The following is a 57671-nucleotide window of genomic DNA, read 5'->3' on the forward strand; positions in this document are numbered from 1 at the left end:
ATGTATGTTTGCATACGGGTTGGCACTTTGCGACTGAATCAGAAAAATGTTCGGCCGTGCTAATTCCGTAAGCTACAGCAATTGGGCAAGCTGCTAAGATGATACAGGACCTTCTTTCGGGATACGCAGCCACTGCAACAGGCTTATTAGCGAATTCAGGGTATGTTGTTTTTTCAACACTGGCGTAGTAGCATTGCAATCAATGAGCATGATTGATTTTTCTTGGATTGCATATCGCTTAACTGGTTTATACACTTAGTTTAGAGTTTCATCGATGCAGAACGTGTATTCCTGTGTTGTATTGCAAAATATTATCATTTATCCAATATTGATTCTTAAGCATTCAGCTAACCATACGACAGCTAGGCTAATTGATTGAATTTGTTATGCCACAATGGAGAGGTAAGTATCACCTAATGACTGGAGCGTTAGTGGTTTATATTATCTAAGGAGGGAATCGTGAGAGTATGGTCCGAAAGCAAATTGTTAAAAACGCTATTCAATGTAAGCACTGCCTCGAAATAATTGAATCTGTTAGTTTGTATGATACAAAGAACTGCGCTTGTGGAATAGTAGGAATAGATGGTGGGAAGGATTATTTACAAAGACACGGTTCTCTTAATGATTATGTAGAGTTATCGGAATTGAGTGGTTAATGTCGTGTGAGTGCAAAACATGTTGAGAATCGCTTTATTGAGAATATATGTTCGTGTATAATATGGTTGAGTTAGGAAAGATGATAAAGTTTGCTGTTAGCAAGTCGCGGAATGGTAAATTTGACCTAATTCGACAACATTCGACATGTCTATTTTGGTATAATTTCACTACCAATTAATAGACATGGAGGTAATTTTTATGAATGCAAAAATAGAAACAAGAAAGTTTAAACAGATTCAATTAGGAGATTCTTTTTTTGATACACTTAAGGAGGATTATCCTGGATTCGAACAATGGTTTTTTAAAAAAATGGATGAGTATGCGGAGGTTATGTACGATGACACCGGCCAACTCGAGGCTTTCCTCTATATGAAAGTGGAAACGGGAGCGGTCATTGATGTTGAACCGGCACTCAAAGAGGGGAAATGGCTGAAGGTAGGCACGATGAAAGTTAATCCGCATGGGACTCGTCTAGGAGAGCGCTTTATCAAAAAGATTTTAGATTGTGCAATTGTGCAGGGTATCACCAATATTTATGTAACTGTTTTCGCTAAGCATACGAAACTGGTAGATATGTTTATGAAGTATGGGTTTGAAGAAAGTGCAGTCAAAAATTCCGGAGCTGGTCAAGAATTAGTGCTTACAAAAGCATTGGATAAAGTAAAAGGGGATATTTTAATGGATTACCCACTCGTCCAAACGCGTGGGAAAAATAAGCATCTCTTGGCTATAAGACCTGAATACCATACCAAATTATTCCCTGATTCGATTCTCAACAACGAAAGTATTGATATTATTAAAGATGTTTCACACACAAACAGCATTCATAAGATTTATATTTCAGCGATGAAAGGCTTAGGGGCTGTAAAGCCTGGTGACTTGATGGTAATTTATCGCACGAAAACATCTAATATGAAGGCTTGGTATACATCTGTTGCCACCTCAATTTGTGTTGTAGAAGAAGTGAAAAATCGAAACGAATTCACCAATTTTCAGGAGTTCGTTAAATACTGCAGAGCCTACTCTATATTTTCTGATGATGAGCTAGGATCCTACTGGAATGCAAAAGGACAAGTTTATGTATTTAAGATGACCTATAATATAGCTCTAAGAAGAAGGCTGAATCAACAGCGGTTGGTCGAGGAAGTTGGTTTGGATAAAGACACCTACTGGGGGTATTTCCCTTTGAGTGAGCAAGAGTTTGAAAAAATCATTATTAAAGGTGATGTTTATGAGAGTCTTATTATCGATTAAACCAGAGTTTGTCGAAAAAATATTCTCTGGTGAAAAGCAGTATGAATATCGTAAGTCTATTTTTAAAAAGAAGATTGATACAGTAGTTGTTTATTCTACAATGCCAGAGGGGAAGATTGTAGGTGAGTTCGAAATAGAAACCATAATCGTAGATCATCCTAAAGCAATTTGGAAGGCAACTGCTAGTGAGTCTGGGATTAGTGATGAGTTTTTTAATCAATACTTTGAGGATAGACTTGAGGGTTACGCGATAAAGATCTCCAATCCACAATTGTATGATAAACCGATAGATCCAAAGGAGAAGTATGAATCTTTTCATGCTCCCCAATCATTCTGTTATATTGCGTAACGGTGAGGTGAAGGCTTAATGGAGAAGGTGCTTTTTGTAAGTGGTGGCCATGGTGTAGGAAAGACATATTTTTGCAAGTACTTAATCGATCGCTATCATTTTATACATCATGCTGCAAGTAAACTGATTTCACGGAGTAAGGAAATAAATTTTTCGAATAATAAGCGAATTGAGGGCATTCCGGAGAACCAGGATGTCTTGATTGAGGCAATAGAAAAGTTGAATCTCAATGGTGAAGTGCTGTTACTGGATGGACATTTTTGCTTAATAAATTTAGATAGTAAAGTTGTGAGAGTGCCTGCTCATACATTCAAGAATCTCTCTCCTAAAGGAATTATTCTATTAATAGATACTGTTGATAATATACATTCCCGGTTGAATGAGAGAGACGGAAGCGCAGCTCTTGAAAAAGATTTAATAGAAGCACTCCAGTCAGAAGAAATTAATTACGGAACAGAAATTGCAAAATCTCTAGGAATTCCATTACTGTTATATCCTGTTGAAGAATCATTCGTGAAGGTTGATGAATTTATTCAAAAGCTTAATATATAACAAATAGTAAATAGCAAAGGATACTGAGTTCAAACATCACAAAGTGAGAGTTGGCTGACGGGTATTAGATTTAACTGGAGGTTTTATATTGCCGGCAAGGGAGAATCCATGCCATAAGTTTGAGTATTTCCTCATTTGTATTGATAAGTCGCTCTTGGGCGGCTTTTTTTATCACGCTTTAAAGAGTTAAGAATCTCTTCCGCATGCAGCTGAAGAGTGCATTATAGAAAATAGGGAGAATTCATATTTGAATGTTTTTTATATCCATATAGTAATAGTGAAATTGATTAATATATCCAAAAACGTACAATGTACCCCTAAAGTATATATTATTTGACGAATAATGGGGCTTTTGGCAGGTACACATGTATCATTGTCGAAATAGTATATTGTTGGTTGACACCACAAAAGTGAAGTGTACTAATGAATATGATAATGACATTTGGTAAATATAAAGGTAAGCCTATTGAATAAGTATATCGAACGAATCCAAGTTACTTTTCATAGATGAGAGAGAACGGCATGCTAAATAAGCCTGAGTATCAGGAGTTTGTGGAAACAATTCCTTATGAATATCCTGAAGAATTCGAATGGGAGGTTGATATTCGAAGTGGGTATAAGTGTTGGATATGCAAGAATACATTAAATATATTTTTGATGTTTAATCCTGAGATTGAGAATGGGTTAAGAAATTGATATCCAATAAATAGTGATCTCCCTATTATAATGCCTAAATCGTTAATCCCATTTGCAAAAGAATACGGAGTACAACTTGAGGAGTGTTATAGCAAGGTAATAGAATCGAAGTATGTTATGCATATCTGTACTCATTGTAAAATGCATCAAGGGGATTATTATGTTGTAGAAGGTAATGGACAACAAACGGATCTTATAAGAAGGATGCAGATTGTTTTGGAGCATGGTGTTTGGAAAGAAAAAGGTCTATAGGGTTGCCCTCTAGGAATCATTTATGTTTCTTTGGAAGTGAAATAAGAGTCTATTAAATAAGTTAAGGGTGAGTCGAATATATACTTCGAGAATTGAAATGTTTCCGGCTAAAAATGGTGATACATTTCTGGTTAGTTGCTTTGGGGAGTCAAATGTAAACATTCTTATAGATTTGGCTTACCTCCATACGTATAAGAATTATGTAAAACCAGTTCTTTTAAATAAGAATACAATGAGTGAATCCCTAGATTTAATGGTTGTTACACATATCGATCAGGATCATATTGCCGGTGCAATTTCCTTTTTAGAAGATAATGGGACTTGTGAAGCCCCTAATATAATTGAAGTGAAGGAAATTTGGCACAATAGTTATCGACACTTATCTATTAGTCAACATGAAGATCCATTGAATAAGACGGAGAAAGAAATGATTGAGAGAAAAGTTGTTTACGTTGAAAGAGACTTTAATAGTAGAACTCCGATAAGTGGAAAACAAGGTTCTAGGCTTGCAGGTTATCTATATTTGGATGGGTATAACTGGAATGAATCTTATAGTGGTAATGCCGTTTCATACAATGAAATTCCGGTATTTCTCGGTAACGGATCTGTTAAACTCACCGTACTTTCCCCTACTGATATTGAACTTAGTGACTTGGAAAGAGTGTGGAGAAAAGAACTGCGTCGAACTTTTCCCAAGATGCCATTGACATCAGATCCATGTTTTGATGATGCTGTAGAATATGTTTCTGAATATCTGGAACCCAAAGGGGGCGGTGTAGGTAGAACGAATGTATCCACGACAGGTTCTATAAAGAAATTGTCAATGTCTCCCTTTTTTGAAGATGGTGATGAGATTAATGCTAGTTCCATTACTTTTATTTTAGAACATAAAGATAAAAAAATGCTTTTTTTAGGAGATTGTCCACCCTCAATAACAATTCGACAACTTAAAGCTCTTTTCTCTACTACAGAGGTACCGCCTTACTTTGATTTAATTAAAGTTTCTCATCATGGAAGTCAATTTAATACGAATATGGATCTCCTTAATATGATCGATTCAAAGAATTACTTAATATCTACTAATGGTTCAGGTCACGGGCATCCTGACATGGAGACCTTATCCAGAATAGTTGCTAGAAAATCTACTTTCACAAGAAATTTATTTTTCTCGTATCCAACTCCTTCGGCAATCTCAATGAATAAGGGAGAATTGAAGAAGGAGTTTAACTATGAAGTATTTTACCCAAGTACTGAAGAGAGTGTAATAGTACACCTATAACTAGGGGGAGCATCAGTGAATCAAAATGACTTTAAATCTATTGCTAAAGTACGTTGTGGGAGTGAGAATGGAACGGGCTTTTTAATAAATGAAACTACGTTGATTACAGCCAGACATGTTATTGACGATAACTTAGATCCGAACGAGTTAAAACCTGTGTTTATTATGTTTGAAAATAATATTGAAATACAGGCAACGGTTATTTTTCCAAACGATCCTTATGTTGGGTTGGATTTTTCAATTTTGTCGTTGCCTGTAGGGGGGGGATATTCTCCTACACTACCACTAAGTATACAAGGCCTTGAGTTAAATGAGAAATGGCAAGCCTTTGGATTTCCGGATACTCAGAAAGACTGGGGGCAACCATTTCGAGGAACCATATCACAAGTGTTTGATGAGAGAGAGGAATGTGACTCTGATTTAGATTTAGCTTGTGAATTTCCTATAATAACGGATCCTAGATTTATAACTCATGGAGCATCCGGATCACCTATAGTAGTTAACCGTGCGATAGTCGGTATTATGAAAGATAAACCGCCTGGTGGAGGAATTATCGGCGCTACTTCGATTAAACGTTGCCTGCCGATACTAAGGTCAATGAATATATCCTTTTCTATTCGAGATATAAATTACAGCGAAATAGAAAGTTCAAGTGCCCTTAGTGTAGATGGGATGACCATCTTTGAGAGGCAATATGATTCCGAAAAAGAAATCGTTATGGGATTAATCGAGAACTTTCCACCAGAAACACATCCTATTTTAATGGAGAGTTTAGTTCAATCTATAGAAAGTATTATGAAAACAGATGCAGAGAAACTTCGGACATTCTGTCAACGCTATAGACATCCCTTTAATGGATTGAGTACTGTTTCAGGCATAGAGCAATTACTGGAGTTAATAACCATCCTGAGATGTGGATATAAGGAGTTAAGTTTTATTCATAATGATATAAATGCAAATTTGAGTCTAGACGAAAATGAAGAGCTATTTGCATATCTTATCTTCTCAACAAAAAGGCATGCGAGAATGCCTGAACTTGTTTTAGACCTTTTTCGAGAAAAGGCAGCAACAGCAACAGGAAAAAAAGAACTTCGTCGTGGCGAAGCACTATTCCCGTTCCCTTTAATATTGGACAATTGTAGTAAAAACAAGAAAACTAATCTATGCAGAAGATGCCAAAATAAGTTTTCCTTTGAGGATATTTTGATTGATTTTACTAAGGTTAACGAACAAGGATATTTTCAGGGGCTAGAAGAGAACAATTATAAAAGTTTAAACGGAACAAAGGTGCTGTGCGGTGAGTGTATTAGAACTTTGCACAATCACGTAACTAACGTAGAAGAATTAGAGTTTCATGTTAGGGAGATGAACTATCTTGATTGAAGAACTTATTGAATTCTTTGAGAAAAATGAATTTATAAAACTAAATCAGCTTAAGTTCAATTATCTTAATGCAGTGTGTGTTTCGCCTGAGCGGATTTACGGCTTTGTTCAGTTTGAAACCGAAGCTGAGTTGAGAGAAAACTGGGAAAAAGCTGCTGATGAATTAGCTGTTAAATTGCAGAGTCGTTTGATTAAAGAGCTCCATATGCTTAAATGGGATGTTTATCTTATAGTTATCATCACACAAAATCAAATTGACACGTCATATCGAAAATTGATTGAGAATGACCGACACTATTTCAGGAAAATTGTTATTACAAAAAATGATGCTCCCTACATAAACAGAATTCCCTTTGTCCTTGATTTAACCAGTAATAAGGAACTACTTATTTTTAATGATAACGAGTTTCTTGAAGAATTCCGAGAGTGTCTGCAAAAATCAACATTAAGTAAGTTGCCTCTGGACTTCTTTAACCCTAAGTTAACAGCTGATCAATTGATTGATTTTTTTAGTTCAATTAAAAAGGATGATTTAAATTGAAGATAAGATCATTGAAAATATGTGGGTTTCGAGGATTTTCTGATGAAACTATTTTCCGTTTTAATGATGCGAAGGTAATATTACTGTATGGACCAAATGGACATGGAAAAACATCAGTGTTTGATGCTATTGAATGGGTGCTTTCAGGAGAAATTCACAGATTTAATCAAGCCACTGACGAAAGAAACAGAACACGATTCATTAGGAATATGCATACGAGTCCGTTAAAAGAGACGTATGTAGAATTAGATCTTATTGCCCCTAATGGGGAGATATTCAAAGTAAAGAGAACATGTACTGCCAGACCTCAGGATACGACGGATTATGGAAAACATGAACTGGAACTTCATTGGTCAAAGCCTATTGATGGAAGAACCAAGTTGATGGATGCGCAAGCGGAGTATCTGTTAAAAAGACTATTAGTAAAAACAGCTTGGATTGAAAAAGTTGAAGTTTCCCGTGGACTACACCTCACTCATATTTTGGGGCAAGAGAAATTAAATGAATTTCTTCGAGGAATGAAAGACGGTGATAGATACGATTCTCTTTCGTTGCTGTTTGGAACCGAGCATTTCTTGAAATATAAAGATTTATATAATGAACTGATCAAAAAAATAAACGATCGAGTTCATCAAATAGAAGGTCAAATTACTGAGGGTACTCGAAAGAAGACAGAATTAAAAGCGTCCATTGATGAACTGAGCAAAAAAGTTTCTGATCAAAATCAGAAAATTTTGAGCATTTACCTTAGCGAATATAAGGACAATTTCTCAGCTCCTGAAAACCTATTTGAAAAAGAGGACTGGAACGCTTTAATACCATTAATTGAGAAAGAAACCGAGACGCTAAAACAGAGAAGATATGATTTAGAAAATAGGGAACGGCGTATTAAGGATCTAGAAGATATTAGATCAAAGTGGCTAACCGATTTGGAGAAATTAAACATAGAAGTAGGCAGATTGGATAAATTAAAAAATCACCGTAATGATTACAATATGCTTAATTTGGTTTCTAGCCTGACCAATCGCAACAACCAATATGAGGAGTCTCTTATTTTCATTAAAGATAAGAACATAGAAATTGACAGTACTAAACAGGCAATCGAGACAATTAAAGCTTCGGTGCACATATCTGACAACTTCAATAAAGTAGTTACAGAGAGCATAGAAAATTTAAGGAACAATAAATATGACTTAATCAAGGATGTCCAAATTGCACATGAGAATTTTATATGGAAATCTAAAACATCGGAGCTCTTGAAAATTATTAGTGTAACTCAATCTTCTATTGTAGATGTATCGAGTATCCATGCTAGTACGAGTAGCTCGCTGAAACTTTTAGAAGAATCCGTTTTAGCGTTACATGGTATAGATCAGAAATATAAAAATTTTCTTAGTAGCTTATCTGATTATCTATCCGTAGAAGAGGAGATAAATAGTTGCCCTGCTTGTGGAACAGAAGGGATTAACAAGCCACAATTACAACTACGAATTCAATTGGAACAAGCCCAAATTCATAATGAATTACCATTACTGGAACAAAAAATTAAAGAGATGAAAGATAAATTTGAAAAAGAGAAAATTAAATTAAATGAATTGAATTTGCATATCGAAAAATCCTATTTAGAGATCAAAACAATTCTAAAAAGCGCTGAAGAAGAATGTCAGAATAAGAAAGACCATATGTTAAAAATGGAAAAAGAAATACAGAATTTGAGTGCTCAAATAGAATTGAGGAATAAATTCATTCAAGAATACAATGAGGATTTACTGAGAATTGGTTTAAATGAAACTGTAGAAAATAAAATGGGCAAATTACTACAGTTAGAGCAGCAATTCGCAGAAAATTTATTGGTACTAACAGCAGAGGAAAAAGCTGATTTACCCCAAGAAATTAAAAAAACTGAAGAAACTATTGCTGAAAATCGAGCCTTTGTTGAATCCTTTATATGTAAGCTATTGCTTGCGGGTGCGCCTTCGCAGGCTAAACAGTGGAGCGTTGAGGAAATAGAGGGTTTTATTCAAGATGCCTTAAAAAATTTACAGAGTGATAAAGAGAAGCTGATTCATCTAGAATCAGTAATTATTATGTCGATAACTGCAATAGAAAATGCTAAAGAAGAATTGTTATTAAAGACACGTCAAGAAGAAATGCGTGTGCAACAGAATCACTTAGAGCATTTAGACCAACTTAAAAAAACAGCCCATGAAGATCAAGATACTATCAAAGATCTAATTAACAATGTTAAACCAGCTGTTGACCAATTGAATGAAAAAATGATTTCTGAATTATTCGATACGATTCAGAAAATCTTCTCCAGGATTAATTCGCATCCTGTTTATAACCATATTAATTTTAATAAAGAATTCAGGCATAGATCTTACAGATTACTGATTTATGTATTAACTGGATATGATGAGAAACAAACGCAGGCAAATGCAACATACATTTTCAGTTCAGCACAAATTAACTCGATAGCACTATCTTTTTTTATGGCTATGGGCGTACACCAACAGTGGTCTAGTCTACAACTTATGGGTATGGATGATCCAATCCAAAGTATGGATGAGATTAATGTTTTATCACTAATTGATTTAATTCGTTTATTTATAGAAAAGTATGATAAGCAGTTTATTATCTCAACCCATGATTATAGGTTTTACCAAATGATGTTGAAAAAATTTAGAAATCAAGATATTGCGGTAATTGAGTATGAAGGATATAGCGAAAAAGGTCCGCTTATAAAGCAACAGGTTAGTGAAAACGCAGAAATAGAGAATGTATTGATTATACCTGCTGAAGACCCAATTTCGATATCCAAGTTATTAGGACTTAATGATGCATCATTATAAGAAGTTTTCATTTTAAGAGGAGGTACTAATGGCGGTAAGTTTAGTATCTAATGATTTATTAGATCGTTTTAAAGGATTATTAGATGAAACTGAGAATGAATTAAATATTATTCCCCATTCGTTGGAACGCAAACTGCTACTCTATTGGCAGACTGGCTAAAATTGAATCCAACCATTAGTTGCAACATTATTACCAGATTTTATAGGGAGGATTTTGTAGAGCGAGTTAGCAGCATTTACGGATTAGAACGCTTGCTCCATGCAAAGGCTAAGATTTATGCTTTAATCGATTTACATTCCAAGCTTTACTCGTTTGATGCCCACTCCGTTATCATAGGTTCAGCCAACTTTACACAAGGTGGCTTTTTATCTAACCACGAGGTCTGTGTCATAATGGATGATGAGCCAGAAATAACTGAAAAGGCAAATGAATACTTCTACGATTTGCTAGATCAGATTCAATTGGATGGTAATGGGGTTGTTACCCAAGAATGGATTGATGAAGAAAAAAATCATGTTTCTCAGTTAGCTGCCAATCGGCGGAATAGAAAGGTCACCTACTCTAACACTTTAAAAAGGGTGCCGTTTTAAAGAAAATGGTACATCCTGACTTGTTTGAATCGATCTTTGAGAAGTCAAATGATTTTGATGAGATGACTGGTTATTGGTTAAAGTTTGAAGGTACTGGTGAAGATCGTATTCCTAATGATTGTAATTATAAGCTAATGAAAGATGAACGAAGATGTACTCTAGATGTCACTTATTTTCCCCGAAAACCAGGCAGCATTCAAAGTGAGGATACACTATTCTTAATTATTGTGAGTTATGATGAACAGAATAGGCCGACCCCTATGATTGTTGGGTATGCCAAGACAAATGGATTTAAGAAGGGCAACGTAGTAAACGAAAGTGATCCCAATGGTTCTCCTTGGACGCATCGTTTTCCGTACTATGTAGAATTTACAAGTAGCAAGGTAATTAATGCTCCAATCAAGTACGGTGTTCGTTTAGTAGATCTATACAATAATTTGGGCAAGACAACATTTCCGTCTTTGAGAAAACGGAGAAATGTCAGTCAGCGAACTTTACAAAGTATGCATTTTAGGCGCTCACATATTAGGATTACTCAAGAGGCATATGACTACTTAATGAACGAATTAAATGAGCGATTCCGTACTTATGGGGAATTCATTTTGTAATTCTTTTCGTAGCGTAAATAAATAGGCCTGGTAAGATGCAAATAAGGTTTAGAAACCAGCTTTAATGTAAATATCAGACACAAACTTTAATGTCACCATGTATTTAATGTCCTTTTTCTAGACACCAACTATATTGTAAATTAAAATAAGGGTTAAAAACATGGAATCCTTTGATTTTGCTGTTTTTTTCAGACACCAACTATAATGTCACTGAACATGTTGCGCAAGGCAAATAAAGTCGTTACCAGCAATTTAAACTCGTGTTGAGCAATTAAAAGTCGTATCAGAGTCGAGCAGATCCAGGATTATTTCCTGACATTTGCTCGGCTTTTTTTATTGGGGCGGGGATAGGGATTAAGGGGAAGGTAGGAGAATGCAGGATTCTTCTCGAATCATATCTCACTTGCTTTTCTCAGGCATTCACATTCGTTCTCTCAGGCGATTCCTGTACCTTTATTCAGCTATGTTACCCGTCCTTTTAAATTGCATTTCCCAAGCCCTCCTAATCCCCAATCTCTGTCTTATCTCCTACTGTAATTAGAAAATAAAGTATTTTCTTAGTGCTTAGGTTAAGATAAATCCCCTGTGTAAGCACTACATGCTACCCGCGTACGTTCTCTAATAGGTGATTGGAAATGAAAAATAATGAGGAGGACGTAGCCCAAGCGAAGGCGCGGGAGGGTTCTTTTTATTGAACTAACGAGAAGTTTAGCTCAATATACTGACAAGTGAAAGAATGAGGAAATCCATGATATTTAGAGATATACAGAGTTATTGTTTTCTGAAAAGCCCAAATTAAAGCATTGTAATGCGGGAGTGTAATGAAGGGAAAAAAGAGAACGTACGTTTTTGTAGTTTGTAAAAATTGGTTTCTCCTTTTATGATTGTAACAAATGAATCTATTAATAGAGGAGATGTCTATATGAGCAATATTCTATTAAACTCAAGAAATAACACTCTTGATACTAAAGGGGTTTTAGAACAAAATAAAATGTTTTGGGATAAAACTGCTGATAAATGGTTTGGTGTAACTGCACTCCCAGAACTCGGTTGTTTGATTCCAACAGAAGAAGATTTACATTTGTTTGGTGATGTGTCTGGTAAAAAAGTTCTTGAAATTGGTTGTGGAAGTGGGCACTCACTTAAATACAATGGTGACCATGGTGCTTCAGAACTTTGGGGACTCGATATGTCAACACAGCAAATTGAAAATGCAAACCAATATTTGAAAGAATGCGGATATGAAGCACATTTATTTAATAGCCCTATGGAAGTGAATCCTGGCTTACCAATCGATTATTTCGATATTGTTTATTCAATATATGCGATCGGCTGGGCTACAGATTTACAAAAAACATTTAATTTAATTGCTTCCTATTTAAAAAATGATGGTACTTTTATTTTTAGCTGGGATCATCCTGTTACGAGATGTATGGAAGTTGAAGATAATAATCTTGTAGTTAAAAGCTCATATTACGATGAGAACCTTGTAACTTATGAAAAATATGGCTTCGATGTTTCACTCAGCAAAAGGAAAATTTCAACGTATATTAACGCTTTATCGAAAGCAGGATTTTTTATTGAGGAAATGATTGAAGAAACTGATAAACAAACCTTTGAAAGTGAGAGTGGAGTTAAACAGGAGTATCATTCTGCTTTTACTGCGAAACAGTTTCCCTTGTCCTTCGTTATTAAAGCAAGGAAACTATAATCGGAGATTTAATCTGTAAAAAATTAAACTTACGGGAAACGGTAGTTTTATAAATTGGCTTTTACCACTTTTGAGCAACATGCTAAAATACATTAGTAGTACCAGTTAACCTCTGAGCCTAATGTGGAGCTTAGAAAGACTTCTATAAAGTATTTGTGGTAACTGGTACGATATTTAGAAGGAATTAGCCCCTAATAGGCGTATATATAATTGTGCAGTGACCTCTCAGGGAACAACCGCCCAGAATAGGTTTGGAGCCAGCAGGACATCCTCCTGGACTTCTTTAACAGAAATGAGGCGCTCCATGTTTTTGGCGCTGCACATTTGATGATTATTCAACCTGTCGAAATGACAGGTTTTTTGCATAGAAAAACAAAGAACTTAACAGAGAAAGCAGGAAATTGTTTCCTTATGTCGAAAGAACTTAACAGAAGCCCTTTAAAGTTATTGAGGCGGATTCTCGACCTCTCAGTTTATTATGGGTTATGCACCGAATCTAAAACCTGACATGCTACATTGGGCCCATTGCGGAGCTCTTAAGAAAACTTGGTTAATCTGGTGCAAATGATTCGAATAGGTGATCATAAGTTGAATAATTTTATGCTTACGGATATGAGCATTATTGAAGGCCAAGACAACTCCAGAGCTTTTTATTCCTTCTATGTTGGAATAGATATCGGTTCGGATTTCCATGTTGCTGCTTGCATTCCTTTTGAAAAATTCCGCAGTGAGAAGGAATGGAAACGCAGTAAAACAATGAAGTTTAACTCGGATAGCCAAGGAATTACAAAGTTTATCCATGCTTAGAAGATATTCAGGCACAATTCGGGTATAAACCCCAGGATTTCTTTATATTACTGGAGCCAACCGGTGGACATTATTCATATCTAGTAGTTCGAGTTTTTTTAGATCGCGGCTATTCTATATATCAGGTTGAAAATATAGCTGTAAAAGATTTTCGTGAACGCCAGCTAGGACTTAATGAAAAATCCGATGAAATTGATGCTAGGATTATGGCCTATATGGGATGGCACAAAACCCTTCATCCTGATATGCGCTCGGTTCGAATAGTTCGTCCTGCAAGTGCAGAGCAGGTTTTATACCGCACATTAACTAGGGATCGCTGGTTACTTACTACTCAATTAACGAGACGTAAGAATCAAGTCCAGCAATTATTCTCTGTAACCAATCCTGAACTTAAACGAGCTTTTAAAAAAACAGGTGCGTTAAGTGTCCTCAAATTAGCTCTGAAGTATCCTACAGCTCAAGAAATGGCCAAGGTAACTCAGAATGAACTTAGGCAAACTCTAATAACAATTGGTGCAAAAACTACTGCTACAAAAGCCTCAATAACCTTGGCAGAACTGTTACCCAACACATTAGCCTTGAACATTCCACACCTAGCTGAACGCCAAACTTGGCTTATTGAAGAAGCCTTGCGCATAGATGAAGCGATAAAAAGCATGGATAATCAGATAGCTTCCCTGCTTTATGGTGATAAAGAAAAAGGGTATAAACCTCATCCTTATACAAATATACTTATGTCCTTCCCTATCATGAGTGAATCTATGGCCTGTACATTTATCGGCGCTATTGGTGATATTGAACGTTTCTCAACATATTTAGAGCTTAAAAAGTACCTTGGTGTAGCCGCTGAGAATAAAATCTCGGGCACATCTGTTTTTAAGAGTAGGCAGACATACGAGGGTGTTAGAGATACTCGCAGAGTTCTATTCTTAATGACTTTGCTGTTAATATCCCCAAAAATAAGTGAAAATAGTTTTCGTGTTTACTATAAACGGTTAGTTGATCGAGGAATGGCGAAGAGAAAAGCAATAGGTCATGTATGCGGTAAGATAGCCCAAGTTTTATACTCATGCCTTAAAAACAACGAACCGTATGATCCGTTCAAACACGCGAGCAAAATGGGAGTAATCCTTGATGGCGATAAAGTGAAATTAAAGATCCCATCTAATTTAGAAGTTTACGAACGTCAGGCAGATGAGTTAGCTGACGATGATGTCTTATAAACGACAGTATCTTACACTGCCTTAAATAAAACATAAATAGCCCATTGCCCTGCAAATTGGAAATTAAGGAGCTTCCAAATAACGGTGATGGGCTATTTGAATTTTTATAAGCACTACACTACATTAGACTGGAAATTATCAAGACCTTGATTGAGAAAAATTTATTAAAACAAAGGGATTTACATATTACGCATAACTAATATGTAGATCCTTTAATTTTTCGGACTGAGGAAAAAAGCATTAATCGAGGATCTATCGTTACTCTAACGGGCGGATTTCTTTAGTTACAACATTGACGTTCGGGAAAATACAAGCTCTACTGCGATGCCCAGCCGATACTATCTTATCTAATCAAACCTTCCCTATTCCTTTGGCAAGGCAGCATGTTATCATATTACTGTTGTCCGAAAATTTACCAGTACCGAGGGGGAACTTAATATATGAGCATCAACTTACAAGATTGGATTCAGGAAGCCGATTTGGCGAGCATGCAAAAGGCAATGTCTTCGGGTGAATGTACATCCGAAGCCCTCGTACTTGCATATATCGAACGCATTCATAGGTATAATCCTCTGATCAATGCAGTATTAGAGATCAATCCAGATGCACTTGAAATAGCAAGGAATCTTGACCTTGAGCGAAATACAACAGGTAGTAGAGGGCCGTTGCACGGAATTCCAATCCTGCTCAAGGATAACATCGATACGCACGACCGAATGCATACGAGCGCTGGTTCAATCGCATTGGCTGAGTTGTTTGCTCCTGAAGATTCGTTCATAGCCGCAAAGCTTCGCGCTGCCGGCGCAGTTCTTCTAGGTAAGGCAAATATGACCGAGTGGTCGAATTTTATGTCCAACCGTATGCCGGCTGGATACAGTTCCAGAGGCGGATATGTATTGAATCCATATGGACCTGGTAAGCACTTCGTCAGCGGGTCAAGTTCAGGTTCGGCTGCAGCCGTAACGGCAAACCTGGCAGCAGCAGCGATCGGAACAGAAACCGCGGGTTCGATTATTGGGCCGGCCAGCCAACATTTTCTCGTCGGTATAAAGCCTACTGTAGGGCTTGCGAGCCGCAGCGGTATTATCCCGATCTCCATAAGTCAGGATACACCAGGACCAATTTGCAGGACAGTCACTGATGCAGCGTCTCTACTCGGGGCAATCGTCGGGATTGACGAAAACGATAAGGCAACATGGACTAGCCCGCATCGTACTTTTCATGATTACACAACTTATCTCGACCGAGACTTTCTGCGTAAAGCTCGTGTTGGGATTCCCAGACATTACTATCGGTCGTTGGATGAAGAAAGACTTTCCATCATGGAATCTGCCATCGAAGTACTGCGTGAGCAAGGTGCTACAGTTATCGATCCTGTGGACCTCCATTTGGAGCAGCATCCATGGAACAATGATGTTATCTGCTACGAATTCAAAACAGGCCTGAATCGCTATTTATCGAATTTGAACTCAGATATGCCCGTGCATTCTCTTCAAGAACTGATTGATTATAATCAGAAACACGCTGCATCCGCATTGAAGTTTGGCCAAGACAATCTGATTCGCTCGGAACAAAATGCGTTAAACGAGATAACCTATCAACTTAAACGTCAAGAATATAACCACCCGGCTGTAACGCAAGGGATTGACTATGCACTCGATCAACATGGCTTAGATGCATTAATGTTACCCGGTGACATTGATGGCATGTATATTGCTGCCCGGTTAGGGTACCCCCTTATTACGGTGCCCGCCGGTTATTCAGCAAAAGGAACAATTGATGCGGATGGCGATTCGACGCAGGGTCCATTTGGTGTTGTCTTTTCCGGGAGGGCTTTCAGTGAGCCCACGCTAATCAGCATTGCCTATAGTTTTGAGCAGGCAACACTTTTCCGTCGTCCGCCAAAGTACTAGACTCACGGACGCCATTAAGCTAACCGGCAGTAATATTTAGGAACAACCTTATCTGAGCTTACAAAGTAGAGGTATATTTTACTCTAGCGGATAATCATAGCGAATGAACCCCTTGTGATTGGCGACCTTGTCATAGAGCAAACGAGCTGTGGTATTGTCTTGACGAGTTTGCCAGTAGAATCGAGAAGCGTTATGTTCACGCGCCGATTTCGCGACCCGCTCTATGAGCGCGCGAGCTACCCCATGCCCCCGGGCAGCTTCGTCGACGAATAGATCTTGCAGGTAGCAGACATCTTCCATCCAGATAGCGCGATGGAATAGGTAGTGAGCTATACCGACCAAATTTCCTTGTAGGTGCGCGCCAAAACCATATATGCCATCGGCGTTCAGCAATCGGTGCCACACCTCATCATATGTTGAGTCGGGGAGCTCAGTCTCGTAAAAGGTTTTATAACCTCGAGCCAAGATGTTCCAGCGGTTACGGTCTTCTACTCTCAGTGGCACAATGTCAATCGAGATTTGTTTATTCGATCTTCCTACCATTTTGGATCATCCTTTCAATTATAATAAGAGTAACAAAGGTTAGTATAAATAAATTATATTGGCTTATTGGTATATGATATAGAACCAATACAAAAATCTTTCATTAGACCAATTTGTAATGAGAAACGTAACACAAAGATCATAGACCATTACGTTAACGGATTACGATAGTTGAATGTTAACCACAACAGCGGCCAGTCTAGGCCTTTATTTTCATCGTCTATACATTCATAGACAAAAAAAGCCCAGGCATCGTACGCGTGAGCTTTGATCTACAGGATGTCGCCGGATTACGCTACAATTATGTGCAAAATTTGGCTCCCGATCAGTCCCGGCCCGCCTCGTAAAGCTTCTGCGCCACCATGGCCGGCCTTGTGCGCGTATCCGTAAAGTGATCCCCGTCGCCGACGGTCAGGCGGAATAGACCGAGCCGTGAGGACATATGCGGATTCCAGCCGAAGCCCTCTCCTTGTGGCAATACGTTGTCTTGGTAGAAATAGACATAACTTTTGGGCGTAGGCAGTGTATAGAACGCTTTAAGATCCAGTTTCTCGAAAAGTGGTTTCGCCGGTTCCGGACTGACACTTGTATAAAACCGTTTGGCTTCCTCCAAGGTTGCCGTATTGACGAACAAATCCCGAAACAGCGGAAACGGAAGCATGATTGTATCGTCCTTCGATACGGCTCTTAGCTGCTCGAAGCCCTGCCTCGTTTGAGGCGGTAACTCGTCGGCAACCGACTCACCGTCTTTCAGTACGAACGCGTCCCAGAATACGAGGCGCTTGATGCGGTCCGGTACCTGTTCGACAACCTTCTGGATGACGGATCCACCGAAGCTGTGCCCAACGAGAACGATGTCGCGTAGGTTCTGCTTCGTTATAAAGTCGACGACGGACCTTGTGATCATCGCATGTGTGACATTTTTATTCGGATCTGTGCCGTGACCTGCGTATTCCGGCGCATAGACGGCATGCCCTTGACTGCGCAGCACCGCAGCTATGCCGTCCCAAAAGTGGGCGTCGGCCCAAGAGCCATGCACAAGCACGAATGTAAGCCGCTGCTGCTCAGGCAGACAATAGCTTTCGTCCGATTCAATGGCGCTACGCCACCAGAGCCATCCGCCTTCGGTATATGGGGAATAATACCCGCGGGGAGCAAACCTGTAATCGGAATATGGGAATTGATGAATTTCAGGACGATAAGGAAACATGTTAAAGCACCTCTCAAAATGACATATATCAGCTTATGCCCAATGCGTTTGAGAAGTACCTGTATGCAACAATGATAAGGAGAGTATCATGTACACAATTGGACAAGTCGCTAAATTCTTAGGTGTATCTAGAGATACCTTGAAATTTTATGAAGAAAAGGAATTAGTTAAGCCTCAGCAAAATACGGAGAATGGATATCGAGAATATAACCATTTTGATATCTATGATATAACAACAGTAAATTTCTATAGAGAAATGGATATTGAAATTAAAAAAATCCAGGAACTAAGAAAAGGTAAGAGTATAGAAGAAATACAATCATTATTAGAAGAGAAAGAACAAGCAGTGTTAGAGGAAATTGAATATAAAAAACAACTTTTAAAAAAACTACAGATCGTCAAAGAAGATTGCGAAAAAATAAAACTATTCTTAGGAAAATACATAGTAAAAGAAATGAAGCCGTTAGAAATAAAAGGAGAAATCGATCATTTCACTGCGTATGATGAATATGAAACTCTACAAGAGAACACAGACAGCTTAAAAAAAGCAGTAACTCTAACATCTTTAACAAGAGTCATAAGTTTTAATGAAGAAGGTATGATAGGAAATAAGTTTATCATTGCAAAAAAATTGGAAGACTTCGATGGAGAAATAGAAGGTGAAATTTTATCTCATCCAAAATGTATGTATACCGTTATTGAAGATGGAAGATGGTCAACAGGTGGAAAAAATATTGATCGTAACGTGGAAGCTAGTTTAAGGAAAGTAGCAATAGACGAAGGGTATGAACTTTTAGGGCTAGTTTATATCAATCTATTACTTACCACTTATGAAGATGATCTCGAACGTGTGTTTTTCGAAATGTATGCACCTATAAAATAATGCAGACCTGTATTGACCTGTGAGTAACCCCTAGGTTTAAGCTAAAGTTATTCGTAAATATGATCGTATTTACGAAATACTTAGTTGAAGCGGGGATTATGCATGAATAAAGAAAAGAAACTAAAAAAACCAGTAGCAAGTTTTATTGTCCTAACCAATATCATTTTTTGGCCACTTTTTTGTCTTGTAGGAGCCATAAAGATGTTAGGATTGCCTGCATGGCTCTTTGATGTCATGTTTATTATATCGGCTTGGTCCTCAACCTTTGCTTTTGCAATACTATTTAAAAGGATCTATCCGGGGCAGAGTTTTATACAATTTGTAAAAGATAAATTCAAGAATAAACTTAAATTTTCTGTCATGCTTACTGTGAGTATGATTCAAACTTTCCTATTTTTGATGATTTTGTTTCTCGCAACTAAAAATAGTGAAGTAGACTCTATTTTTACTGTTTCTTCATGGGGAATGCTGATCTATTTCTTTTTTAAAAACTTTCTTGCAGGGCCACTAGGAGAAGAAATAGGGTGGAGAGGCTTCGCTCAAATTGAGCTCCAAAAGAAGCATTCGCCATTAAAAGCTTCGATCATCATAGGATTTTGGTGGGGGATGTGGCATCTACCCATATGGTTTACTACAGGGCTTGTGGGCATTGATCTAATCAAATATATTCTATTCTTTATGATTTCAATCCTATCCATTAAGATCGTCATGACAGCATTTTATAACTTAAATCAGAATTTAATCATCCCAATCATCATCCACCAATTCTTTAATTTTTTTATTGGCATAATAAACGGAAACTTAATCGATTTAATCATGTATAGCGCAATTTTGTATTCTGTGGCAGCCGTTTTACTTATCGTTTTAAATCCAAAGAAAGTATTGTATGGAAAGGAAGATACAAACATTGTGAGGAGTGGGATCTGATGCAATCAAGTAGTTTGAAACTAGAAGCATATATTAACAAATATCTGGAATTGTGGGACTTTTACGGTGTTATTCAAGTCACCTGCAAAGGTGAAGTTCTTTTTGAAAACGCATACGGCTATGCAAGTATTGAATTTGGAATTAAAAATGAAATAAATTCATGCTTCTCAATCGCTTCCATATCAAAACAGTTTACTGCCTTTGCGATTATGCTCCTATATGACAAGAAAATGCTGGACATAGATAAATGTGCACAATTTTACCTCCCTGCGGATATGAAGATTGACGAGTCGATTACTGTCCATCATTTACTATCGCATACTTCTGGATTATATAATTTTTATAATTTTGAGAATGATTTTTTTGCTGGTTACAACAGAATGGATTATTCGCGAAGCGATTTCTTCCGGCAGTGTATCAATAAAAAGCCTATAAATCCACCGGGCACGGCATATGATTACAATAACTCAAACTATAATTTGCTAGCATGGATTATAGAAAATGTTTCAGGAGAGAAGTATGAAGATTATATTCGAAACAACATCTTTCTGCCCTTGAATATGATGAACAGCGATGTTGATGACGGCTGTAAACCTATTAAAAAAAGATCATGTAATTATACAAAAGATTTTGATACAACCATCAAAAGTCCGTATTATAACGAGAAATTTAGCATCGGTGCAGGTGCCATCATTTCAAACTGCGATGATTTGTTCAAATGGTACACCTGTTTGCGGGATCGCAAAATCCTATCTCAAGAAACGTACATTAGATTTTTCAAAGTGAACAAAAACAATTACTGCTATGGACTGGAGCATCATCATATTTACGGCACAGATAGATATTCCCACGGGGGAGATCATCTTGGGGTAAGCACCTATATGCAGGATTATTTTGATGAAGATATATGTGTCATCATTCTTTCAAATAACGAGGCTATCAATCAGTATAGACTGGGCAATGCAATTTCAGATATTTTGCATCAAGTTGATGTAGATGTTCCGACAAAACGTGAAGAGTTTCCCATCAACGAAAACAAGCTTAAAGAGTATTGCGGAACCTACTTGAAAGATAAGATACATGTAGAACTTATTAATGGAAAATTATATTTTACGAGATTTATAGGAAATCTTCATATTGAGATCTACCCGGTAGGTGAAGGGAGATTTGCTCGCAGACATTCTGACCAGATCCATCCGTACAGCATTGCTGAGAACGAACACGGCAAGATGACATTTTTCGGATATATCAAGGATGACCCCGCAATCAAGTAGTTTGGGCGCTACGAATCAGTGAAAATACAATAGATATAAATGAAATAAGCACACGGAGCTTCGTGTGTTTTTTTGTTATGAAGAGGGAGAGAGTGTTCCTCGAGCATCGGAGAAGATTTGTTATAATCGTCTTTTGACCAGTTATCGTGCGAAAACGACCGATTATCGAAAATCCATTTACAGCAGGTTGGATCCTTTTTATATTTAGATCGAGTGAAAGGGTTGTGATGATGTGAAATTTGAAGTGTCGATTGATCCAGCTTATAAAGAGCCGAAGGTTATCATTCTAACGGATAAAATGACAGATGAGATCTCTGATCTGATGAGGCGACTTTCGGAAACCTATACGGATGCATTAGCTGTATTTTCAGATCGAGGTGTTGAAATTGTCGAATGTAAAAATATCATTAGAATCTATGCGGAGAAACAGAAGGTATTTCTCCAAACGGCTAGCGGTATCTACACCGTTCGTTCAAGGTTATATGAATTGGAAGAGAAACTAAACAATCAATTTTTCGTTCGTATTTCAAACTCCGAGATCGTTAACATGAAGATGATTACGAATATGGATATTAGTATGACAGGAACAATTGGCGTGCTCTTAAGAGGGAATATCAGAACGTATGCTTCCAGGCGCTACGTGTCAAAAATTAAGAAACTATTCGTAATATGAGGTGAAAACATCGTGAAAAATGTAATGAGTCGGGTTGTTGGTGGTTTTGTCATCGGCGTGATTATCGGACAAATCGTACAGATCCTTATTTCGCTCCGATTCGGACAAGGTAACTATATGCCAGTTATCGATCATTTTCGCTCTTTCTTTGTGAGTGAGATGACCGCTGTTATCGTGCAAATCCTGTTAACAGGGATTATAGGTATCACATTCGCTACAAGTTCACTTATTTTTGACATTGTGAAGTGGAGCCTACTGAAACAGTATCTCGTTCACTTTTGCATAACAGCACTTATATGGGTACCGATTGTGATGCTGCTTTGGATGCCAAAAACGTCTATCAGTACACTGATTTTTTTCATTAATTTCTTAGGTACGTATGTGATCACGTGGGTGATTCAATACATGATTTCCAAAAATGATATTAAACAAATTAATGCTGCGATTAAGTCCAAGCAATTAGAAGGGAGAAGTGATGATTAAATGGCCATTGCGATTAATAATCTAACGAAAAAATTTAAAGAGCGTACAGCTGTCAATAATCTTTCACTGACCATTGGGAAGGGAGAATTTTTTGCACTTTTAGGGCAAAACGCGGCTGGGAAAACAACAACCATTAAAATGCTTAGCTGTTTGCTTACTCCTACAAGTGGCGATGCACAAATGTTAGGCGATAGTATTGTCCAGAACCCTACGGCAGTCAAACAAAAAATAAACATTTCACCCCAAGAAACGGCGGTAGCTCCGAATCTTTCTGTAAAGGAAAATTTAGAATTTATTGCGAGTATCTATGGAAGCAATAAGCGAGAGGCTAAGCAAAAAGCAGTGGAAATGATGACAAAGTTCGGACTTTCGGAGCGTGCCAAAAATAAGGCAAAAACATTATCAGGTGGGATGCAGCGCCGACTAAGTATTGCGATGGCTCTCATTTCAAATCCTCAAATCATCTTTTTAGATGAGCCTACACTCGGACTTGATATTCGCGCGAGACGTGATCTATGGGAGGTTTTGCTAGAGCTGAAGGGTAAAATCACGATTATTCTAACGACACATTATTTAGAAGAAGTAGAAGCACTTGCTGATCGCGTCGGTATAATGCATGGTGGTCAATTACATGCACTTGGAACGATTGATGAGTTAAAAGCAAATACGGGAAAATCTTCTTTAGAAGATATCTTCCTTACACTAACGGAATAGGAGGTCTGATTATGAGATATCTAGCATTTGCTTCGCGCAATCGGAAGGAGATTTTACGAGACCCCTTAACACTTCTTTTTGGGATGGGGCTTCCGATTATTATCATGTACCTTTTTTCAAGCATGCAAAAGAATATGCCTTTTGATCTTTATAGCATCGAAAACTTAACGCCAGGCGTGATCGTTTTTAGTTTTTCTTTCATTACATTATTTTCAGGAATGCTGATTGGTAAAGATAAGAGCAGTTCATTTTTAATGCGGATTTTTGCTTCACCGATGTCTGCGTCTGATTATATGATGGGGTATGCATTACCTCTATTACCGATTGCCTCGCTTCAAATTATTATTTGCTTTATTTCAGCGTTATTTTTAGGATTATCTTTTCATGTGAATATAGTAGGTGCCGTTATTGTACTTATTTTGATTGCCATGCTTTATATTGGATTTGGTTTACTACTTGGTACATACTTTACTGACAAGCAAGTGGGTGGGATTTTTGCGATCTTTGTCAATCTGACAGCATGGTTAAGTGGTACTTGGTTTAAGCTGGATATGGTTGGTGGTACGTTTAAAATATTCGCTTCAGCATTGCCATTTGCTCATGCGGTTGATGCTACACGATTTGCTTTATCAGGTCAGTACGGTGATCTTGTAGTACCCTTATTATGGGTAGTTGGGTATACGATCATGATCTTCGTACTTGCAGTTTGGGGCTTTAAGAGGAAAATGAAAAGCTAACGAATCGACTAGACTGTCAGATAGATGGCAGTCTTTTTTTCTATGATTTATTAGAAATTTATTATTATATCTTATCCTTTCCATATCAACTTAAAGGGAGAATCTGAATCGATGAGAAAAGTATGGAAGGTGTTAAGAAATATTCTGATTGCGCTTATCGCGCTGATCTTGATTGTGTCTGCGGCGGTTTTTATCTATCATAAGTATCAATTGAGCAAGGAATCCGCTTTACTTAGTAGTAAGGGGACATTGGTTGATTTCGATAACAAAAAAATAAATGTATATAATGAAGGCAGCGGTGGGGATACGTATGTCTTGATGCCAGGCTCAGGGATTGCTGCGCCTATTTACGAGATGAAGGGGCTTTATAGTAAATTTTCAAAGGATAATAAAATTGCGATTATTGAAAGAGCTGGGTACGGATATAGTGATGTATTGGACGATGACAGGGATCTAGACCGCATCTTGGAACAATCGAGGGAAGCGCTGATTCGAAGTGGCAATCAGCCTCCTTATGTGTTGATGCCACACTCCATGTCAGGATTAGAAGCGATTTATTGGGCTCAAAAGTACCCAGATGAAGTAAAGGCAATCATCGCGATGGATATTGGCTTACCCCAAGATTATGTGACGTACAAAATGAGCTTTGTTCAATCTCTAAACATTAGAGCGATGAATGTATTCACGAAAATAGGCTTTCATCGATTTCTTCCCTCTTCGACTTATAATGAGGAGGTATTAAAGCAATCCTTTTTAACGGATCAAGAAAAAGAAATCTTTAAAGCGATCTCCTTTAAGATGACGTTTAATGATGATATGCTGCACGAACTTTTGCAAATTGATGAGAATGCTAAAAAATCTGTTGCACGCCCGCTGCCCAAAGGAACGCCGATCTTATTCTTGGCTGCATACACGGATCAAAATGAGCATTCGGCATACAATGAACGAAAAAATAAAAGCTATGAAGAGTTAGCAAGCCAGCTATCTCGATCGGAAGTGAAGCGGGTGAAAGGGAAGCATTCGATTTATTTATACGCTCCCGATGAGATCTATAAGCTGGCAACGGATTTTATTAAAAAATGAAAGGTCTATAGGGATGAAAGGATATAACATTCTAATCGTTGAAGATGATTTAACTATTGGTGAGTTACTTAAAAAAATCTTAGAACGTGAAGGGTATCAGGTCTATTGGAGAACAAATGGGGATGAAGTGCTTAAGCTCATTTCGAAGATCGATTTCGTGATTATGGATGTGATGCTGCCAGGTGAAGATGGCTATCAATTGACGAAGAAGATCAAAGATCGGGGAATGGGTATCCCCATTATATTCTTGTCTGCTCGTAATGATATGGATAGTAAACTGAAGGGGCTAACCCTGGGCGAAGATTATATGGTAAAGCCCTTTGATCCTAGGGAACTGTTATTACGGATGCAGAAGATGCTGGCTAATCAGTATGGTTCTTTTGCGCAAATCAAGCACTTATTTATCGATGCCGAACATGCTAAAGTTTTCAATCATGACTTGCATCATGAAGTAATGTTTACTGCCATTGAGCGGAAAATATTTTTCTATCTCTATGCCAATCGGGATCGGATCTTAACAAAGGACCATTTCTTTGATTACTTATGGCAGCTCGAAGATCGAAATCCCAATATTATAAATGTACACATCAAAAAAATAAGATCTAAAATCGATGACCAAGCCGGTGAAGTGATTCAAAATGTTTACGGAGAAGGGTATCGTCTCAATACCTATTGGAAGTCATGAAATTAAAGAAGAAGTATCAATTATTGTTGTTCTCTGCCATTGTGAGTGTGCCCGTGTCGTTTTTATTGATCAGTGTTCTTGTTTCAAGCATTTATGATCATGTTTTTAAAACAAAGAATGAAGGCATACCTTTTCATGCGTCTTTTGCCTATCCGACCATGCTCGTTGTATGTTTCTTATCGTTCTTATTACTTGCCTTTATATTCTCAAAATCGATTCATTCTGTATTGAATAAAATCAATATATTGAATAAAACGATACGGCATTTAGCTAGTAGTGACCAAATTCCTAATAAACTAGAGGTTAAAAGCCATGATGAAATAGGAGAGCTAATCGGTTCTGTCAATTTATTAATTGAAAGAACGACTTATCGGGAATTGGAGCTTAAACAACAGGAAGAGACCAAGAAGGAGCTCTTGAATAAGCTAAGGCATGATATTAATACACCGTTAACAGCGGTTAGATTGCAATTATTTTATCTAGAGGGTCAGCACCAAGACCAGACGCCCATACTAGAGTCGCTATACCAACAAATTCAATATATTGCGGACTTAACGAATGAGCTTAAGTTGCAGTCTACAGATACGTTAGACCATTCGTATATTGTAAGCGATGAAGTGAACATCAATGATGTATTGGAAACGATGGTGAAGAAGTGGAGTTATTTATATAACATCCATAATATTGAATTAAGTTTCCATTCCATTCATCGAGAGTTGATATGGACAAGCAACGAATTGTGGCTGCAAAGGTTATTCGATAACATTTTTCAAAATGCATTAAAGCATTCACAAGCTCAAAGTCTGGAGGTCACCATTCAAGATGGGATGGTATCGATTCGGGATAATGGGGTTGGTTTTGATATGGAGAGTAAAAGTACCGGTTTAGGACTAAAGATTATTGAGGATATCGCGAGGAGCCTTCATATCGAATGTATATGGCAGTCTGATGAGAAGGGGACACGGTACCTTTTTAAGAAAGATTTATTTACGGTGGCATTGTCAAGCAGACTGGCGTAAGAAATGCATAAGCTAAATTACGCTATGGAGTAATAATATTTATTTTGGACGTAAATATGTATTGCGCTTTAAAGTAAAATGATATACTCTTTAAAGTAAAGGAGGGTGTAAATATTGGAAGATATTCGACTCAATGTTCCACTTCTTCGCAAGCGTGTACCGAATTTGACAAGTGCAGCACGTTCGGTTGGATTGCGTGCTGCAACAGTATCGAATTTATGTACAGGTAAAATTCCTGTAGGTCGTGCAGAAGTTCGGACACTTGTATCACTAGCATCACTGGCTAATTGCAGCTTAGACGAATTAATTCTAATTGGGGAGAGGATCGAAATGATCGAAACCGGAATTAAGACTTTGGATTTGTTTGCACCGTTAGCTAAAGGCGGCAATATCGGATTGGTAGCTAGACCGATGATGGGTCAATTAGTAATACTGGCTGAGCTTTTTTATCGATTAAAGAGACAAGGATTTGCTACCGTATTACTTATGCCTGAGGGAGATCACCGTGGAATGGAAGATGTAACAGGTGAGGCTGATCTACGCTGTGACAGTGTGGATGAAGTGTTTGCAGAAGTGAAGAAGCTTGGTGATACGGTTGACGTTGTCCTTGCTGCGGATCGTTCTCATGTGCTGAACAACAATATTTATGAACTGCAAGATCGACTGCATGCAGCGGGTATCACTTCCTTAACAACATTCCTGGTTGATTTGCAAGGCGAAGCCGTAGATGAGGAGCAGCCGTATGGGCCGCTGGAAACGTTGTGGCAGCTGGATGCGGATATGGCAGCGAGAAGATATTTCCCTGCTGTGAATCCAGTCCAATCTACTTCTGAAATTATCGAGAGCACGAACGTAGATGCCCAGCATCAATTGATTCGTCAAAAAGCGAAAAAATTGCTTCGCCGTTATAAAGAACTGCGCTTCTTGGTGCAAGTGCAGGGCCGAGATAGACTGCCTGCATCCGAAGTACAAACTTTCTTACGCGGTGAACGCTTAGAGGCATATCTAACACAACCTTTCTATGTGGCAGCTCCAGTTACAGGCAAAGCTGGCGTAAGTGTATCGCTGCAAGAGACGATACAAGATGTGCAGCAAATCTTAGATGGTGCATTGGATCAGCGTGAAGTGGATGAAATAATGTATTTGGGTCGATTGGCTTAACTGAAAAGGGGTTGGGGAAATGGAAACAATCGTTGCACCAACACGTTGGAACTTGGATAGCCTTCTATATGGTCTTGATCTAGATAGTTTAAATAAAAATATGATCAGTATGAAGGAAAAGTTGATTAATTTCGAGGCATGTTTAACATCAAATGCGTTGAATGAGAATCAATTGATAACCCTTTCAGAAATAATTAAGCAAATTGAATCGGCAGAATCCTTTTATTATTGCTTGTCCATCGAAAATATAGAGCCGACTTTCTTAACGCTATTAAATGCGAATATTTCAACTTTAAAATCACACGTTCGGTGTATTATATCCAGTTTGCAAGAATTATTAAGTAATATGAATGAACAACAACTTGCCGATTGGTCTAAAAGTATTAACCATAAAAAGTTTATATCGGAGTTAACAAATGATACAACAAGAATAACAAATGGGGAAAAAATAATTTCAAGTTTTGCCAGAGAAACATTAAGTTGTTTTGAAGATATCTATGTTCAACTTCGTAATAATTTAAAAGTAAAAGTAAATGTTGAACTTGATCATGGAAAAACTGAATTATCTTTTACTGAGGCAATGAGGATATCCATGTCTCACCCAGAGCCTTCTAACAGGCAAGATGTATTTAAGGGACTAAATCAATCTCTAAAAACACAAGCAGGTGTGTTTTGTTCTATTTATAATCAAATGGTAGGATTAAGGCTTAATGAAAACAAGATAAAAAATGTAGATTACCTTGATGAATCATTAAAATTAAATGGCATATCTCAATCAACACTTAATGCTATGTGGGATGTAGTAGATTCCAATTTACATGTACTATCAAAGTATCTAGTAATAAAGGCTAGAGAAGTCGACAAAGAAAAGCTTACATGGCATGAATTGATGACTTCATCTCAGGAAATATCGCATCAGATTACGTTCTCAGAAGCGATCGATTTAATAATTAAATCACTTGGGAATATGGATGCAAATATTTCGCAATTCATAAAAAAAGTAATTTCAAACAGATGGGTAGACGCAGAACAACGTGATACAAAACCACTGGGTGGTTTCTGTGCTCCATTCATAGCCGAAGGTGAATCAAGAATATCATTAAGCTACGATGATAGCATCGATAGTGCTAGAAGACTTGCACACGAATTAGGCCATGCGTGGCATTTTCAACAAATGAAAGATGTCCCCTCTTTACTTTTTTCAGAAGAAACTTTTGAAATGACAATGGCTGAAACCTCTTCTATCTTTTTTGAAACTGCGTTTATAGATTTTGTAATTCAAAATACAAATGATGTTTCAATAAAAAAAGAAATTCTTGAATGGAAGATTAAGCGCAGTCTAAATTATTTAATGTCGATAAGGGGAGCTTATTTGTTTGAAAATCAATTTTATGAGTGTAGGAAAAAAGGACAAATAGACGCGAATCAGATGGAGGAACTTTCGTTACAATGTCAGGAAAAGGCTTATGGTAATGGATTATGCGAGTATGAACCTTTTTTGTGGATCAAATATGGACAGTTCTATCAAGCTAATATTCCTTTTTATAATTATCCTTACTCTTTTGGCTTTTTGTTTAGTATTGGGCTATTAGAAATTGCTAAAGGTGACGAACTATTTCACAAAAAGTTTCAAGAATTTCTAAGTGAGACTGGAATGTTACCGTTAGAACAACTAGTTAAAAGACATTTCAATATTGACCTCTCTCTGCCGGAATTTTGGCAACAATCCATACAACAATGTCTAACGGACATAGAGCATTATAACAATTGTATGAGTTAAAAACACCTTCGAGGATTAACCGTATTCTACTCTAAAATAGAGCAGTCTCTCCCTTTGCATCATAAAGTGGAGGGCTGCTCTTCTTCATGCTTAATTCTTAAATCGTTAAGTAAAATCAACCAACAGTTCCGTGAACATCGCGAGCTTGAACGTTTAGGGTTTCAATTTTTGTTGTTTTTGATTATTATTTTCAAAAAATACATAAATAATGGAACGATTCATGCTCGTTAATTGTCATACAATCGAAACCAGGATGAGGGAGGTGCTGATGGGGTGAGTGACCGCGAGCTGTTTGAGATGTACAAAGAGCAAGTGTACCGTCTGTGTTATTACATGATGCGAAGCCATGCGGATGCGGAAGATATTTGCCAAGAAGTGTTCGTGAAAGCGATCCTAGCGGATCGATCACAGATTCAAGAGATAAAACCATGGCTGCTCAGAATTGCAACGAATGAGTGCAACAGTGTGCTGAAGCGGCGCAAGAATGGCTGGACGAAAGAAATGCTTACATACTTACTATCTCGTCCTCGTAACTCAAATCCAGTTGAGGAGGGTTATGATCAACAAGAGATGAAGATGGAGTTTTATGAGCTATATAGAAGGCTGCCAGATAAACTGCGGATGGTCGTGACATTACGGTATGTGAACGAACTGACTGTGCCGGAGATTGCAAGTGCGATTGAAGTTCCCGAGGGAACGGTGAAGTCTAGATTAAACAGAGGGTTGAAGATCCTGCAAAAAATTACGACACACCAAGCAAAGGAGATGCTCGGAATTGAATCCAAATTATGAAGCAATGTGGAATGTCATTGAGAAGGAAGTTACAAAGCGTAGAACGGAGACGATGGAGTCGAATTCTCATATACAAAAAAGAAAAATGTTTCCCGCAGCGGTCGTCTTTGCTTGTTGTATGATCGTCGCTGTGCCTGCTACTATCGCTGGTGTTGCACTGAATTGGGAAAGTTTGATAGGCGGCAAAACGATTACTACGGCGTTAGATAACGGATTTGGTCAGCGATATGATCTTCATGCGAAGAGTGAAGGCGCGACAATGACGATAAACGGTGTTGTGACCGATGGGGAAAAAATGAAGGTGCTTTTTTCAATTGAGACGCCAGAAGATGTTAGGCAGTATGACAAGATTGGGATTAAACAGATGGCGATAAAAGATGAAAAAAGTAACAATATACAACTAAGCGAAGAACTGAAATACGATCCAGCCAGTGGCAAGATGCAAGTCATAAATGGGACGATAAATGATCTGAAGTACGATCAAGCTAGCGGTAAACTACTAGGCATCTATGAGACTTTAAATGAACTGGGGGATCAGAAGAAAAGTTACACACTTGAAGCAGAAGGACTCTTTTTCAAAAAAAATAAAGAGATTGCCTTGAAGTCAGGGGTTAAGGTTGGGGACGTGATTGATACGGGGATAAAACGATATCCAACTATTCAAATTGAATCCATACGGGAGTTGAATCGTCAATTGGCGGTTCGTTATCGGATAACGGATGTCACATCTGACGCTGCCCAGGGTAATCCACACTTCAGTCTGAAGACGAGTGACAATAGAGAATTGAATTCACCCCCAACTGCTCTCCCGAATAATCGACCTGGACTGTTAATGGAGCAAGTATTCGATATCACGGAAAAAGATTGGGATAAATCGGAGTTGCAATTCGTGTATAGCGAAGAAATGAAAGTCCTACCAAGTAAGTGGAATTTTAAGTTAACGGTAGATGGTAAGAAGGCAAGCGAAGTGATTTATACGCGTAAGTTAGAGATAAGCGAGGAAGAAGAACGGCGGCTGGGGTACAGGTTGGAAGAGTTGGTGATTACACCTCTGGAAATTCGAGTTGGAACGGTAACGAGTACACTAGAAAATGCTCTAGAAAATGGTCGGACTAATTATGAATCGGAGCGGTTATTGATTGGAGATCAAGTCGTTGAAGGTACGTCAGCTATGAAAAATTACGTATTTAATGGCTTTGAAAGTAGATTGGTATTCCAGTCTCCAGAATGGTATAAGGATTGGTCTAAAGTTCCGATGAAGCTGCTTTTTCAAGATGCAAGGGTAAGTAAAAGTGATCGATCGGATAATTGGGTTAGATTACAGAAACCATCCCTACAAAAACAGCACATGGATATGAAGATCGAGAGTTTCGATGTTCGTTACACTTACTATTTAGATGGGGCGGATTTGGTTGTTGAGTCTAGTTCAGATTCTCCTAATTTCCTTGCTGTGATTGAATCTAGGTTGAGAGTGAACGATGCAATTGTTTTCCGAAAAAATGATCCAAATGATTATACAAAGTATGTAGAACGCTTTAAGATAGCAGATTTAAACGGTAAGTTAGAGCTTAAACCTTACATTTATTCTTACAAAGACCCTACCAACACAATCGAGATCAAACTTAACTAATCGAACCCTATTTTTTTAAAAAAATAAGAGCAGTCCATCCCTTTTTATCTCAAAAAGTGGAGGGCTGCTCTTATTGCTCTCTCTCATTTAATTCTTAAATCGTTCCGTAAAATCAACCAATTGATCGGCAAACATCGTCACACGGGATTTGATCGTCTCGTCACTTAATTGATAACCGCCGTTCTCGGAGACGAAATCATTGTTGCACGTCACAACCTGCACCGGAATGGCAATGCCGAGCAGACCACGGATGACAATGCGCAGGTGATCGACTGGCTGTGTGCTGCGAATTCCGCCGCCGTTTGCGACAAGGCCGACAGGTTTATTTTTAAATTGATCAAAGTTTAAAATGTCTAACGCATTCTTCACGACACCTGAATAAGAGTTATGGTAATTCGGTGTTCCGATAACGAATGCATCAGCTTTACTTGCGATCTGCACAAATTCTTGGACGGTCGGGTCTGGGTGCTCGGCAGGGTTGTGATGGAACTTAGGGTCTAGGAAGGGCAGTGGCTTCTCTTGCAAGTTCCAGATCGTAATGGAGCAATCACGCTTTTCCAATTGGTTAGCAATGTACTGAATTAATGTTGTCGTATGCGCTGGATTAGCCATACTTCCGGATATAAGTAGAATGCGATTCATAATAATCTCTCCTGGTCTGTTTATTCAGAAATTAATAAACTCCATTATAAGTTCCAGATGTGAAATTAGTAAATATATGTGGGTTATTTGGATTGAATGGGTTCATGAACAGAATGAGATAATCCTCTTTGATTTGTATCCACTGGTCTTTTCTTCGCCCCGAATAAGTTCGTTCCGATAACTCCGATTAGAATGATCGCAGCGCCGATAAAGTGATGGAATTGCAGGGTTTCATTTAGGATAAGTACACCAGCAATGATCGTAATTAAGGTGCCTAAATTGCCGAAAACGCTCATCTTGGTCGCTTCCAGCTTGGAAATGGAGTAGTTCGATAAGAGAGCTGAGCATAGAGACGAGAGTACACCCAAATAAATAATAGCAATGATATAATCGGCGTTCATGAATGGTGCAAAATAGCTTGTTGCGGAAGGGTGCATCACATGATCCACAATGGAAATGCCATTAAACGAAATAAATCCTAATGCGGTTATGACATAAGTCAGTGTAAAAGGGCTGTATTGTCTGACCAACTTCCGAGCTAACACACTATACATCGAACTAGTTAGAGCGGATAACAAGATCAAGAACACCCCAAGCAAGCTATAATTAGCTGTATGTAATCCATTCATCATGAATATAAAGATGACACCCGTTACAGAAACGACAGTGAATATTTTTTGTAAAAGGGTTGTACGTTCTTTGAGGAAAATTGTGGCTAGAAATAAAGTGAAGATCGGAATGACCGCATTAAGAATGCCTGCTTCAGATGAAGTTGTATAGACAAGACCGAATGCTTGAAAAGCAAAAAATAAGGTCGGGTACAAAATAGCTAACGGTAAAATCTTAATGACGTCCCTACGTGTCACTTTGACAGGGGCTTTCTTTACTACAAGGAGTAGGGTTGCCACCAAAAAGGTAATCGTAAACCGATGAGCTAGAGTGTCTAGCGGACTTGCTGAGATTAAAGCGATTTTGACGAATAAGAATGAAAAGCCAATGATGGCTGTGCTTAATAGAGCAGCGATATAAGCCTTCTGTTGATCTGTCATGGTGAAAACCTCCTCTAAATTTAACTTGATGAGCTCATTGTAGGGGAGGGGGAAATTTCATACAATATGAATAAAGACAATCTGTACCGGTACAGAATGAGGGGTATGTCATGTATAAATACTTAACTTTGTTAAATGATTTGGAGTCCATGATCCAGGAGGGGCAGATTAAAGAAGGAGACAAGCTTCCCTCTATTCGTGATCTTGCCGATCAATATCAATGTAGTAAAAGCACAATCATAAGAGCCTTGACCGATTTGGAAAAGAAGCATCTCGTGTATGTCGTTCCTAAGAGCGGTTATTACGTTGTGAAAAAGAGCTTCGATTCTAACTCAGAATCGAATGACGACCAAATTGATTTTGCATCTTCAGCGCCAGATTGGCACAACTTCCCGTATCTGGACTTCCAGCATTGCATGAATAAAGCAATTGATACGTATCAAAAAGATTTATTCGTCTACGGCACACCTAAAGGACTGCCTTCTCTGATTAAAGAGATGCAAAAGCAGCTTCGGAAATATCAAGTATTTACCGATGAAGAACATATCGTTATTACCTCGGGTGTGCAGCAGGCGCTGTCCATATTAAGTATGATGTCATTTCCTAATCAGAGAACTCAAGTGTTAGTTGAGCAGCCGAGTTATCACTTGTTTCTAGAACTCGTACGGCTCCATCAAATACCCGCAATGGGTATCCAGCGAACAGCTAAAGGAATTGATCTTCTTGAGCTGGAGCGAATTTTTGCATTGGGAGAGATCAAGTTTTTCTACACGATGCCACGTTTTCATAACCCATTAGGAACTTCCTACTCCAGAGAGGAAAAAGAAGCGATCGTTCGATTAGCTGTTAAATACGATGTATATATTGTGGAGGATGATTATTTAGCCGATTTTGAGCAGGATACGAAAGTCGATCCGATTTTTTCATATGATCACAATGATCGCGTCATATATTTAAAAAGCTTTTCTAAAATCATATTTCCTGGCTTGCGCGTTGGCGTTGTTGTGCTACCAGAGCAGCTTGTGGATACGTTCCAACAGTACAAAGGGATAACTGATATCGATAGCTCGATGATCTCTCAAGCAGCACTTGAGATCTACCTGAAAAGCGGAATGTTCGAGAAACATACCCGTAGAATAAGGCTTCCGTATATAGAACGTGCGAATGCGCTCTACGAATCACTTGATCCGTTCACTCGTCCGAAATCCATCTGTATGCACACGCATCTGATACTGCCGAAACACGTCAATGTGACCTCGCTTTACCGCAATTTAAGGGATCAGAATGTACTCCTGGACCCGATTGATCGTAATTACTTGGCAGGGACTTATAAAGAAAAAATATTAAAAATTAATGTCTCAAGCGTTACTCAAGTGAAAATTGAGAAAGGTGTACAGGCAATCAAGAACGAAGTAAATCATAGCCGAAATCATTATTTTTAAAGGGGAAAATCAACTCAAGGACTGCTTGATATACATGTGTAAACGGAAGCGATACACTCAAGTCATCAAATAAAGGGAGTGACGCTCACATGTTCAGCATGGAGAAGATCAGTAAGAAATTAGCCAGATTTAGAAAGCAATCAAGTATTTCACAATTAGAATTAGCGGACCAGATCGCCAGTCATTATCAGGCTATGAGTGAATGGATTCTTATTGAAAAGGATCAATACATCAATATCATTAAATAAAGGGAGTGACGTATTCATGTTCAATATGGAGAAGATCGGAAAAAATATTGCGAGACTTAGAAAGAAGCAAAACATTACCCAGATGGGGTTAGCGGATCAGCTTGGAATCAGTTATCAGGCGATTAGTAATTGGGAGCGAGGCGAGACGATGCCAGATATTTCGAAGCTGCCCGTGCTAGCCGAGATATTTGGTGTAAGCATTGATGAGATTTTGGATGAGGGAAAGGAAGCTCAGCTCATTAAGAAAGTAATCGAACAAGATACTGCCGATTATTTTCAAAATAATGAGGTAACGATCGAAGAGATTTCGACCGTAGCTCCACTGCTAAGTACATCACAAGCTGATGATATGTTTAATCAGGTTAAGGATAATTATACGCTCAAAGACCTCATACCAATGGCGCCGTTCATCAGCAGTGAGGTGCTCGATGAGCTTGCACAAAAGGCGTATGAAGGTGGGGGAATGAAGCCACTGATTGCACTTGCACCGTTTATTAGCAGCGAAGTGCTCGATGAACTTGCGCTAAAGACTTTTGATGCCGAAGGGATTCGATCTCTAGTCGCGATTGCACCTTTTGTGAGTAAAAAGGTTATAAATGAGTTGGCATTAAAGTCATTTGAGTTTGGAGGAATGCGGTCATTGGTTCCAATTGCACCTTTTCTCAGTGAAGATGTGATAAATGCTTGTGCACGGAAAGTCGATTTCCTAGATACGGATAAATAGAAGCATGGTTCGGGAGTGGAAAATAGAGGAGGGTCGCTCATGAGATGGGCGCTGCTCCTCTATTTTTATATTGGAAAAAAATCCAAAAAAATTTATGATAGACTTAAGCAGACCAATGCATAGGGCGGGTGAGTGCAGGTGGTAACAAGGTATTAGAATTGCCTTTTGCGCTATTTACTTGGGCTTGGGTGAGAAAAAGGCTTGTCGAGAGGTTAGCACCTCTTAAATCTGTATCTCGCAAATCCGCACCGATGAGATCGGTCATTCGCAGGTCTGCCTCTCGAAGATCAGCAGCTATCAGGTAAGCACCTCTTAAGTTGGCACCTCTTAGGTCAGCACCTTTAAGATTTGCACCCATAAGATCGGCGCCACGACCGATTTTTTTCATGTATTTAGCAGGGGCTTTTTGCTGCGCTCTAGCATCTGCTCGCACAAGTTCACTGGTTTGCAATAGCAGTACATTCACACTTGCTCGGTGGACTGCCACGTTGACAGTTAGCAGTAGATCGGGACTAAGATCTGTAAGGCGTACCGTTTCTTCGAGTGCTGATTTTAGATCGTTGTAGATGGAATGAGTAGCTTTTAAAGATAACGCCTCAGTCAGATACCAGATCAGCTCATGGAGCTGCCACATCGTTGGAAATACCTCAAACATCATTTTCGCTGAGTCTGGGTTTTGTCTCCAATCTTGTCCACTGAAGGTTACTTGGGAGAGCTTTTGTCCTGCACCAAAGCAGTCATATACCGTGCAGCCGCGAAATCCAAGTTGTCTAAGGTCATTATGAACGCCACAGCGAAAGTCCGATTTCAGATTAGAGCAGGGCTGGCCCGCATTTTTATCCATGGCGAAGTCTACTGAAGCTGCGAAGGGAAGTGCCGTACAGCATAGGCCAAAGCATTGCTCGCAATTGGCTTGTAAGGTGTTGCGGTTAAAGGAATCGAATGCGAACGTAGAATCAGTCAAAATAGGATCTCCTTTTAAATGATATAGTCAAATGGTTATTAAGGATGTTACATTAACTATTATAAAGTTGTTAGGAAGCGATGTCATGAGATCGATTATCGTACTGGCACTGATTACTGCCATATCCTTATTCGGGGATTCGATGCTGTATGTTGTCCTGCCGATTCATTGGAAGGATATTGGGTTAGTTTCTTTGATTGAAGTTGGCATTCTGCTCTCTGCCAATCGTTTTATTCGATTACCGCTGGGCCCTTTAATTGGCTGGCTGTATAAAAGATTGAGCATTCGCAGCGGCGTATTTATCGCAGTATGTATTGCGGGGACAACGACTTTTCTTTACGGCTGGGTAGAAGGTTTTTATATTTGGCTTGTCCTGCGATGTGTGTGGGGAATTGCGTGGTCATTTTTGCGGCTCGGTTCTTATTTTATGATCTTAGAAAGTTCAAATCCTAGTAACAGAGGTCACCTTATGGGGACCTACAATGGGCTGTATCGTTTAGGCAGCTTGATTGGGATGCTTGCAGGCAGTATATGTGTGGAGATGTTCGGTTTACAGGCGGTAGCGACAACTTTTGGAATACTCGCATTCCTGACTTTGCCTGTTGTATACATATTTGTTCCGAAAATAAAGAGTTACAATGAATCAAACGAAGAACCTGCTGCCAGACGAGCAATTTGGAAAATGCCTGCTCTACATGGAACGTTAGTAACGGTATTCCTGGTAGCGATGTGTCTTGATGGCATGCTGACGGCTACGCTCAGCCATTTGATCGAGACCCATCATCGGACAACCGTTACGTTTTATGAAGTTGTGATTGGTTCTGCGACAATTGCAGGCGGGTTACAGGCGGTACGTTGGGCGCTAGGCTCCTTCTTGTCTCCGTGGTTTGGCAGAGTATCGGATCGAAAATGGGGGCGCAGGCCGATTCTAATTGGTCTGCTCGTATTGGCCTCTGTTCTGATGGCCGCGACTAACTTAGTCATTCCATATGCTTTATGGTTATGCAATTTACTCGCACTGCTTCTTGTTGCTAACATACTGTCTACTATTATGGATGCACTTGCCTCTGACATGGCAGTAGGAGCGACTCGGGCTTTTATTATGACCGCTTATGTTGTAATGACAGACGTAGGGGCGTCAATGGGTCCGCTGCTTGCCTATATATCGGAGCATTTTATTGGACTCCGCATGACCTATGGGCTTTCCGCGATTGTATTGATTCTGCTAGGCTTGGTTTGGTTTTTCAACGGCAGGCGGGGAGTGGGGAAGGGCATCAGTGCCCAGATGTAAAAAGAAGACAATAACGGCTGCCCTCAAGTAGGGACAGCCGTTTTTCAGAATCAGTTCTTATTCCGGTTAATTAATATCGTTAAACTAAGCAAAGTAACCACAATCGTCGCACCCATATCAGATAAAATAGCAAACCACAGGGTTAGCCATCCTGGGATGGTGAGCAGGAGCGCAATGATTTTTAAGCCAAGGGCGAAGCCGATGTTTAGCTTGATCACGCGGTTTACCTGTTTGGCGATGGATATAGCTTCGGGCAGCTTGCCAAGATGATCCTGCATGAGCACGATATCAGCCGTTTCGATTGCACTGTCAGTTCCTTTGCCCATAGCAATACCTAGCTGTGCAGTTGCAAGAGCCGGAGCGTCATTAATGCCGTCACCGATCATCGCCACGCCCTCATGTTTGCTGAGTTCCTTCACCTTTTCTACTTTATCTTCAGGCAGTAGATTACCGTAATAATCACTCACGCCGACGGCGCGTGCAACCTTCTCCGCAGTCTTCTGATGATCTCCCGTTAGCATAACAGTCCGCTTGATTCCAGCACGGTGTAGAGCTGCGATTACGCTCTTGCTTTCTTCGCGAATCTCATCAGCGATACCGAATATGCCTAGAATATCTTCTTTATTCGCAACGAGAACGAGCGTGTAGCCTTGTTCTTTCAGGTCATTAATTTGGGATTGCACAACACCAGGAATGACGAGATGAGACATGTTTTTTTCGTTTCCGACCCAATAGGTCTGGTCTTCGATCTTGGCAACAATCCCTTGACCCGATACGGTCGTAATTTCTTCAGGTTCCACAGTCGTAACACCTTTGTCTGTCATCTCTTTCATAATCGCTTTGGCAAGCGGGTGTGAAGAGGATTTCTCAATCGATGCTGCAATTTGGAAAAACGATTCGTGATAAATAACCGTCTTTGCAACGTGTGGTTCACCTTTTGTTAACGTACCTGTTTTATCAAATGCAATGGTTTTAACTTTGCCCAGCTGCTCTAGGAACACGCCGCCTTTAACGAGGATACCGTTACGAGCATTTCGTGTAATACCAGAAACAATGGCAATCGGAGATGACAAGATGAGTGCACATGGACAACCGACGATCAATACCGCGAGCCCTTGATACAACCATTTCCCCCATTCTCCACCTAAGAAAAGAGGAGGGACGACAATCACTAGCAGGGCAACAAGAATAATAATCGGCGTGTAGTACTTGGCAAAACGGTTAATAAACAGCTCCGTCGGTGTTTTCGTTTCTTGGGCTTCTTCCACTAAATGTAGAATCTTCGCAAGTGAAGAGTCTTGGTAGGCTTTTTCGAGTTGAATTTTAAGAACGCCCTCATTGTTTACACTTCCACCGAATACAGCCCCGCCAACACTTTTCTCAACTGGCAAGGATTCACCTGTAATCGCGGCTTCGTTGACAGAGCTTTTTCCCTCTACAACGGTTCCATCTGACGGAATTTTCTGACCTGAGCGGACGAGTACGATGTCCCCGACTTTAAGCGATTCAATGGGAACGACCGTTTCGGTGCCATTCTGGACGAGAGTCGCTTCTTTAGGTGCGACTTGCAGAAGGGTATCCATCGAACGGCGGGCTTTCTCCATTCCGAATCCTTCTAGCAGTTCGTTAAGGCCGAATAAAATCGCAACTAACGTTGCTTCTTTCCATTCCCCGATGGCAATCGCGCCAATCAAGGCAATCGTCATTAACGTATCGATATTGAATTTGAAGCGGAATAGATTCTTAAGTCCTTTAATAAAAGTCGTATATCCACTGATCGCGATGGCAAATAAATAAAGAATGATTGGAATCCAGCTATTAACCTCACTTGGTAGGTAAACAGCAACTATAAAGGCAATAAATGCGGTAATGAGTTGGTTACGAATCTTATTGGTAGCTTCTGCACCGTGTTCATGGCTATGATCGTGACCGTGGTCATGACCGTGATCGTGCGAATGGTCGTGTGAATTTTCGGTGGAGCAACAACCTGCATGATCATGAGAATGATGAAGGCTGCCAGCAGATGTTGCAACAGCCGCTGCTCCGTCTACTATATAAGCCCCGTCTTTTTTCAAAATTTTCGTGACAGAGGCCATTGAAATTTGTTCTTCCACCCACAGCTTTCCGCTGTTATAGCTGAGCTTCGCATTCTCGCCATGCTCTAGCTTTTGGATCTTCTCTTCAAGTTCTCGTGCGCAATTCCCACAAGACAGTCCTTTTATTCGGAACTCTTGCATAAGGTCATCACTCCAATAGCTGTTTAATCGTGACAAGCATGGTGAATCGCTTGTTGTAATAAATCCACCACGTGCTGATCGTCCTGCGAATAATACAAAGTTGTTCCCGCTCTGCGGAATTTCACAAGACGAAGATTTTTCAAGAACCGCAATTGATGGGATACTGTCGTTTGCAATAGAGACAACTCTTCCGCAATTTCATTCACCGAACACTCTCGCTGAGACAGCAAATGTAGGATGCGAATACGTGTCGTATCAGATAGTGCCTTGAAAGTTTGGCTGACCATAAATAACGTTTCTTCATCCAAATGCTCGCATTGATTTAGAGAGGGATGTTTCTCATTATTTTCTTCATTATGCAAGGAAGTCACCTCTAACTTTATAAATATGAGTATATACTCATATATTAAGCGTATTATTTTATGATGTCAATGGGTAACGAGCTGATTATGTATAAGTAGTTTTGCAAGATTGTAATTATATTATGAGGGGATATGCATCGCCGATTATTTTGGCGAGCGGGTCTCTTGGATTATCGTGTTTTAGATGGTCCGCTATTATTGGTATGCTAGTGGATGACATCTTGCTTGGGACACGCACGCATATACATTATAGATTGACACAATTTCCAGATAATGATAGCTTGAGGTAGTTAATAATTGGTATTTATTGGGGGATTATACAGATGAAAGCGGCGTTTACACGTCATTTGATCATTTTGTACATCGCTAGATTGATTTCCATGTTTGGGGATTGGATCTATCTGATCTCGCTGAGTGTGATTCTGGCTGGAAGTGGGGGAGCGGCGATCACATGGATGTGGCTCGCTAAAATACTGGGGATGTTCATCGGGAAATTTATTGCAGGATCCATCGCTGATCGGATGGGGCATAAGTTCACAATCATCGTAAGCGACTTGCTGAGGGCAGGATTGCTTATTCTGATGCCATTTTGCTTGGATAGCCCTATTTTGTTCCTATTGGTAGGGACTAGCAGCATACTAAGCTCGTTCTTCTCAGCCGCTTATTCGCCTATGATCACATTACTCACGAATGAACAGAACCGGCAGCGGGTGAACTCGATTCGAGAGGTAATTGGTTCCGCATCGATCTTATTAGGCCCTTTGCTAGGAGGGATACTCGTGTTAAAAGGTACATTCTTACCGTTCTTCTTAGACGGAATATCCTTCATTATTTCAGCGCTTTGTTTCCTAGTCATTCAAGTACCTAAGCCGGACGTGAGTGAAGAACAAGATACTCGTTTCGAAGATAAGCCTAATGGAGGTAAATGGAGCATTTTATGGTCAGATTTGAAGTTTTCATTCCATTATATCAAATCGAATCGTGCATTATGGGGCATTACCGCAGCCACGACCCTACTTGCAATTTCCTCGGTTATGGAAGTGTATGAAGTCTTATTCGTCACGGATACGTTAGGATTAGGACCTGAGAGTTATTCCATGATCGTTGCAGTTAATGGGGGAGCCGTTCTATTCGCGGGCTTGCTTCAAACCGTATGGATTTCTAAGTATCCATCCACGTACGTGTATCCGATTGGGATGGCTCTTGTGGTTGTTATGGGCATTATTTACTCGTTATCAGGCAATTTCATGACACTTGCGATCAGTACGATCTTAATGAATATGGCGCTTATGATGACGCATACCGCATCCGATACGATTAACCAGACTGAGATTCCTGTTTCTGTGCAAGGTCGTGTAACGAGTGTCCAAGGGATTGTTCCGGAGTTTGTATCCAGCATCTCTACAGCACTTGTCGGCATTTTGCTTACGCAGACTTCTCTTCGCGTTATTTTTGTCAGTATTGCTATCCTATCCATCCTCTGTGTGCCATTTTCCTTACTTGTTTTACGGAAAAACAAATCTTCATGCTATTGAATCTTTCATAGCTGAAGTGTCGCACTTAGCTTGATCATCCATCATTTTAAGAAACGGAAAATTCTGCTATTATTGAATTTAATGTTTGTAGCAAATTCAATTGTATGGAGGTAATTATGAAAAAATGTAAAGCACTTGTAATGATACTTATGATGTTAATGCTTGTATCAAGCATTGCCGCGCCCGCATTTGCAGCAGAAATGAAAGGCGAAGAAATTAATTTGGACAAGAAGGGCAGCTATAAACTGATTGTTCCCAATGTTATTGAGCACAAAATAATAAAGAAAAGTTTTGCTGGTAAGGAATATCCTTTAGATATAATTGTCGTAGAAATGCCGCAAAAAAATGCGGATGGTGCATACCCCATTTATGAAATTGTGACAACAGATAAGAAAGCACATAATGCTGTCTCTTTTCCAAGGATTTTTGGTGAAGATTTCATAGGGGTCTATCAAGAGAAGTTCGCGAACGGGAGTCTCGTATATGCCCCCAAGTTTACATTAGGCGATAAAGATTTAAAAGACGTAATTGAAGGTAACATTTTTACGCTATCCTTCACTGTTTATGACGATGAATATAGATCCAACGACTTATTCGAATCACCTACTCTTTATTTTATGTTTGAAAATAAAGGTGTTCCAAACGCTGCAGCACAAGAAACACCCAAATCTGAAGCTGCAACTCCAGCTAAGAGGGCTGCTTCCAAGGTGATGGTTAACGGCAAAGAAATAGCATTTGAAGCTTACGAAATTGCAGGCAGCAATTACTTCAAGCTGCGTGATCTTGCTCAGGTAATGAACGGAACCAACAAGCAGTTCAAAGTGGATTGGGACGGCGCGAAGAATGACATTAGTCTAACAGCAGGTGAAGCCTATACACCAGACGGCAAGGAGTTTACAGTTTCCGCTAACTCATCTGCCATGATGGCAAAAGCTACTTCAGCTAAGGTTTATGTTAACGGACAAGAGGTTCAATTGGTGGCTTATGAGATTAATAATAACAACTATTTCAAATTAAGAGATATTGCACAAGCAACTGATTTTGCCGTAACTTGGGATGCAAAAGCAAACACGGTTGGAATCGACTCTTCCGCTGGCTATACGGAATAAATTTGACCAGAGGATTACTTGCAGTAGGATGAATGAGAAACTGGCTGAAGCATTCACATCATCAATAGCCGCCTAGCATTTGGAGAAATAAACTAAAAGGAGGGATTTCATTGAAATCACTTGAATGCCCACAATGCGAAGGTAAAGATATTAAAAAGGGCGTTATTAGAGCCTCTAATGCCCTTGTTCATATGTTTCCTTTAAATAACCTTAGAAGTAAATCTTCGTCTATATCAGCAGATTATTGTAACGATTGCGGATATGTTTTGTCCCTTTTTGTGGATGAACCTAAAAACTTGGGGTAGCATTCGCTATCCTTTTTTTAGGTATGATTTTAGTGTTTCGGTCTATATGTGTTGTGAAATAGAGGAAGTAAGCCTTTGGAGGGTAACCATGACTGTAACTTCTATAGAGGATATTGTTCATTTGAAAGAAATAGGGAGGATCGTTGCTCTGACGATCCAAGAGATGAAAAAGCAGACTCGCGTTGGCATGACGACGATGGAATTAGATAAAATTGGCGGGAGAATATTAGCCAAGCACGGAGCAGAATCCGCACCGAAGAAAGAACTTCATTTTCCAGGTCATACTTGTATCAGTGTGAACCAAGATATTGCACATGGGATACCGGGCGAGCGTGTGATTCGAGCAGGGGACATGATTAATATCGATGTCTGTGCTCAAAAGAATGGGTATGTGGCTGATGCAGGACATTCATTTGTTCTTGCTCCGTCTAATCCAGCCTTAACCCGCCTTTGTCAGTATACGTATGACACGATGATGAAGGTTATTAATTCGCTTACACATGGAGTAAGGCTCAATGAGATCGGTCGAATCATCCAGACAGAAGCATCTTTAGGTGGCTATAAGGTCATAAAAAACTTATGCAGTCATGGCGTAGGACGAGCGATTCATGAAGCGCCAAATATCTTACCAGTATACCGCAAGAATGATCCGCGTATCTTGAAATCAGGTGATGTGATTACGATTGAGCCTTTCCTTTCAACAAGTGCGGAATATGTCGTGGAACAGCCAGATGGATGGACGTTGCGAATGCCTGACCACAGCTTTGCCGCACAGCATGAACATAGCCTTATCATCACGAAGAACAAACCGATCATCTTAACAGCCATTTAAGATAGGGGTGAGTAGATTGGGCGACATCATTCAAGCGATCAATCAAGCTGGGACGATGAAAGTTGAATTGTTAAACCGCAGTAAAGGGAAGTATCTCGTATCCTCGATGTTAGCTGGTTTATTTATTGGACTAGGTATAATACTTATTTTCACAATAGGTGGTGTGTTATCTGCCGCTCAATCTCCGAGTACGAAGATTGTCATGGGGATGTGCTTTGGGATTGCACTGAGCTTAGTCATTATGGCTGGGGCGGAGTTATTTACGGGTAACAACTTTCTGATGACGGTGAGTACACTTGAGAAGAAGACGACTTGGCGGGATACGGGGCGAATTTGGCTGTACAGCTTTATTGGAAATTTTGCAGGCTCTATGTTGATTGCGGTGATGTTCGTATACACGGGGCTTGCTACAGGTAGTGTAGCTAATTTTATTCATACTGCAGCTTCTGCCAAAATGAACGCTCCATTCTTCGAATTGTTCATGCGAGGCATTCTCTGTAACATTCTCGTATGTCTGGCGATTTGGTGTTCGATCAAATTGAAAGAAGAAACGGCGAAGCTCGTTATGATTTTCTGGTGCTTATTCGCTTTCATTACATCCGGTTTTGAACATAGCGTTGCGAATATGACCTTGCTCTCAATTTCACTCTTTACTCCTCATCCCGATACCGTTTCTTGGCTGGGGCTTGTAAATAATTTAGTTCCAGTCACACTTGGTAATATGGTAGGCGGTATTGTATTTGTTGGATGTGCGTATTGGTACATAGCTAAGGCCAAATCCATATAGCTGCGGGATGATAATGTAATAGGTATATAAAGTTGAACAGGACCGAAGGAGGGTCTTGTTTTTTTGTGTTAGATATAATTTATTGCGCATAAAATAGTTTAGACATAAAATATGTGTATGGTTAATTAAAAGGGAGGGATTACGCTGAACATCAGGAGTAAAGTAACACGTCGTCAATTGCGGAATTATAGACCTTTGTTATGGATGCTGTTCATACCTGCTCTTAATATTTTGTATAATGTCTTAAATCAACCGAAAACGCAGGTTCATATGCTAGTCACTTTGATTGATAATCGACTGCCGTTTGTGTCTGCTTTTATTATTCCGTATGTGCTGTGGTATCCGTTTATTGCGATTGCACTTGTTCTAATCTTTTTCAAAGATGTGAAAGTGTATCTCAATACATTAGTTGCCTTATGTATAGGTTTACTCGTTTGTTACGTGTTTTACTACTTTTTTCAAACGACCGTTCCACGGCCTCAGCTGGTGCATTCCGATTGGCTAACTCAGCTGGTCAAAATCATTTATGAACATGATCTGCCCTATAATTGTTTTCCAAGTATTCATGTACTGACGAGTTACCTTATGATTAAGGGAGCAAGAGTGCTTAAGGCACGAACAAGGTATATCGTTCGAATAATGGGATTGTTGATTATTATTTCGACCCTGTTCGTGAAACAGCATGTCATTGCCGATGTAGGAATGGCGATTCTGATTGCGGAGACCGCATATTGGTTTGTAGGAATCTATTTACCAGTACTTATTCGTTTCAATGTGAAAAGAGGCGTCATCGCCATAACCGATTAAGTGGATAATATTTAAAAAAGAGACTATCATTCACAGATAGTCTCTTTTGCTAGGGGGGTATAGCCCATTTCTCCTGGATATCCACAACTATCCACAGAGTTATACACATCATCAACAGAATATTATCCCCAATAGGGTTTATTTCCTATAAGGTTGTTCACATATCCACAGAAGTTATTATCCACAAGTAAAACCGAAGATATTATTTACGTTTCACAAGGACAAAATAGCAGAGTAGAGCCCCGACTTCGCAGGCTGCAATGACAATCCCCATCGGAAGGGAAGCTAAATTACCGCCAAGACCGACTAATGGAGCCGCGGTCGCACCGAAAATATAGGGGAAAAGTCCAAGCAAGGCAGAAGCACTCCCAGCAGAACCTCCTTGGCTTTGCATGGCAAGCGCGAAGCTAGCTGTTCCTACTATTCCGACACTCGATACGATCATAAACAGCGGGATCAACACCGCAATAAGCCCTGCGTCGGCAAGTAAAGTGATGAATAAGGACACACCACCTACAGCAGCAATAAGGAGTCCTGCGACTAGCAGTTTCGTTTCACTCACTTTTCCAGCGAGTCTTCCAGCAACTTGGCTGGCAATAATGATCCCAATTCCATTTGTAGCAAAGATCACACTGAACATCTGCGGGGAGACTCCAAAAATATCTTGCAGCACAAAAGGAGATCCTGAGATATAGCCGAACATCGCAGCAGAGATGAGTCCTTGTGTGAGGGCATACCCCATAAAATTACGATCTTTGAGCAATCGACCAAAAGTGTGCAAAGTGCCTGTGAGTCCTCCACTAGATCGCTTGCTTTGCGGTAAAGACTCCGGTAGACCAAATAGGACGGCCAAGAACATAATCACGCCAATTAGTGCAAGTACAATAAATACGCCATGCCAAGACACATATTTAAGCAGTACACCTCCTGTAACCGGTGCGAGGATCGGTGCAAGTCCGTTGACTAGCATCAGGAGAGAGAAGAACTTCGTCATTTCGGGTCCTTCATACATGTCTCTTACCATAGCGCGAGAGATGACAATGCCAGCAGCTCCTGTTGCACCTTCGACAAATCGCAGTCCAATCAAGAGGTAAATGGAAGAACCAAACGCACATAACAAGGATGAGATGGCGTATATCGTCAGTGAGATCAAGAGCGGTTTGCGGCGACCGAATTTATCACTTAACGGCCCGACAACAAGTTGACCAAGAGCAAGCCCCAGTAGACATGCGGTTAAGCTGAGCTGAGCAAGTGATGTTGTCGTATGCAAGTCTGAAGATAGAGTTGGCAAAGATGGTAAGTACATATCAATGGATAGCGGTGCGAAGGCAGATAATGCTCCGAGCACCAATGCGAACCATAATCGCTTCGAACGCGTTAACGTTGCAGAACGGATGATGGTTTCTTTTGTAGCCATGTTCATATATTAATTCTCCTTACTTTTAGTTAGCTTGGAATGAATACTAAACCCTCCTGTTACTGGAATGTCAAGTGCGATATACTGAGAAAAAGTTGCAAAGAAATAGAGTGAGGATAGGCGATATGAAAAATAAATTTCTAATTGGCGAGATGTCCAAGTTACATAACACACCTGTAAAAACCCTGCGCTATTACGATGAAATCGGGCTGTTTAAGCCGATGGAGACCGATTCCAACAATGGCTACCGCTACTACTCAACCGATCAATTCGAGCAATTAAATACCATTAATTATTTAAAAGCGCTCGGTGTCTCGCTCAAAGAAATTAAAGAGCAGCTAGAGAAGCGGGACATGGATTCATTCATTCAATTATTAACGAAGGAACGTGCTGCGGCAGAGAATCAGATTAAGAAGCTAGAGCGGATTCGAGATACGTTTGATAGTCGGATCATCGAAATTCAGAATGCGAAAAAGATTGATGATTCGCAGATTGGTGTCGTACTCTTCAAGCATTTAGAGAAGCGGCGTATCCTGCGTCTGCATAATCGTTTTGCCTCTAATCCTGAGCTCGAGCTCAATTTACGCCAATTGGAAAATATATCAAATCGCATGTCCAGCATTTTTATAGGTGGAGTGGGTCTGACAGTTGCCCAAAGTGACTTGCTGCAGAATAGATTTAATGAGTACAATTCCATATTTATTTTGCTAGAGCAGGAGACGGAGAGTATGGAGCTAGTCGATATTTTACAAGAAGGGGATTATGCGTGTATTTATTTTCGTGGCTCCCATCAAGATTCGCCGGTTTATTACAATAAGCTTTTGAAGGAAATTCAGCAGCAAGGCGCTGCAATTATCGGGGATGCCATCGAACGGACCATTATTGATTCCTATATTTCGAACAATAAAGCGGATCATTTAAATGAAATTCAAATTCCGATAACGTTTCCTACTTGATATCGAAGAGAAGTTCGTTGTATAATTCATTTTGAAAATGATAATCATTATCAATTGTATTTTATCAATGGTATTCAAATAATTAATAAGATGAAATAACGGAGGGAAGAAACGCATGGAGAACGTCATAATGGTATACGCGAGTTTGTCAGGGAATACAGAGACGATGGCAGATGAAGTAGCAGCGGGAATACGTGGGCAAGGTGGTCAATTGACTGTATGTGAGGCTTACAATGCGAATGCTGCGGATTTGCTACAATACGATGGCATTGTGCTTGGAGCTTATACATGGGGTGATGGGGAGCTGCCTGATGATTTCCTTGATTTTTTTGAAGAGTTAGACGACATTGATTTGACCGGCAAAAAGGCAGCGGTGTTCGGTTCAGGAGATACGAGTTATCCGATGTTTTGTGCGGCGGTGGATCTTCTGATCGATAAATTGCGTGAGCGTGGATGTGAAGTTACAGCAGAAGGTCTGAAAGTGGAAATGTGCCCTAGGGAGAATGAGAAAGAGCAGTGTAGAGAGTTCGGAAGAAATTTTGTAACATGGAAATAAGGAGGAAGTAAAGATGGAACCAAGGACAGCAAGCGCCCAAAACTTTATTTTACATGATCATGACCTGGAGCAGTTCGTGCGCTGTCCTTGTTGTTTTCATCGCAAGCAAGCGAAGAGTCGCCCGAGTCCGAGTTCAGGTAATTGGCAGCAGCAAGTGCAGCAATCTATTGCGCTTGTCATTCAAGATTATTATTCGCTACCGCAGGATGCGAGAGGGGAGAATTCGATCTTAACGAGTCTGGATCGCCACTGGGTAGACGTGTCAGATCGAATTGGATCGGTAGTAAAAGCTGACGATGTGAAGCGCCAAGCCTCTAACTCGCTTATTCCTTACTTGCTGCAAGATCAAGAGGATACTGCAGCGCCGATATTTTTACAGGAAGAACTGTCTGTATTGATTGAAGAACTGGATATGAACTTATCGATGATGCTGCAGCTCGCACAATGGACGGAATCCTCTTATGTCATTAAGAAAATTTTCATTGAAGATGAACCGCAAGTCATTCGTGCGTATATGAACATGTGTCTCGTGTTCGCTTATCGGGCTTTCGGCAAATTGCCGGAGAGAATCGAGGTATACTCCCTCTTAAGTGGAGCGGGATATGGGCTTCTTCCTGATGAAGAGGATGTAGGAAATGCACAAGATTTTCTACGACTCGCACACGGTATGATGGTCGAACAACCTGCCGATCAGCAAGCGAGAATTTATCATTAAGTAGATCAAGGGGCTTCCTCACAAGGTTATATAACCAAATGAGTAAAGTCCCTTTTTGCTTCATATAGATTCCAGCGTTATTTGTTCGTACTGTGCTGTTTATTCTGCGTCTTGTTCGCTTGAGGTCCTTTTGTGTGCTGGCGGTTCTTATCGTCTTTTTTCTGGGTATCGTGCAATTTCTCTACAAATTCATGAGTACTGTCCATGTATAACCCTCCTGGAAAGATCTTTGTCCATGTTACTATATCCACTTTAGGATCAGATTATAGAGGGTTAAATTGTCATCCTAATGGATCTGGTATGAATAGACATTACTTCTGGGTGAGAGTGGTGGTATAATAAATCCTTCAAACAGAGTTCGTAATCTCCTCCTCTGTAAAAACAAAACTAGGAGGGCAATCTATGCCTAACAATCATGAGAAGCCTATTGAAGGCTTATCCCTATTAGGGAACCAGAACACGCAGTACACTTACGAATATGATCCGGGTATCATCGAGACTTTCGTCAACAAGAAGCAGGATCGCGATTATTTTGTTAAGTTCAATTGCCCAGAGTTCACAAGTTTATGCCCGATGACGGGGCAACCGGATTTTGCAACAATTTACATTAGTTATGTACCCGATGTGAAAATGGTGGAGAGCAAGTCGCTCAAACTGTATCTATTCTCGTACCGTAATCATGGGGATTTCCATGAAACATGCGTCAATACGATTATGGATGACCTGATCGCAGCCATGGAGCCCAAATATATCGAAGTATGGGGAAAATTCACGCCACGTGGCGGGATTAGTATTGATCCTTACTGCAACTACGGTAAGCCGGGAACAGCGTGGGAAGATGTCGCGCGTCAGCGTCTATTCAATCATGATATGTACCCAGAAACAATCGATAATCGTTAATAGAATGTGTAGAACCCGCCTTGTGGAGATGGCGGGTTTTTTAAGTGAATTTCTTCTGGTTAGGGGAGAAAGCCCTCTTGGCTAATGCCAATCTGATCCTCGTTATAATGCGCTTTGATTTGATCCAGCACCCTTAAATAGGCCTCGCGACTGTACCAATCATCTAAATCTAGTTGTTCGTAAATTGATCGAACACCGATTTTCTCCGTCCGTTTTCCTTTGGCTCCGTCGCCCATGAAATAATCATCGATGCAGATTTTGTTCACAATTCCGCTTAATGTCTTTGCAAAATGATCCGTACACGGCAGCACGGGTGCAATCGTCGCCTGAGCGGGAATGTTCGCCTGCACGATACGCTCTAGCGCTTTCAAACGTGCGGCGATAGGGGGAGCCGAAGGGGTAAACGCTTTACGGATATCCTCACGGTCCGTCTCAATCGTCATGCTCACACGAACACGATCTCCAAGGGTTTGCAGTAGATCAATATCCCTCGTTACAAGGGGACTGCGTGTCTGTACGATTAAGAAGTCGGGTGGAGATGCAGCCAATACTTCAAGTAAGGAACGTGTAATTTGCTGCTGATATTCCGCAGGTTGGTACGGGTCTGTACTTGATGACATGAAGATTGTTACCGCGCCCTTGCGACGGGCTTTCTCCAAATCTTTACGCAGTACGTCCGCTGCACCTTCTTTCACCGTAACCCAGGCTCCCCAATCCTGCTTATGGAACAGCGCAATTGGCATCTGGCGCACATAACAGTAAGAGCAAGCAAAAGAGCAACCCGAGTAAGGATTCAGCGTATGCGAATACCCACTGAGGTAGCCGCTGGCTGGGTTTAGTAATGTTTTTGGTTTGGAATAGGTTAGGTTGGAGCTCATTAAGGATCACCTGTTTCAATGCATATTAAATCTAGTATAACCGTTTAAGGAGGGGGGAGTAAGGTTACCGAATATGCTTTCCCGCAGACATCCAGGCACTCAACAGAAAAAAGTGAAACAAAATAAGATTTTCTTCGTCTAATCTAATGTTCAGTCCAATATTTAACAAATTCGGAGGATTGGAAAATGAGAAGTAAGTATTTTGTTTTACTTTTACTGAGTGTTCTAATTGTCCTATTAAGTGGTTGTAATTTTTATAATCACACTGAAAAAGAAAGCAAATCAATGCGTTATTCTTTCAATGAACCTTATAAGTTTCCATTTGAAGTAAATGAGGCTTGAATGGAAATCCTAATTGATGATCCAGATGTACTCCTCCAATATGTTTTTCATTATAAAAACAAGCAAACAGGTCAAGAAATTCGATACATTTTGAGCAAGTCTATAAGTAGACCTGAAAAATTATTAGTACACGATAAAGTTCCTATGAAAATAGATGAATACAAACAAGGATATTATAGAGAAAGTGATACCAGTCAATCAGTTTGGTGGGAAGGTGAAAAGGGCTTCTTATCTCGTTTTGTTTATTACATCAATGATAATCGTGAAAAATTAGATAACAAAAAACTAACCCAATCAGAACTATTAGACTTAGCAAAACAAGTTCAATAGTAAAAAATATAGGGGGAGAATGTTAGCTCTCCCCCAAGACAAAAAAACGTGGAAACCCTGAGGTGTCCACGTTTTTTCATGGGAATTTTAATGCACGGATTACTTGGCGCCAGAGCTCTTTTTCCTTTTTTAAAGAAAAGCATGAACGAGGAATAAAACAAAAAATGCTATTCCACATCGCATATGCCATACACGATCCATTTTTTTATGGCGCATCAATCCAGAAATGGGTACAGGAAGTAGCGCAACAAGCGCGAGAAGACCTGAGATGTTGGAAAAATCTATTTTGATTCCATACAAAAATGCGCCTACGGCGTGAATAGCAATAAGTGCAATCGTGATGATGGATATCGGAATATGCCATTTCCTACTCCATTTTAATAACAAGATGATCATTTTTTTTATTTTTTCCGATGCTCCAAAAACTTTCTTTTTTATCATCAAAGAAAAAACAACATACGAAATCGCAAGAAACATCCCTATCCGTGCGTTGGAACCATAGGATTTAAACGCAGCTTTTAGTTTATACGCATGCGTTAGATCCCATACCCCAAAACATAAAATGACTAGCCCTAAAATGAACGCGATATAAACCCATTTTTTCTCTTTTTTAGGCATGGAACACCTTCTTATGATAAGTTTACTCTACTATAACAAGCAATTATTAAATATCTATTAATTTTGCTCTTCTTCAACAATATCTTGCAAATCAGCACTTTCGGCGTGTGATAACAGATTGAAAGGGCATAAAGTACGTCATTGATAATTGGGATAAAATTCAAACTACCTCCTCATACTAACTGTAGACGATGGAGGTGAACACTATGCCCAAAAATGACGCCGATCCAAAGTATGACCGCGAAGATAACAAAGCAGATAAGAAAGAAAACCAGCAGAATCATGCTCATTTCACTGAAGAGGCACAAACACTAACAAGTAACAAGATTGATGATTATGTTCCAAGTTTAAACGGTATCCCCAAGAATCAAGTTTGAGAAAAAGGCTGCTCTTCTCGTCTTTAAATGACGGTAGAGCAGCCTTTTCGTGTCATTGGGTTCGAACGTTGATAACTCTCGAGTTTGATAGTTGATGGCATTCACGGAATGCAAAATGCTTGCATCCAAGACATTGAGAGTGGTTAAGTTTTGTTAATGCAAAGCTAACCGCGTTACCTGTTTTTTCAAAAAAGTGTTCCTGACCAATGAATTCGTCTAATTTTGTTTTTTGAAGCATTTGGCGTGGTTGATTTTGTATTTCAGAAATGATTACGGTGCCACCGTGCTTTTTAAAGTGCTTGACGATACTTGATAAATTGGATTCCCCTGTTGTGTCCATATAAGGAACATTGCCCATTTTCAATATTAGCACTTTCGGTTTGTAATTAATTTCGTCCATAATGGATTTCTCAAACATATTAGCAACCCCAAAGAACAAAGCTCCTTCGACGGTGTAGATACTGATTTGAGGGCAATTATGTTGCTCATTAACCATATGTGCGGATACTTTTTCGTTCTTATCGGATGGGTCGGGCAATACCTTTACCGTAATAAGAAGGCTGCTCATATGTTTCACAAAAATGATAACTGATAAGATTAAACCAACTTCAACAGCGGTTGTCAGATCTGTAAAAACAGTAAGTAGAAAGGTAATAAGCAAAACTAATGACTCTGCAGTTTTAGTTTTTAAAACGTGAACGAACTCTTTACGTTCGCTCATATTCCATGCAACAACCATTAGAATGGGTGCCATGCTCGCAAGAGGAATGTTTGAAGTATATGGAGCAAATATGAATAAAACTAACAGGACAACAATGCCATGAATGATCCCAGAGAAGGGTGTCTCGGCTCCATTTTTAATATTTGTTGCAGTTCGTGCAATAGCCCCGGTTGCTGGAATGCCGCCGAACAGCGGAGTTATCATATTGGCGATACCCTGACCAATCAATTCACGGTTGCTGTTGTGCCTGGTTCCTGCCATTCCGTCAGCAACTACAGCTGAAAGTAAGGATTCAATACCACCTAACATAGCTATTACAAAAGCCGGTTTAATTAAAGATTGAATGTGTTCAATTGAAAGTGAAGGAAAGTGTATGCTAGGCAAGCTATTTGGAATTGCTCCGTAAGTAGAACCAATAGTTGCTACTTTGTCAGGATAGAATATTGACGCTACAACAGTAGAAATCAATAATCCAACTAGTGAACCAGGAATTTTAGAAACAAGCTTAGGTGTAAAAATGATAAGCACCAGACAAATCACAGCAGTTAAGACACTGTAAATATTGATTGTCGAAATGTGAATGCCTAATTCCTTCATATTGGAAAGAAAATCTTGATGCTTTTGAAGATTACTGAGTCCAAGGAAATTGGCGATTTGTCCTGTGAATATGGTAACGGCAATTCCTGTTGTAAAGCCTATTGTAACGGGGCGTGGTATGAATTTGATTACACCGCCTAATTTAAAAATCCCCATTAATAGTAATATTACTCCTGCCATAAAACCTGCGATAAGCAAGTTTTCGTACCCATACTGCATAACAATCGCAAATAGTATGGGTATAAATGCTCCTGTCGGACCGCCGATTTGGAATTTTGAACCACCAAGTAATGAGATTAGTATTCCTGCTACTATCGTTGTGTATAATCCATATTCAGGTTTAACCCCTGATGCAATTGCAAACGCCATTCCTAATGGAATGGCGATAATACCTACAATCAGACCTGAAATCAAGTCTTTTTGAAATTTTTTTCTATTATATCCTTGAAATCTGCCACTAAAAGAGAGTTTCAAATCCATTCCCACCGTCTCGAATATTTGATTATTTGAATATATATAAAATCATATATCTGAATTAATCAGATGTCAATTTCATAATTCCGCAAAATACATTCAAAAATAAACAAAAAAGGAAGTAGATCGGGGATAACAACCCGATTCACTCCTTTTTGTTGTGAATTACTGATTTTTTATATTTTCTAACATGGAAATAGCATTCACAAGATGATTGTCAAAAATCTGCTTGGCAACAATAAGCAAGTCTTTTATCAATGGATCTGTAAGAGAGTATATTACTGAGGTTCCATCTTTAATTCCGCGGACTACATTTTTATTTCTTAATACGGCTAACTGTTGTGAAACGGCAGAACCTTCACTACCCAATATAGTTTGTATCTCATTAACGTTTTTGTCGCCCTCGACTAAAACTTCAAGGATTCTTATACGTAATGGGTGTGCTAACGCCTTGAAAAAATCGGCTTTAAAATGCTGTATTTCTTGATACATAGCGTTCTCTCCTGAAGTTTTGAAAATTTGAATATATAGATATAATATCACATATTGGAAAGTATTAAATCAAATATTATATTATTTGAAATTATAAGAATGAGGATTGGTTCTGAATGGTTGATAACGACAAGTTGTACTTCTTATATGGGGAGAGTTCGGGAGGTAGTAAAAATGGCACAAAGACTAGATGTTAACAAAATCATTAAAGACCTTCGTGAAACAGGTGTAATTGATTCAACCTCAAAGGTTACTAATAAGATGAAGGGCACCACCGATGGACTTGTATATACTCTTACAGTCAACGACGAACCGAAATATGTGTTGAAGTTGGATAGTGCACAAAATATATCCTTGGTTGAACAATTGCTTCATACTTATCGGCATGCTACTCTACCGCCTAAACTTCTCTATACGGATCCTGCAAAAGCATATATTGTTTATACATACATTACTGGTACAACCCATTATAAAAGAGGATCAAAAATAAACTGGCTGACACTTTTGATCAATGGGCTTATCAATCATTATGAAAATTTTCAACATACGGACAAGTGGGGACTCTGGTTGGAAGATCCGTGTGAAACTTGGCGTGATTTTATTGATCAGGGTGTGGAATATGCTCGAATTAATGTGGGGAGCCTTTTACCAATTGAGGATTACCATAAAGTGAAATCTTGTGTTGGTAATATATCGAAGGGTGAAGGACATGAAAGATTTTTACTTCACGGCGATTGTGGTGTCCATAATTTCGTGTTTGATCAAAACGCATTAAAAGGAGTTATTGATCCTTCACCTATTGTTGGACCTGTGCTGTATGATTTCATTTATGCGTTTTGCTCCTCTCCTGACGATTTAAACCTAGAAACTTTAATTCCAGCATTTACTTTGCTAAATCATGAACCACCTATGGAAAGATCAATGCTTATCGAAGAAGTGATCATTCAGCTTTATTGTCGCATCGGGATCTGTTTAAAACACCATCCACATGATTTAGCTGATTACTTAAAGGCATGGGACTACTGGAAAGTCCTTGTACCTTAATTATTTATGTCCCTCAATAAATGATGCTTACGGAAGGCATTCCTATTTATTCAAAGATAAACAGAAAGCTTCGGATCACTCCGAGGCTCTTTTCTTTCTATTATCACATTATCTAATTTTGAGCACTAGTTATTTTTGGAAAGAACAATTCCATCTCACAGTAATCCTCTGCTTGTAATGGATTTATCCGTTCAAAACTATAGGTATTCAAATGATTATTTTCCTTCATCCAACGGCCATAGATATATTCCCATATAGTCTTTAATGTCTTACTCGATATTTCGTTCGGGTGGTGATTCCCTATATACTTAAATACTGCATACTTATTGGCCGGAATCCTCTCGACAAGCATCCCCTTTGGAACGGGGTGTCCTTCTTTAACACGAATGGAAGGCGTATAATACGTGAAGTCGCTATTGCACATAGGCACCCAAGTTAAACCAATATACGTGTCGGGGTCAATTGCGTTTTTTATGCGAGGTCTTTCTTCGTAATAAAACGTCCGTGCGTAATCATTAGCAGTTTGGTTTTCAATATTATCGTTTATGTAAACAGTTTTTCTAAAACCAGCAACAAAAAACGTCGGCAGCACTACATATGTTGGTTTAAAAACTAACCCATCATCCACTTGATAGCAATCCTTTATATTGAAACGTTC

The 57671-nt window shown here is 39.4% G+C and carries 59 protein-coding genes and 1 pseudogene (2 of these 60 only partly in view); 45 read left to right on the plus strand and 15 right to left on the minus strand.

The window, feature by feature from the left end:
- Nucleotides 1-199: the 5' portion of a Y-family DNA polymerase gene (locus tag ACSBOP_RS01840; RefSeq protein ID WP_442602801.1), read on the minus strand. It extends 17 nt beyond the left edge of the window; 199 of the gene's 216 nt are visible here — the first part of the coding sequence; its start codon is at nt 197-199; the stop codon falls past the left edge of the window.
- A 268-nt stretch (nt 200-467) separates the two neighbouring features.
- Between ACSBOP_RS01840 and ACSBOP_RS01845 the strand changes: the two genes are divergently transcribed.
- The 14 genes and pseudogenes from ACSBOP_RS01845 (at nt 468) to ACSBOP_RS01910 (ending at nt 16668) form a co-directional block, all read left to right on the plus strand.
- Entirely contained in the window at nt 468-656 is a 189-nt protein-coding gene (locus ACSBOP_RS01845) for a DUF7695 domain-containing protein (RefSeq protein WP_442602802.1), read from the plus strand.
- 199 nt (nt 657-855) lie between these two features.
- Nucleotides 856-1911: an N-acetyltransferase gene (locus ACSBOP_RS01850; protein ID WP_442602803.1), complete on the plus strand. Its 1056-nt coding sequence runs from the start codon at nt 856-858 to the stop codon at nt 1909-1911.
- On the plus strand, nt 1889-2260 hold the full coding sequence (locus tag ACSBOP_RS01855) for an ASCH domain-containing protein (protein WP_442602804.1): 372 nt from the start codon (nt 1889-1891) through the stop codon (nt 2258-2260). Before ACSBOP_RS01850 ends, ACSBOP_RS01855 begins: the two co-directional genes overlap by 23 nt.
- Nucleotides 2261-2278: 18 nt before the next feature.
- On the plus strand, nt 2279-2812 hold the full coding sequence (locus ACSBOP_RS01860) for an ATP-binding protein (RefSeq protein ID WP_442602805.1): 534 nt from the start codon (nt 2279-2281) through the stop codon (nt 2810-2812).
- Between the two features lie 1045 nt (nt 2813-3857).
- Entirely contained in the window at nt 3858-5039 is a 1182-nt protein-coding gene (locus ACSBOP_RS01865; protein WP_442602806.1) for an MBL fold metallo-hydrolase, read from the plus strand.
- A 15-nt stretch (nt 5040-5054) separates the two neighbouring features.
- Nucleotides 5055-6422 (plus strand): ABC-three component system protein, encoded by a 1368-nt coding sequence (locus ACSBOP_RS01870; protein WP_442602807.1) that lies wholly within the window; start codon nt 5055-5057, stop codon nt 6420-6422.
- Nucleotides 6415-6963, plus strand: coding sequence for an ABC-three component system middle component 1 (locus tag ACSBOP_RS01875; protein WP_442602808.1), 549 nt, complete (start codon nt 6415-6417; stop codon nt 6961-6963). The genes ACSBOP_RS01870 and ACSBOP_RS01875 overlap by 8 nt, the downstream gene beginning before the upstream one ends.
- Nucleotides 6960-9815: an AAA family ATPase gene (locus tag ACSBOP_RS01880; protein WP_442602809.1), complete on the plus strand. Its 2856-nt coding sequence runs from the start codon at nt 6960-6962 to the stop codon at nt 9813-9815. Before ACSBOP_RS01875 ends, ACSBOP_RS01880 begins: the two co-directional genes overlap by 4 nt.
- A gap of 28 nt (nt 9816-9843) precedes the next feature.
- On the plus strand, nt 9844-9975 hold the full coding sequence (locus ACSBOP_RS01885) for a hypothetical protein (RefSeq protein ID WP_442602810.1): 132 nt from the start codon (nt 9844-9846) through the stop codon (nt 9973-9975).
- A 2-nt stretch (nt 9976-9977) separates the two neighbouring features.
- Nucleotides 9978-10406 (plus strand): phospholipase D family protein, encoded by a 429-nt coding sequence (locus ACSBOP_RS01890; RefSeq protein ID WP_442602811.1) that lies wholly within the window; start codon nt 9978-9980, stop codon nt 10404-10406.
- 5 nt (nt 10407-10411) lie between these two features.
- Nucleotides 10412-11014 carry a hypothetical protein gene (locus ACSBOP_RS01895; RefSeq protein WP_442602812.1) on the plus strand — a complete coding sequence of 201 codons (603 nt, stop codon included), beginning with the start codon at nt 10412-10414 and terminating at the stop codon, nt 11012-11014.
- 922 nt (nt 11015-11936) lie between these two features.
- Complete coding sequence (locus ACSBOP_RS01900) at nt 11937-12725, plus strand: class I SAM-dependent methyltransferase (protein ID WP_442602813.1); 789 nt, start codon at nt 11937-11939, stop codon at nt 12723-12725.
- 573 nt (nt 12726-13298) lie between these two features.
- Nucleotides 13299-14755 (plus strand): annotated as a pseudogene (locus tag ACSBOP_RS01905) (IS110 family transposase).
- Between the two features lie 440 nt (nt 14756-15195).
- The gene (locus ACSBOP_RS01910) at nt 15196-16668 is read left to right on the plus strand and encodes an amidase family protein (RefSeq protein ID WP_442602814.1); all 1473 of its coding nucleotides are present in this window, start codon (nt 15196-15198) and stop codon (nt 16666-16668) included.
- Nucleotides 16669-16746: 78 nt separating this feature from the next.
- On the opposite strand, the gene ACSBOP_RS01915 is transcribed toward ACSBOP_RS01910, so the two are convergent.
- Together ACSBOP_RS01915 and ACSBOP_RS01920 are read right to left on the minus strand one after the other, a co-directional pair.
- Nucleotides 16747-17211 (minus strand): GNAT family N-acetyltransferase, encoded by a 465-nt coding sequence (locus tag ACSBOP_RS01915; RefSeq protein WP_442602815.1) that lies wholly within the window; start codon nt 17209-17211, stop codon nt 16747-16749.
- A gap of 325 nt (nt 17212-17536) precedes the next feature.
- Complete coding sequence (locus tag ACSBOP_RS01920) at nt 17537-18421, minus strand: alpha/beta fold hydrolase (protein ID WP_442602816.1); 885 nt, start codon at nt 18419-18421, stop codon at nt 17537-17539.
- 88 nt (nt 18422-18509) lie between these two features.
- On the opposite strand from ACSBOP_RS01920, the gene ACSBOP_RS01925 reads away from it, so the two are divergent.
- From ACSBOP_RS01925 to ACSBOP_RS01990, 14 genes are all read left to right on the plus strand, one after another.
- Nucleotides 18510-19304, plus strand: coding sequence for a MerR family transcriptional regulator (locus ACSBOP_RS01925; protein ID WP_442602817.1), 795 nt, complete (start codon nt 18510-18512; stop codon nt 19302-19304).
- Between the two features lie 102 nt (nt 19305-19406).
- Nucleotides 19407-20231, plus strand: a complete 825-nt coding sequence (locus tag ACSBOP_RS01930; RefSeq protein ID WP_442602818.1) for a CPBP family intramembrane glutamic endopeptidase — start codon at nt 19407-19409, stop codon at nt 20229-20231.
- Nucleotides 20231-21505 carry a serine hydrolase domain-containing protein gene (locus tag ACSBOP_RS01935; RefSeq protein ID WP_442602819.1) on the plus strand — a complete coding sequence of 425 codons (1275 nt, stop codon included), beginning with the start codon at nt 20231-20233 and terminating at the stop codon, nt 21503-21505. The genes ACSBOP_RS01930 and ACSBOP_RS01935 overlap by 1 nt, the downstream gene beginning before the upstream one ends.
- A 232-nt stretch (nt 21506-21737) precedes the next feature.
- A complete protein-coding gene (locus tag ACSBOP_RS01940; RefSeq protein ID WP_442602820.1) occupies nt 21738-22178 on the plus strand; it encodes a LytTR family DNA-binding domain-containing protein in 441 nt (146 codons plus the stop codon).
- Nucleotides 22179-22190: 12 nt separating this feature from the next.
- A complete protein-coding gene (locus tag ACSBOP_RS01945; RefSeq protein WP_442602821.1) occupies nt 22191-22661 on the plus strand; it encodes a DUF3021 domain-containing protein in 471 nt (156 codons plus the stop codon).
- On the plus strand, nt 22662-23375 hold the full coding sequence (locus tag ACSBOP_RS01950; protein ID WP_442602822.1) for an ABC transporter ATP-binding protein: 714 nt from the start codon (nt 22662-22664) through the stop codon (nt 23373-23375). It begins immediately after the preceding gene.
- A gap of 11 nt (nt 23376-23386) precedes the next feature.
- On the plus strand, nt 23387-24112 hold the full coding sequence (locus ACSBOP_RS01955) for an ABC transporter permease (protein WP_442602823.1): 726 nt from the start codon (nt 23387-23389) through the stop codon (nt 24110-24112).
- A 111-nt stretch (nt 24113-24223) separates the two neighbouring features.
- Nucleotides 24224-25195: an alpha/beta fold hydrolase gene (locus ACSBOP_RS01960; protein WP_442602824.1), complete on the plus strand. Its 972-nt coding sequence runs from the start codon at nt 24224-24226 to the stop codon at nt 25193-25195.
- Between the two features lie 13 nt (nt 25196-25208).
- On the plus strand, nt 25209-25880 hold the full coding sequence (locus tag ACSBOP_RS01965; protein WP_442602825.1) for a response regulator transcription factor: 672 nt from the start codon (nt 25209-25211) through the stop codon (nt 25878-25880).
- On the plus strand, nt 25877-26899 hold the full coding sequence (locus tag ACSBOP_RS01970) for a sensor histidine kinase (protein WP_442602826.1): 1023 nt from the start codon (nt 25877-25879) through the stop codon (nt 26897-26899). The genes ACSBOP_RS01965 and ACSBOP_RS01970 overlap by 4 nt, the downstream gene beginning before the upstream one ends.
- A 114-nt stretch (nt 26900-27013) precedes the next feature.
- Complete coding sequence (locus ACSBOP_RS01975) at nt 27014-28060, plus strand: ATP synthase beta subunit C-terminal domain-containing protein (RefSeq protein WP_442602827.1); 1047 nt, start codon at nt 27014-27016, stop codon at nt 28058-28060.
- A gap of 19 nt (nt 28061-28079) precedes the next feature.
- Nucleotides 28080-29840, plus strand: a complete 1761-nt coding sequence (locus ACSBOP_RS01980; RefSeq protein ID WP_442602828.1) for a M3 family metallopeptidase — start codon at nt 28080-28082, stop codon at nt 29838-29840.
- Nucleotides 29841-30113: 273 nt separating this feature from the next.
- Nucleotides 30114-30632, plus strand: a complete 519-nt coding sequence (locus ACSBOP_RS01985) for an RNA polymerase sigma factor (RefSeq protein WP_442602829.1) — start codon at nt 30114-30116, stop codon at nt 30630-30632.
- A complete protein-coding gene (locus tag ACSBOP_RS01990; RefSeq protein WP_442602830.1) occupies nt 30616-32262 on the plus strand; it encodes a DUF4179 domain-containing protein in 1647 nt (548 codons plus the stop codon). Before ACSBOP_RS01985 ends, ACSBOP_RS01990 begins: the two co-directional genes overlap by 17 nt.
- An 87-nt stretch (nt 32263-32349) precedes the next feature.
- On the opposite strand, the gene ACSBOP_RS01995 is transcribed toward ACSBOP_RS01990, so the two are convergent.
- Together ACSBOP_RS01995 and ACSBOP_RS02000 are read right to left on the minus strand one after the other, a co-directional pair.
- The gene (locus ACSBOP_RS01995; protein WP_442602831.1) at nt 32350-32904 is read right to left on the minus strand and encodes an NADPH-dependent FMN reductase; all 555 of its coding nucleotides are present in this window, start codon (nt 32902-32904) and stop codon (nt 32350-32352) included.
- 83 nt (nt 32905-32987) lie between these two features.
- Nucleotides 32988-33953 carry a DMT family transporter gene (locus ACSBOP_RS02000; protein ID WP_442602832.1) on the minus strand — a complete coding sequence of 322 codons (966 nt, stop codon included), beginning with the start codon at nt 33951-33953 and terminating at the stop codon, nt 32988-32990.
- Between the two features lie 110 nt (nt 33954-34063).
- On the opposite strand from ACSBOP_RS02000, the gene ACSBOP_RS02005 reads away from it, so the two are divergent.
- The 3 genes from ACSBOP_RS02005 (at nt 34064) to ACSBOP_RS02015 (ending at nt 36367) form a co-directional block, all read left to right on the plus strand.
- Complete coding sequence (locus tag ACSBOP_RS02005; protein WP_442602833.1) at nt 34064-35395, plus strand: aminotransferase-like domain-containing protein; 1332 nt, start codon at nt 34064-34066, stop codon at nt 35393-35395.
- A gap of 89 nt (nt 35396-35484) precedes the next feature.
- Nucleotides 35485-35643: a hypothetical protein gene (locus ACSBOP_RS02010; protein WP_442602834.1), complete on the plus strand. Its 159-nt coding sequence runs from the start codon at nt 35485-35487 to the stop codon at nt 35641-35643.
- Between the two features lie 16 nt (nt 35644-35659).
- Complete coding sequence (locus tag ACSBOP_RS02015; protein WP_442602835.1) at nt 35660-36367, plus strand: helix-turn-helix domain-containing protein; 708 nt, start codon at nt 35660-35662, stop codon at nt 36365-36367.
- Between the two features lie 103 nt (nt 36368-36470).
- Here ACSBOP_RS02015 and ACSBOP_RS02020 read toward each other — a convergent pair whose 3' ends face one another.
- A complete protein-coding gene (locus ACSBOP_RS02020) occupies nt 36471-37331 on the minus strand; it encodes a pentapeptide repeat-containing protein (RefSeq protein WP_442602836.1) in 861 nt (286 codons plus the stop codon).
- Between the two features lie 85 nt (nt 37332-37416).
- Here ACSBOP_RS02020 and ACSBOP_RS02025 point away from each other — a divergent pair, with 85 nt between their 5' ends.
- Nucleotides 37417-38622: an MFS transporter gene (locus tag ACSBOP_RS02025; RefSeq protein WP_442602837.1), complete on the plus strand. Its 1206-nt coding sequence runs from the start codon at nt 37417-37419 to the stop codon at nt 38620-38622.
- 50 nt (nt 38623-38672) lie between these two features.
- On the opposite strand, the gene ACSBOP_RS02030 is transcribed toward ACSBOP_RS02025, so the two are convergent.
- Both ACSBOP_RS02030 and ACSBOP_RS02035 read right to left on the minus strand, forming a co-directional pair.
- Nucleotides 38673-40859, minus strand: coding sequence for a heavy metal translocating P-type ATPase (locus ACSBOP_RS02030; protein ID WP_442602838.1), 2187 nt, complete (start codon nt 40857-40859; stop codon nt 38673-38675).
- 23 nt (nt 40860-40882) lie between these two features.
- A complete protein-coding gene (locus ACSBOP_RS02035) occupies nt 40883-41146 on the minus strand; it encodes an ArsR/SmtB family transcription factor (RefSeq protein WP_442604339.1) in 264 nt (87 codons plus the stop codon).
- 398 nt (nt 41147-41544) lie between these two features.
- Between ACSBOP_RS02035 and ACSBOP_RS02040 the strand changes: the two genes are divergently transcribed.
- From ACSBOP_RS02040 to ACSBOP_RS02065, 6 genes are all read left to right on the plus strand, one after another.
- Nucleotides 41545-42756, plus strand: a complete 1212-nt coding sequence (locus ACSBOP_RS02040) for an MFS transporter (protein ID WP_442602839.1) — start codon at nt 41545-41547, stop codon at nt 42754-42756.
- Nucleotides 42757-42872: 116 nt separating this feature from the next.
- Nucleotides 42873-43865, plus strand: a complete 993-nt coding sequence (locus ACSBOP_RS02045) for a stalk domain-containing protein (protein WP_442602840.1) — start codon at nt 42873-42875, stop codon at nt 43863-43865.
- Between the two features lie 110 nt (nt 43866-43975).
- Nucleotides 43976-44170: an acetyltransferase gene (locus ACSBOP_RS02050; RefSeq protein WP_442602841.1), complete on the plus strand. Its 195-nt coding sequence runs from the start codon at nt 43976-43978 to the stop codon at nt 44168-44170.
- 88 nt (nt 44171-44258) lie between these two features.
- Nucleotides 44259-45002: a type I methionyl aminopeptidase gene (gene map, locus ACSBOP_RS02055; RefSeq protein ID WP_442602842.1), complete on the plus strand. Its 744-nt coding sequence runs from the start codon at nt 44259-44261 to the stop codon at nt 45000-45002.
- A 16-nt stretch (nt 45003-45018) separates the two neighbouring features.
- Nucleotides 45019-45789, plus strand: coding sequence for a formate/nitrite transporter family protein (locus tag ACSBOP_RS02060; RefSeq protein WP_442602843.1), 771 nt, complete (start codon nt 45019-45021; stop codon nt 45787-45789).
- A gap of 270 nt (nt 45790-46059) precedes the next feature.
- On the plus strand, nt 46060-46596 hold the full coding sequence (locus tag ACSBOP_RS02065) for a phosphatase PAP2 family protein (RefSeq protein ID WP_442602844.1): 537 nt from the start codon (nt 46060-46062) through the stop codon (nt 46594-46596).
- 202 nt (nt 46597-46798) lie between these two features.
- Here the strand turns inward: ACSBOP_RS02065 and ACSBOP_RS02070 are convergent, their stop codons facing one another.
- Nucleotides 46799-48019: a multidrug effflux MFS transporter gene (locus tag ACSBOP_RS02070; RefSeq protein ID WP_442602845.1), complete on the minus strand. Its 1221-nt coding sequence runs from the start codon at nt 48017-48019 to the stop codon at nt 46799-46801.
- A gap of 119 nt (nt 48020-48138) precedes the next feature.
- On the opposite strand from ACSBOP_RS02070, the gene ACSBOP_RS02075 reads away from it, so the two are divergent.
- From ACSBOP_RS02075 to ACSBOP_RS02085, 3 genes are all read left to right on the plus strand, one after another.
- Nucleotides 48139-48969: a MerR family transcriptional regulator gene (locus tag ACSBOP_RS02075; RefSeq protein ID WP_442602846.1), complete on the plus strand. Its 831-nt coding sequence runs from the start codon at nt 48139-48141 to the stop codon at nt 48967-48969.
- Between the two features lie 115 nt (nt 48970-49084).
- Nucleotides 49085-49525, plus strand: coding sequence for a flavodoxin (locus ACSBOP_RS02080; protein ID WP_442602847.1), 441 nt, complete (start codon nt 49085-49087; stop codon nt 49523-49525).
- A 13-nt stretch (nt 49526-49538) separates the two neighbouring features.
- Nucleotides 49539-50240 carry a hypothetical protein gene (locus tag ACSBOP_RS02085; protein WP_442602848.1) on the plus strand — a complete coding sequence of 234 codons (702 nt, stop codon included), beginning with the start codon at nt 49539-49541 and terminating at the stop codon, nt 50238-50240.
- A gap of 77 nt (nt 50241-50317) precedes the next feature.
- Here ACSBOP_RS02085 and ACSBOP_RS02090 read toward each other — a convergent pair whose 3' ends face one another.
- Nucleotides 50318-50446, minus strand: coding sequence for a DUF4023 family protein (locus ACSBOP_RS02090; protein ID WP_442602849.1), 129 nt, complete (start codon nt 50444-50446; stop codon nt 50318-50320).
- 196 nt (nt 50447-50642) lie between these two features.
- On the opposite strand from ACSBOP_RS02090, the gene queF reads away from it, so the two are divergent.
- Nucleotides 50643-51140, plus strand: a complete 498-nt coding sequence (gene queF, locus ACSBOP_RS02095; protein WP_442602850.1) for a preQ(1) synthase — start codon at nt 50643-50645, stop codon at nt 51138-51140.
- 59 nt (nt 51141-51199) lie between these two features.
- Here the strand turns inward: queF and ACSBOP_RS02100 are convergent, their stop codons facing one another.
- On the minus strand, nt 51200-52018 hold the full coding sequence (locus tag ACSBOP_RS02100; protein ID WP_442602851.1) for an SPL family radical SAM protein: 819 nt from the start codon (nt 52016-52018) through the stop codon (nt 51200-51202).
- 342 nt (nt 52019-52360) lie between these two features.
- Here ACSBOP_RS02100 and ACSBOP_RS02105 point away from each other — a divergent pair, with 342 nt between their 5' ends.
- Entirely contained in the window at nt 52361-52690 is a 330-nt protein-coding gene (locus tag ACSBOP_RS02105) for a hypothetical protein (RefSeq protein WP_442602852.1), read from the plus strand.
- Nucleotides 52691-52819: 129 nt separating this feature from the next.
- Here ACSBOP_RS02105 and ACSBOP_RS02110 read toward each other — a convergent pair whose 3' ends face one another.
- Nucleotides 52820-53308 carry a hypothetical protein gene (locus ACSBOP_RS02110; RefSeq protein ID WP_442602853.1) on the minus strand — a complete coding sequence of 163 codons (489 nt, stop codon included), beginning with the start codon at nt 53306-53308 and terminating at the stop codon, nt 52820-52822.
- Nucleotides 53309-53514: 206 nt separating this feature from the next.
- On the opposite strand from ACSBOP_RS02110, the gene ACSBOP_RS02115 reads away from it, so the two are divergent.
- Nucleotides 53515-53685, plus strand: coding sequence for a hypothetical protein (locus ACSBOP_RS02115; RefSeq protein WP_442602854.1), 171 nt, complete (start codon nt 53515-53517; stop codon nt 53683-53685).
- Nucleotides 53686-53737: 52 nt separating this feature from the next.
- Here ACSBOP_RS02115 and ACSBOP_RS02120 read toward each other — a convergent pair whose 3' ends face one another.
- Nucleotides 53738-55483, minus strand: a complete 1746-nt coding sequence (locus ACSBOP_RS02120; protein WP_442602855.1) for a SulP family inorganic anion transporter — start codon at nt 55481-55483, stop codon at nt 53738-53740.
- A gap of 159 nt (nt 55484-55642) precedes the next feature.
- Nucleotides 55643-55969, minus strand: coding sequence for an ArsR/SmtB family transcription factor (locus ACSBOP_RS02125; RefSeq protein ID WP_442602856.1), 327 nt, complete (start codon nt 55967-55969; stop codon nt 55643-55645).
- 174 nt (nt 55970-56143) lie between these two features.
- Here ACSBOP_RS02125 and ACSBOP_RS02130 point away from each other — a divergent pair, with 174 nt between their 5' ends.
- Nucleotides 56144-57013, plus strand: coding sequence for a phosphotransferase (locus ACSBOP_RS02130; RefSeq protein ID WP_442602857.1), 870 nt, complete (start codon nt 56144-56146; stop codon nt 57011-57013).
- Nucleotides 57014-57125: 112 nt separating this feature from the next.
- Here ACSBOP_RS02130 and ACSBOP_RS02135 read toward each other — a convergent pair whose 3' ends face one another.
- Nucleotides 57126-57671 carry the 3' portion of an AraC family transcriptional regulator gene (locus ACSBOP_RS02135; RefSeq protein ID WP_442602858.1) on the minus strand. 351 nt of this gene lie beyond the right edge of the window, so only the last 546 of its 897 coding nucleotides appear in the window; its start codon lies beyond the right edge, outside the window — the gene reads right to left on this strand; it ends in the stop codon at nt 57126-57128.

This window comes from Paenibacillus sp. KN14-4R (assembly GCF_052180255.1).
Classification (GTDB): Bacteria; Bacillota; Bacilli; order Paenibacillales; family NBRC-103111; genus Paenibacillus_AM.

Coding starts and splice junctions, on each gene's coding strand:
- ACSBOP_RS01955 (WP_442602823.1), top strand. CDS start 23,387: ATGAGATATCTAGCATTTGCTTCGCGCAATCGGAAGGAGATTTTACGA.
- ACSBOP_RS02080 (WP_442602847.1), top strand. CDS start 49,085: ATGGAGAACGTCATAATGGTATACGCGAGTTTGTCAGGGAATACAGAG.
- ACSBOP_RS01865 (WP_442602806.1), top strand. CDS start 3,858: ATGTTTCCGGCTAAAAATGGTGATACATTTCTGGTTAGTTGCTTTGGG.
- ACSBOP_RS02075 (WP_442602846.1), top strand. CDS start 48,139: ATGAAAAATAAATTTCTAATTGGCGAGATGTCCAAGTTACATAACACA.
- ACSBOP_RS01980 (WP_442602828.1), top strand. CDS start 28,080: ATGGAAACAATCGTTGCACCAACACGTTGGAACTTGGATAGCCTTCTA.
- ACSBOP_RS01845 (WP_442602802.1), top strand. CDS start 468: ATGGTCCGAAAGCAAATTGTTAAAAACGCTATTCAATGTAAGCACTGC.
- ACSBOP_RS01930 (WP_442602818.1), top strand. CDS start 19,407: ATGAATAAAGAAAAGAAACTAAAAAAACCAGTAGCAAGTTTTATTGTC.
- ACSBOP_RS01925 (WP_442602817.1), top strand. CDS start 18,510: ATGTACACAATTGGACAAGTCGCTAAATTCTTAGGTGTATCTAGAGAT.
- ACSBOP_RS02070 (WP_442602845.1), bottom strand. CDS start 48,019: ATGAACATGGCTACAAAAGAAACCATCATCCGTTCTGCAACGTTAACG.
- ACSBOP_RS01885 (WP_442602810.1), top strand. CDS start 9,844: ATGGCGGTAAGTTTAGTATCTAATGATTTATTAGATCGTTTTAAAGGA.
- ACSBOP_RS02025 (WP_442602837.1), top strand. CDS start 37,417: ATGAGATCGATTATCGTACTGGCACTGATTACTGCCATATCCTTATTC.
- ACSBOP_RS01920 (WP_442602816.1), bottom strand. CDS start 18,421: ATGTTTCCTTATCGTCCTGAAATTCATCAATTCCCATATTCCGATTAC.
- ACSBOP_RS02045 (WP_442602840.1), top strand. CDS start 42,873: ATGAAAAAATGTAAAGCACTTGTAATGATACTTATGATGTTAATGCTT.
- queF (WP_442602850.1), top strand. CDS start 50,643: ATGCCTAACAATCATGAGAAGCCTATTGAAGGCTTATCCCTATTAGGG.
- ACSBOP_RS02115 (WP_442602854.1), top strand. CDS start 53,515: ATGCCCAAAAATGACGCCGATCCAAAGTATGACCGCGAAGATAACAAA.
- ACSBOP_RS02105 (WP_442602852.1), top strand. CDS start 52,361: ATGGAAATCCTAATTGATGATCCAGATGTACTCCTCCAATATGTTTTT.
- ACSBOP_RS02120 (WP_442602855.1), bottom strand. CDS start 55,483: ATGGATTTGAAACTCTCTTTTAGTGGCAGATTTCAAGGATATAATAGA.
- ACSBOP_RS02030 (WP_442602838.1), bottom strand. CDS start 40,859: ATGCAAGAGTTCCGAATAAAAGGACTGTCTTGTGGGAATTGCGCACGA.
- ACSBOP_RS01960 (WP_442602824.1), top strand. CDS start 24,224: ATGAGAAAAGTATGGAAGGTGTTAAGAAATATTCTGATTGCGCTTATC.
- ACSBOP_RS02065 (WP_442602844.1), top strand. CDS start 46,060: ATGCTAGTCACTTTGATTGATAATCGACTGCCGTTTGTGTCTGCTTTT.
- ACSBOP_RS01995 (WP_442602831.1), bottom strand. CDS start 32,904: ATGAATCGCATTCTACTTATATCCGGAAGTATGGCTAATCCAGCGCAT.
- ACSBOP_RS01915 (WP_442602815.1), bottom strand. CDS start 17,211: ATGGTAGGAAGATCGAATAAACAAATCTCGATTGACATTGTGCCACTG.
- ACSBOP_RS02125 (WP_442602856.1), bottom strand. CDS start 55,969: ATGTATCAAGAAATACAGCATTTTAAAGCCGATTTTTTCAAGGCGTTA.
- ACSBOP_RS02100 (WP_442602851.1), bottom strand. CDS start 52,018: ATGAGCTCCAACCTAACCTATTCCAAACCAAAAACATTACTAAACCCA.
- ACSBOP_RS02010 (WP_442602834.1), top strand. CDS start 35,485: ATGTTCAGCATGGAGAAGATCAGTAAGAAATTAGCCAGATTTAGAAAG.
- ACSBOP_RS02040 (WP_442602839.1), top strand. CDS start 41,545: ATGAAAGCGGCGTTTACACGTCATTTGATCATTTTGTACATCGCTAGA.
- ACSBOP_RS02085 (WP_442602848.1), top strand. CDS start 49,539: ATGGAACCAAGGACAGCAAGCGCCCAAAACTTTATTTTACATGATCAT.
- ACSBOP_RS02130 (WP_442602857.1), top strand. CDS start 56,144: ATGGCACAAAGACTAGATGTTAACAAAATCATTAAAGACCTTCGTGAA.
- ACSBOP_RS01910 (WP_442602814.1), top strand. CDS start 15,196: ATGAGCATCAACTTACAAGATTGGATTCAGGAAGCCGATTTGGCGAGC.
- ACSBOP_RS02090 (WP_442602849.1), bottom strand. CDS start 50,446: ATGGACAGTACTCATGAATTTGTAGAGAAATTGCACGATACCCAGAAA.
- ACSBOP_RS01965 (WP_442602825.1), top strand. CDS start 25,209: ATGAAAGGATATAACATTCTAATCGTTGAAGATGATTTAACTATTGGT.
- ACSBOP_RS01855 (WP_442602804.1), top strand. CDS start 1,889: ATGAGAGTCTTATTATCGATTAAACCAGAGTTTGTCGAAAAAATATTC.
- ACSBOP_RS02035 (WP_442604339.1), bottom strand. CDS start 41,146: ATGGTCAGCCAAACTTTCAAGGCACTATCTGATACGACACGTATTCGC.
- ACSBOP_RS02005 (WP_442602833.1), top strand. CDS start 34,064: ATGTATAAATACTTAACTTTGTTAAATGATTTGGAGTCCATGATCCAG.
- map (WP_442602842.1), top strand. CDS start 44,259: ATGACTGTAACTTCTATAGAGGATATTGTTCATTTGAAAGAAATAGGG.
- ACSBOP_RS02110 (WP_442602853.1), bottom strand. CDS start 53,308: ATGCCTAAAAAAGAGAAAAAATGGGTTTATATCGCGTTCATTTTAGGG.
- ACSBOP_RS01850 (WP_442602803.1), top strand. CDS start 856: ATGAATGCAAAAATAGAAACAAGAAAGTTTAAACAGATTCAATTAGGA.
- ACSBOP_RS01895 (WP_442602812.1), top strand. CDS start 10,412: ATGGTACATCCTGACTTGTTTGAATCGATCTTTGAGAAGTCAAATGAT.
- ACSBOP_RS02015 (WP_442602835.1), top strand. CDS start 35,660: ATGTTCAATATGGAGAAGATCGGAAAAAATATTGCGAGACTTAGAAAG.
- ACSBOP_RS01900 (WP_442602813.1), top strand. CDS start 11,937: ATGAGCAATATTCTATTAAACTCAAGAAATAACACTCTTGATACTAAA.
- ACSBOP_RS02000 (WP_442602832.1), bottom strand. CDS start 33,953: ATGACAGATCAACAGAAGGCTTATATCGCTGCTCTATTAAGCACAGCC.
- ACSBOP_RS01935 (WP_442602819.1), top strand. CDS start 20,231: ATGCAATCAAGTAGTTTGAAACTAGAAGCATATATTAACAAATATCTG.
- ACSBOP_RS01860 (WP_442602805.1), top strand. CDS start 2,279: ATGGAGAAGGTGCTTTTTGTAAGTGGTGGCCATGGTGTAGGAAAGACA.
- ACSBOP_RS01950 (WP_442602822.1), top strand. CDS start 22,662: ATGGCCATTGCGATTAATAATCTAACGAAAAAATTTAAAGAGCGTACA.
- ACSBOP_RS01970 (WP_442602826.1), top strand. CDS start 25,877: ATGAAATTAAAGAAGAAGTATCAATTATTGTTGTTCTCTGCCATTGTG.